53 protein-coding genes (2 of these 53 running past the window's edge) are annotated in these 57,671 nt (G+C 44.6%); 27 read left to right on the plus strand and 26 right to left on the minus strand.

Annotated features, from left to right (window positions below; translation table 11 throughout):
• From FE810_RS11185 to FE810_RS11200, 4 genes are all read left to right on the plus strand, one after another.
• Positions 1 to 1,028 carry the 3' portion of a Kelch repeat-containing protein gene (locus FE810_RS11185; protein ID WP_138320142.1) on the plus strand. Its footprint begins 58 nt before the window's first position, so 1,028 of the gene's 1,086 nt are visible here — the last part of the coding sequence; the start codon falls outside the window, past its left edge; the stop codon is at positions 1,026 to 1,028.
• Positions 1,029 to 1,188: 160 nt separating this feature from the next.
• Positions 1,189 to 3,120 (plus strand): alpha/beta hydrolase domain-containing protein, encoded by a 1,932-nt coding sequence (locus tag FE810_RS11190; protein ID WP_138320143.1) that lies wholly within the window; start codon positions 1,189 to 1,191, stop codon positions 3,118 to 3,120.
• A 248-nt stretch (positions 3,121 to 3,368) separates the two neighbouring features.
• Positions 3,369 to 4,919, plus strand: a complete 1,551-nt coding sequence (locus tag FE810_RS11195; protein ID WP_138320144.1) for an arylsulfatase — start codon at positions 3,369 to 3,371, stop codon at positions 4,917 to 4,919.
• Positions 4,920 to 5,015: 96 nt separating this feature from the next.
• Positions 5,016 to 6,008: an HAD family hydrolase gene (locus tag FE810_RS11200; protein WP_138320145.1), complete on the plus strand. Its 993-nt coding sequence runs from the start codon at positions 5,016 to 5,018 to the stop codon at positions 6,006 to 6,008.
• A 524-nt stretch (positions 6,009 to 6,532) separates the two neighbouring features.
• Here FE810_RS11200 and FE810_RS11205 read toward each other — a convergent pair.
• Genes FE810_RS11205 through cyaY form a run of 5 tightly spaced genes read right to left on the minus strand, consistent with a single transcriptional unit; the run spans position 6,533 to position 11,272 of the window.
• A complete protein-coding gene (locus FE810_RS11205; protein ID WP_138320146.1) occupies positions 6,533 to 7,717 on the minus strand; it encodes a heme biosynthesis HemY N-terminal domain-containing protein in 1,185 nt (394 codons plus the stop codon).
• Positions 7,714 to 9,207: a uroporphyrinogen-III C-methyltransferase gene (locus FE810_RS11210; RefSeq protein WP_138320147.1), complete on the minus strand. Its 1,494-nt coding sequence runs from the start codon at positions 9,205 to 9,207 to the stop codon at positions 7,714 to 7,716. The genes FE810_RS11205 and FE810_RS11210 overlap by 4 nt, the downstream gene beginning before the upstream one ends.
• A gap of 32 nt (positions 9,208 to 9,239) precedes the next feature.
• Complete coding sequence (locus tag FE810_RS11215) at positions 9,240 to 9,995, minus strand: uroporphyrinogen-III synthase (protein ID WP_171022340.1); 756 nt, start codon at positions 9,993 to 9,995, stop codon at positions 9,240 to 9,242.
• Positions 9,982 to 10,938, minus strand: a complete 957-nt coding sequence (hemC, locus tag FE810_RS11220; protein ID WP_138320149.1) for a hydroxymethylbilane synthase — start codon at positions 10,936 to 10,938, stop codon at positions 9,982 to 9,984. The genes FE810_RS11215 and hemC overlap by 14 nt, the downstream gene beginning before the upstream one ends.
• 13 nt (positions 10,939 to 10,951) lie before the next feature.
• The gene (gene cyaY / locus FE810_RS11225) at positions 10,952 to 11,272 is read right to left on the minus strand and encodes an iron donor protein CyaY (RefSeq protein WP_138320150.1); all 321 of its coding nucleotides are present in this window, start codon (positions 11,270 to 11,272) and stop codon (positions 10,952 to 10,954) included.
• A 167-nt stretch (positions 11,273 to 11,439) separates the two neighbouring features.
• Here cyaY and lptM point away from each other — a divergent pair, with 167 nt between their 5' ends.
• From lptM to uvrD, 12 genes are all read left to right on the plus strand, one after another.
• Positions 11,440 to 11,595 (plus strand): LPS translocon maturation chaperone LptM, encoded by a 156-nt coding sequence (lptM, locus tag FE810_RS11230; protein WP_138320151.1) that lies wholly within the window; start codon positions 11,440 to 11,442, stop codon positions 11,593 to 11,595.
• A 31-nt stretch (positions 11,596 to 11,626) separates the two neighbouring features.
• Positions 11,627 to 12,880 carry a diaminopimelate decarboxylase gene (lysA, locus tag FE810_RS11235; protein WP_138320152.1) on the plus strand — a complete coding sequence of 418 codons (1,254 nt, stop codon included), beginning with the start codon at positions 11,627 to 11,629 and terminating at the stop codon, positions 12,878 to 12,880.
• Between the two features lie 48 nt (positions 12,881 to 12,928).
• Positions 12,929 to 13,756, plus strand: coding sequence for a diaminopimelate epimerase (dapF, locus tag FE810_RS11240; RefSeq protein ID WP_138320214.1), 828 nt, complete (start codon positions 12,929 to 12,931; stop codon positions 13,754 to 13,756).
• Complete coding sequence (locus FE810_RS11245; protein ID WP_138320153.1) at positions 13,753 to 14,487, plus strand: DUF484 family protein; 735 nt, start codon at positions 13,753 to 13,755, stop codon at positions 14,485 to 14,487. Before dapF ends, FE810_RS11245 begins: the two co-directional genes overlap by 4 nt.
• Before the next feature lie 2 nt (positions 14,488 to 14,489).
• Positions 14,490 to 15,203, plus strand: a complete 714-nt coding sequence (locus tag FE810_RS11250; protein ID WP_138320154.1) for an HAD-IA family hydrolase — start codon at positions 14,490 to 14,492, stop codon at positions 15,201 to 15,203.
• 40 nt (positions 15,204 to 15,243) lie between these two features.
• Positions 15,244 to 17,202, plus strand: a complete 1,959-nt coding sequence (locus FE810_RS11255) for an alpha/beta hydrolase family protein (RefSeq protein ID WP_246037027.1) — start codon at positions 15,244 to 15,246, stop codon at positions 17,200 to 17,202.
• 235 nt (positions 17,203 to 17,437) lie between these two features.
• Positions 17,438 to 18,967 carry a S10 family peptidase gene (locus FE810_RS11260; protein ID WP_138320155.1) on the plus strand — a complete coding sequence of 510 codons (1,530 nt, stop codon included), beginning with the start codon at positions 17,438 to 17,440 and terminating at the stop codon, positions 18,965 to 18,967.
• 457 nt (positions 18,968 to 19,424) lie between these two features.
• Entirely contained in the window at positions 19,425 to 20,858 is a 1,434-nt protein-coding gene (locus FE810_RS11265; RefSeq protein WP_246037028.1) for a M16 family metallopeptidase, read from the plus strand.
• Positions 20,855 to 22,273, plus strand: coding sequence for an insulinase family protein (locus FE810_RS11270; protein ID WP_138320156.1), 1,419 nt, complete (start codon positions 20,855 to 20,857; stop codon positions 22,271 to 22,273). The genes FE810_RS11265 and FE810_RS11270 overlap by 4 nt, the downstream gene beginning before the upstream one ends.
• Before the next feature lie 302 nt (positions 22,274 to 22,575).
• Complete coding sequence (locus FE810_RS11275) at positions 22,576 to 23,178, plus strand: hypothetical protein (RefSeq protein WP_138320157.1); 603 nt, start codon at positions 22,576 to 22,578, stop codon at positions 23,176 to 23,178.
• A gap of 86 nt (positions 23,179 to 23,264) precedes the next feature.
• A complete protein-coding gene (locus FE810_RS11280) occupies positions 23,265 to 23,741 on the plus strand; it encodes a hypothetical protein (protein ID WP_138320158.1) in 477 nt (158 codons plus the stop codon).
• 256 nt (positions 23,742 to 23,997) lie between these two features.
• Positions 23,998 to 26,172 carry a DNA helicase II gene (gene uvrD, locus FE810_RS11285; RefSeq protein ID WP_138320159.1) on the plus strand — a complete coding sequence of 725 codons (2,175 nt, stop codon included), beginning with the start codon at positions 23,998 to 24,000 and terminating at the stop codon, positions 26,170 to 26,172.
• A gap of 92 nt (positions 26,173 to 26,264) precedes the next feature.
• Here uvrD and rarD read toward each other — a convergent pair whose 3' ends face one another.
• Positions 26,265 to 27,173, minus strand: coding sequence for an EamA family transporter RarD (gene rarD, locus FE810_RS11290; protein WP_138320160.1), 909 nt, complete (start codon positions 27,171 to 27,173; stop codon positions 26,265 to 26,267).
• Positions 27,174 to 27,550: 377 nt separating this feature from the next.
• Here rarD and FE810_RS11295 point away from each other — a divergent pair, with 377 nt between their 5' ends.
• Entirely contained in the window at positions 27,551 to 27,901 is a 351-nt protein-coding gene (locus FE810_RS11295) for a hypothetical protein (protein WP_138320161.1), read from the plus strand.
• Positions 27,902 to 27,971: 70 nt separating this feature from the next.
• Here the strand turns inward: FE810_RS11295 and FE810_RS11300 are convergent, their stop codons facing one another.
• Positions 27,972 to 28,427, minus strand: a complete 456-nt coding sequence (locus FE810_RS11300) for a thioesterase family protein (protein ID WP_138320162.1) — start codon at positions 28,425 to 28,427, stop codon at positions 27,972 to 27,974.
• Between the two features lie 369 nt (positions 28,428 to 28,796).
• Between FE810_RS11300 and recQ the strand changes: the two genes are divergently transcribed.
• Together recQ and FE810_RS11310 are read left to right on the plus strand one after the other, a co-directional pair.
• A complete protein-coding gene (gene recQ, locus FE810_RS11305; RefSeq protein WP_370738934.1) occupies positions 28,797 to 30,668 on the plus strand; it encodes a DNA helicase RecQ in 1,872 nt (623 codons plus the stop codon).
• Positions 30,669 to 30,862: 194 nt separating this feature from the next.
• A complete protein-coding gene (locus tag FE810_RS11310) occupies positions 30,863 to 31,294 on the plus strand; it encodes a hypothetical protein (protein WP_138320163.1) in 432 nt (143 codons plus the stop codon).
• A gap of 33 nt (positions 31,295 to 31,327) precedes the next feature.
• Here the strand turns inward: FE810_RS11310 and ubiA are convergent, their stop codons facing one another.
• A complete protein-coding gene (gene ubiA, locus FE810_RS11315; RefSeq protein ID WP_281278331.1) occupies positions 31,328 to 32,200 on the minus strand; it encodes a 4-hydroxybenzoate octaprenyltransferase in 873 nt (290 codons plus the stop codon).
• A gap of 206 nt (positions 32,201 to 32,406) precedes the next feature.
• On the opposite strand from ubiA, the gene FE810_RS11320 reads away from it, so the two are divergent.
• Positions 32,407 to 33,762 carry an MATE family efflux transporter gene (locus FE810_RS11320; RefSeq protein ID WP_138320165.1) on the plus strand — a complete coding sequence of 452 codons (1,356 nt, stop codon included), beginning with the start codon at positions 32,407 to 32,409 and terminating at the stop codon, positions 33,760 to 33,762.
• A gap of 60 nt (positions 33,763 to 33,822) precedes the next feature.
• Here FE810_RS11320 and FE810_RS11325 read toward each other — a convergent pair whose 3' ends face one another.
• The 9 genes from FE810_RS11325 to FE810_RS11365 form a co-directional block, all read right to left on the minus strand.
• Positions 33,823 to 34,413, minus strand: coding sequence for a chorismate--pyruvate lyase family protein (locus FE810_RS11325; protein WP_246037029.1), 591 nt, complete (start codon positions 34,411 to 34,413; stop codon positions 33,823 to 33,825).
• Positions 34,403 to 35,305 (minus strand): rhomboid family intramembrane serine protease GlpG, encoded by a 903-nt coding sequence (glpG, locus tag FE810_RS11330; RefSeq protein WP_138320166.1) that lies wholly within the window; start codon positions 35,303 to 35,305, stop codon positions 34,403 to 34,405. The genes FE810_RS11325 and glpG overlap by 11 nt, the downstream gene beginning before the upstream one ends.
• Before the next feature lie 54 nt (positions 35,306 to 35,359).
• On the minus strand, positions 35,360 to 35,692 hold the full coding sequence (glpE, locus tag FE810_RS11335; protein ID WP_138320167.1) for a thiosulfate sulfurtransferase GlpE: 333 nt from the start codon (positions 35,690 to 35,692) through the stop codon (positions 35,360 to 35,362).
• 156 nt (positions 35,693 to 35,848) lie between these two features.
• On the minus strand, positions 35,849 to 36,874 hold the full coding sequence (gene tdh, locus FE810_RS11340) for an L-threonine 3-dehydrogenase (protein WP_138320168.1): 1,026 nt from the start codon (positions 36,872 to 36,874) through the stop codon (positions 35,849 to 35,851).
• Between the two features lie 10 nt (positions 36,875 to 36,884).
• Positions 36,885 to 38,078, minus strand: coding sequence for a glycine C-acetyltransferase (locus FE810_RS11345; protein ID WP_138320169.1), 1,194 nt, complete (start codon positions 38,076 to 38,078; stop codon positions 36,885 to 36,887).
• A gap of 187 nt (positions 38,079 to 38,265) precedes the next feature.
• A complete protein-coding gene (gene fghA / locus FE810_RS11350) occupies positions 38,266 to 39,123 on the minus strand; it encodes an S-formylglutathione hydrolase (protein ID WP_138320170.1) in 858 nt (285 codons plus the stop codon).
• 87 nt (positions 39,124 to 39,210) lie between these two features.
• Entirely contained in the window at positions 39,211 to 40,329 is a 1,119-nt protein-coding gene (locus FE810_RS11355) for an S-(hydroxymethyl)glutathione dehydrogenase/class III alcohol dehydrogenase (protein ID WP_138320171.1), read from the minus strand.
• Positions 40,330 to 40,410: 81 nt separating this feature from the next.
• A complete protein-coding gene (locus FE810_RS11360) occupies positions 40,411 to 43,302 on the minus strand; it encodes a prolyl oligopeptidase family serine peptidase (protein ID WP_138320172.1) in 2,892 nt (963 codons plus the stop codon).
• Positions 43,302 to 43,856, minus strand: coding sequence for a hypothetical protein (locus FE810_RS11365; RefSeq protein ID WP_138320173.1), 555 nt, complete (start codon positions 43,854 to 43,856; stop codon positions 43,302 to 43,304). Before FE810_RS11365 ends, FE810_RS11360 begins: the two co-directional genes overlap by 1 nt.
• A 218-nt stretch (positions 43,857 to 44,074) precedes the next feature.
• Here FE810_RS11365 and waaA point away from each other — a divergent pair, with 218 nt between their 5' ends.
• On the plus strand, positions 44,075 to 45,370 hold the full coding sequence (gene waaA, locus FE810_RS11370) for a lipid IV(A) 3-deoxy-D-manno-octulosonic acid transferase (RefSeq protein WP_138320174.1): 1,296 nt from the start codon (positions 44,075 to 44,077) through the stop codon (positions 45,368 to 45,370).
• Between the two features lie 33 nt (positions 45,371 to 45,403).
• Here waaA and FE810_RS11375 read toward each other — a convergent pair whose 3' ends face one another.
• On the minus strand, positions 45,404 to 46,450 hold the full coding sequence (locus FE810_RS11375; protein WP_138320175.1) for a glycosyltransferase family 9 protein: 1,047 nt from the start codon (positions 46,448 to 46,450) through the stop codon (positions 45,404 to 45,406).
• 63 nt (positions 46,451 to 46,513) lie between these two features.
• Here FE810_RS11375 and FE810_RS11380 point away from each other — a divergent pair, with 63 nt between their 5' ends.
• Positions 46,514 to 47,269: a 3-deoxy-D-manno-octulosonic acid kinase gene (locus FE810_RS11380; protein WP_246037030.1), complete on the plus strand. Its 756-nt coding sequence runs from the start codon at positions 46,514 to 46,516 to the stop codon at positions 47,267 to 47,269.
• Positions 47,270 to 47,329: 60 nt separating this feature from the next.
• Here the strand turns inward: FE810_RS11380 and FE810_RS11385 are convergent, their stop codons facing one another.
• On the minus strand, positions 47,330 to 47,992 hold the full coding sequence (locus FE810_RS11385; RefSeq protein WP_138320176.1) for a TetR/AcrR family transcriptional regulator: 663 nt from the start codon (positions 47,990 to 47,992) through the stop codon (positions 47,330 to 47,332).
• Between the two features lie 189 nt (positions 47,993 to 48,181).
• Here FE810_RS11385 and coaD point away from each other — a divergent pair, with 189 nt between their 5' ends.
• Positions 48,182 to 48,679 (plus strand): pantetheine-phosphate adenylyltransferase, encoded by a 498-nt coding sequence (gene coaD, locus FE810_RS11390; protein ID WP_138320177.1) that lies wholly within the window; start codon positions 48,182 to 48,184, stop codon positions 48,677 to 48,679.
• Positions 48,680 to 48,742: 63 nt separating this feature from the next.
• On the opposite strand, the gene mutM is transcribed toward coaD, so the two are convergent.
• The 5 genes from mutM to radC all read right to left on the minus strand — a co-directional run bounded on the left by mutM (position 48,743) and on the right by radC (position 51,652).
• Positions 48,743 to 49,558 (minus strand): bifunctional DNA-formamidopyrimidine glycosylase/DNA-(apurinic or apyrimidinic site) lyase, encoded by an 816-nt coding sequence (gene mutM, locus FE810_RS11395; protein WP_138320178.1) that lies wholly within the window; start codon positions 49,556 to 49,558, stop codon positions 48,743 to 48,745.
• A gap of 44 nt (positions 49,559 to 49,602) precedes the next feature.
• Positions 49,603 to 50,100 (minus strand): hypothetical protein, encoded by a 498-nt coding sequence (locus FE810_RS11400; RefSeq protein WP_138320179.1) that lies wholly within the window; start codon positions 50,098 to 50,100, stop codon positions 49,603 to 49,605.
• Between the two features lie 191 nt (positions 50,101 to 50,291).
• The gene (gene rpmG, locus FE810_RS11405; protein ID WP_033078277.1) at positions 50,292 to 50,447 is read right to left on the minus strand and encodes a 50S ribosomal protein L33; all 156 of its coding nucleotides are present in this window, start codon (positions 50,445 to 50,447) and stop codon (positions 50,292 to 50,294) included.
• A gap of 11 nt (positions 50,448 to 50,458) precedes the next feature.
• The gene (rpmB, locus tag FE810_RS11410; RefSeq protein WP_138320180.1) at positions 50,459 to 50,695 is read right to left on the minus strand and encodes a 50S ribosomal protein L28; all 237 of its coding nucleotides are present in this window, start codon (positions 50,693 to 50,695) and stop codon (positions 50,459 to 50,461) included.
• A 285-nt stretch (positions 50,696 to 50,980) separates the two neighbouring features.
• Complete coding sequence (radC, locus tag FE810_RS11415; protein WP_138320181.1) at positions 50,981 to 51,652, minus strand: RadC family protein; 672 nt, start codon at positions 51,650 to 51,652, stop codon at positions 50,981 to 50,983.
• A 149-nt stretch (positions 51,653 to 51,801) separates the two neighbouring features.
• Between radC and coaBC the strand changes: the two genes are divergently transcribed.
• Genes coaBC through FE810_RS11430 form a run of 3 tightly spaced genes read left to right on the plus strand, consistent with a single transcriptional unit; the run spans position 51,802 to position 55,167 of the window.
• Positions 51,802 to 53,028: a bifunctional phosphopantothenoylcysteine decarboxylase/phosphopantothenate--cysteine ligase CoaBC gene (gene coaBC / locus FE810_RS11420; protein WP_138320182.1), complete on the plus strand. Its 1,227-nt coding sequence runs from the start codon at positions 51,802 to 51,804 to the stop codon at positions 53,026 to 53,028.
• A 41-nt stretch (positions 53,029 to 53,069) separates the two neighbouring features.
• Positions 53,070 to 53,654 (plus strand): nucleoid occlusion factor SlmA, encoded by a 585-nt coding sequence (gene slmA / locus FE810_RS11425; RefSeq protein ID WP_138320183.1) that lies wholly within the window; start codon positions 53,070 to 53,072, stop codon positions 53,652 to 53,654.
• Between the two features lie 49 nt (positions 53,655 to 53,703).
• Entirely contained in the window at positions 53,704 to 55,167 is a 1,464-nt protein-coding gene (locus FE810_RS11430; protein ID WP_138320184.1) for an aminoacyl-histidine dipeptidase, read from the plus strand.
• A gap of 11 nt (positions 55,168 to 55,178) precedes the next feature.
• On the opposite strand, the gene FE810_RS11435 is transcribed toward FE810_RS11430, so the two are convergent.
• Both FE810_RS11435 and yrfG read right to left on the minus strand, forming a co-directional pair.
• Entirely contained in the window at positions 55,179 to 56,351 is a 1,173-nt protein-coding gene (locus FE810_RS11435; RefSeq protein WP_138320185.1) for a hypothetical protein, read from the minus strand.
• Positions 56,352 to 56,448: 97 nt separating this feature from the next.
• Positions 56,449 to 57,108, minus strand: a complete 660-nt coding sequence (gene yrfG / locus FE810_RS11440; RefSeq protein WP_138320186.1) for a GMP/IMP nucleotidase — start codon at positions 57,106 to 57,108, stop codon at positions 56,449 to 56,451.
• A gap of 121 nt (positions 57,109 to 57,229) precedes the next feature.
• On the opposite strand from yrfG, the gene nudE reads away from it, so the two are divergent.
• Positions 57,230 to 57,671: the 5' portion of an ADP compounds hydrolase NudE gene (nudE, locus tag FE810_RS11445; RefSeq protein ID WP_138320220.1), read on the plus strand. 128 nt of this gene lie beyond the right edge of the window; only the first 442 of its 570 coding nucleotides appear in the window; it begins with the start codon at positions 57,230 to 57,232; its stop codon lies off the right edge, out of view.

The following is a 57,671-nucleotide window of genomic DNA, read 5'->3' on the forward strand; positions in this document are numbered from 1 at the left end:
CCAGGGTTGTCGCCACGGACCAGTTGGTTATACCGAATTTACCAGAACCTGTCGCCAATAATGCCGTCGCCAAAGTCAGTAACCCGGAAGGAGAATACTTACTGAGTTTTATGGGGCTTGGCGCGGGTAAAACCTATAAAGATGTTCACAATAAAGCTTGGGCGTTAAAGCTCGGTGATTCCCAATGGCGTCAAATTACTTCCGTTCCTGCGGGTTTACCTTTGCCGGGTCGCCTGGCGAGTGTCGCGGTTGGTGTTAATGAATACGCTTATTTATTTGGTGGCTATACGGTCGCGGAAGATCATCAGGAAATTTCCAGCCCGGATGTCTTTCGTTACGATATTCGCAATGATAGATACAAACGCCTGGCATCTATGCCCGTTCCCGTAGATGATAGTGTCGCTTTAGTATACAAACAGCGGTACATCTATTTAGTGAGCGGTTGGCATAACGCCGGCAACGTCAATTTGGTTCAGGTCTACGACATCCTTACCGATAGCTGGCAACAGGCATCTCCATTTATTGGTCAACCCGTATTTGGTCACGCCGGTGCCATTATTGGCGAACACATGGTTATTTGTGATGGCGTGAAAGTGGTTCCTAAACTGAATGCGCGAAGAGTATATGCGCCAATGCCGCAATGCTTAATCGGTAAAATCGATAGCACAAATCCGCTGCAAGTGGACTGGCGCTTGATTGCACATCCGACTGGGGTCGCCCGTTATCGGATGGCGGCGCAGGCGGCGAATAACAAGTTTGTTTTTATTGGTGGCTCCGACAATCCCTATAATTTCAATGGTATTGGTTATAATGGCAAGCCGTCTAAGGCAAGCAGCGCTATCTGGCTGTACTCTGTCGAGCAAAATCGCTGGGAAACGATTCACCATGAAGATGAATCTTCCAACAAGGCGACCATGGATCACCGCGGCTTGATCAACCTTGGCGAACACTTGCTCACGATTGGTGGTATGGATAGCAAACAAAACGTTCTCGATAAAGTCATGGTGCGAAATTCACCGAGTCACTAAATCAATTTCACATTCCGTCGTTCCTCTATTTTCTTTGTGGGCTGTTTTTGTTAGAGTTTTTAACAAAGTACAGTCTCAATCCCGTTTCAGACAGATCCCCCAGGATTTATTAATCTTTCGAGGTTAGCAGACCCTGGCTACGTTAAGGATAATTTCCAGGATGCAAACTCAGAACTCTCGCTTTATCACTGTGGTGATTGCTACATTGATGATGGTCATTACCAGCCCAGTCACACAAGCCGAGTTGGTTGAACAGACAGTTGAATCTCAAAAAGAATTTCGCGTACAAGGCCAAACGTATCAGGCCATTTCAGGCAAGTTTTACTTTGAGTTTGATCCCAAGCATAGCGCAAACCAGGCGATTGCTGATATTGACTTGGCACCGACAAATGCCAAAGGTCGAGTTGAGGCCACAGCAAACTTTTTTATTATTCAAGCCAAAGATCCGAAACAGCGTCGCGGCGCTTTGGTTGAAGTCAGTAATCGAGGTTCGAAAGCGGCACTGAGATATTTTAATTTTGCTCAGTCCAGTAAGAAACCAGACAGCGGTAAGTGGCTGGGAGATAACTACATTCAAACTCTGGGTTTATCTTTAGTCTGGGTAGGCTGGCAAGGGGATGTCTCTCCTGGTGCGAATGTGATGCGGGCCGATTTACCGGTTTTGCAAGGTGTTGAGGGCTTTGCTCGCAGTGATTGGACGTTAGATACACCTCATTCCAAGCTTTCTGTTGCCCACCGCCCTGGTATCGAAGCAATCTACCCCATCGATTTAGATAAAAAAGATCAGGCGTGGTTAACCCGAAGAGAAGGTCGGGACAACTTAAAAGTGGTGGTGAGCAAAGAGCGATGGCAATTAACTTCCGATGGCAAAATTATCATTGGTGATTTTCAACCGGGCATTTATGAGCTGGTTTATCCAACCAAAAATCCACAGGTTTCAGGTTTGGGGCTTGGCATTATCCGTGATACTGGTGAATATCTGAAAAGCGAAAATAGCCCTTATCATGTATCAAAAACTCTGGCTTTTGGGGTTTCACAAACGGGGCGATTCCTGCGTCAATTTTTATATCAGGGATTTAATGAAACCGAGTTAGGGCATCTAGCGTTTGATGGCATGCTTGTTCATACCGCTGGTGCAGGTAGGGGAAGCTTCAATCATCGCTTTGCGCAGCCGTCTCGAGATGGCCATCGAATGTCGGCATTTTTCTACCCTACCGATATATTTCCGTTTGCAAGTACGCAGCTTCGTTCGCAAATAACCCGTAAAAAAGACGGGTTGTTAAAGCGCTATCATGAGGCTTACTATCCAAAGATTTTTTATACGAATTCCGGTTATGAATACTGGGGACGCGCCGCTGGGCTTATTCATAGTAATGGTATTTATGATGTAAAACCTCTTGAAAATGAGCGTATTTTTCATCTTGCCTCCACCCAGCATTTTGTTCAGGCGGCCGATGACTTAAAATCTGTGGGTGAAGATAGTCAATTGTATCGGGGCAATCCAATCAATTTTTTCCCGCAACTGAGGGCCTTACTTGGACACCTGTCCAATTGGGTCTTAGATGATAATCTGCCACCGGCGAGCCAGTACCCAAGCTATGCTGGACAATCTTTAACAAATTTTTCCCATTATCAATTGCCTGAATGGCTAACCATCAATAAACCTTATAAACCACATACGGCTTATGAAGTTGACTATGGCAAGCAGTTTGACCAGGGCATTATTGAAAATAATCCGCCGCTTATCCGAGCAGAGATTGTGCCTCCGGTACCTAAGGTAGACAGCAATGGTAATGAACTAGGTGGTATTCGCCACCCATTAATTACCGCACCCATTGCAACGTTTTTACCTTGGTCACTTCGTACTGGAAAATTTGCCGGTAATGAAATGATTGATTTTCGCGGGAGTGTTTATAAGTGGCCAAAAGAACGGGTATTAAAACGCTATCCCAACAAAGAGCATTACCTGCGCCATATCGAAGAAATGACCGATGTATCGGTCAAACAGGGGTTTGTATTACCGCGCGACAAATCACAAATTAGAGCTCAGGCGAGTCACTTCTGGGATTGGAGTATGGCGGCAGAAAAGTAACCAGAATATGACAGAATGCGCCGCTATAATGAGTAAGCATATAAATAATCTACGAAAAAACTCATAATTTCGGAGTTTGTGGATGAAATTATCAAATCTTCAACTAGACTTTTTCTGAGTCTGTTTCTCTTTCAAGGATGATGGAACATTAATTCTGACATCATTCTTGACTGTGAGATTTGCCATCATCGTACTATTGAAAGGTAAACGGATCCTGGAATCTAAATCGATTTTTGAGGATCGAACATATGCCTAATAAATGGTTAACTAAATTTGCAGCAACCGCTGCACTCTCACTCTCGTCCTTTGTTGCACTTGCCGCGGATAAACCCAATATCCTGGTCGTATGGGGTGATGATGTGGGGATATGGAACATCAGTGCGTACTCTAATGGAATGATGGGGTATCAAACACCTAATATAGATAAAATTGCCAATGATGGTATGCGGTTCACCGACTACTACGGTGAGCAATCCTGTACTGCCGGTCGTTCGTCTTTTATTACCGGAATGAGTGTGTTTCGTACCGGCCTTTCCAAAGTCGGATTACCTGGTGCAGATCTGGGCATGACAGAAAAAGATGTCACGATTGCTGCGGTATTGAAAGAACAGGGCTATATGACGGGTCAGTTCGGGAAAAACCACCTCGGTGATAAAGACGAACATTTACCTACCAATCATGGGTTTGATGAGTTCTTTGGCAATTTGTATCACTTAAATGCCGAAGAAGAGCCGGAAAATCGTGATTATCCTAAAGACCCGGAATTTCGTAAGAAGTTCGGCCCTCGTGGTGTCATTAAATCCAGCGCAGATGGCAAAATCGAAGATACTGGCCCTCTGACCAAAAAGCGGATGGAAACCGTCGATGAAGAAACAGCAGCGGCAGCGATCAAGTTTATGGAAAAGGCAGTAAAAGCTGATAAGCCATTCTTTGTTTGGTGGAGCGGTACCCGGATGCACTTTCGAACGCACGTGAAAGACGAGCTAATGAATGATCCGAAAAATGCCAAATACAATGAATACCAGATTGGTATGATGGAGCACGACAGTCATATCGGACTCTTCCTGGATAAACTCGAAGAACTCGATATCGAAGACAATACCGTCGTCTTTTATTCAACCGATAATGGCCCGCATATGAACACCTGGCCTGATGCTGCGATGACGCCATTCCGTGGTGAGAAAAACACCAACTGGGAAGGTGGCTGGAGAGTACCTGCCATGGTTCGCTGGCCTGGTAAAATTAAACCAGGTAGCATCAGCAATGAAATCGTGCATCATATGGACTGGTTACCAACCTTTGCGGCAATGGCTGGTGAAGAAGACATTAAAGAAGAGTTATTAGATGGCTATAAAGCCATTGGTCGTAACTATAAAAACCATTTAGATGGTTATAACATCATGGACCTTCTGACAGGTAAGAGCGAGGAGTCACCGCGTAAAGAGATTTTCTACTTTACCGATGATGGCGATTTGTCTGCACTTCGTTATGATGAATGGAAGATCATCTTTATGGAACAACGAGTTGAAGAAACACTGGAGATTTGGGCGAACCCGTTTACACCACTCCGTGTACCATTGATTTTCAACTTGCGTCGTGACCCATTTGAACGTGCTCAAAAAACCTCTAATACCTATTATGACTGGATGCTCGACCGTGCGTATCTATTGGTTCCCGCACAAGCCTATGTGGGTAAATTTTTAGAAACGTTTAAAGAGTACCCACCAAGTCAAAAAGCCGCCAGCTTTAGTCTGGATCAGGTGATGGAGAAATTGCAAGAAGGTGGTGGTAGTAAATAACGCGATTACCCCATCAAACAAAAAAGTGAACTTCGGTTCACTTTTTTGTTTATTCCCCAGTAATAGCGATTCCGTGAAAATCGAATAGGTCAATTTATGAAACCAAAGCATACTTTTTTACATTGTCTGGTGCTGTTAAGCACTATGTATACAGCAACGATTTTGGCACAAACCGAATTAGCATCCTGGTCTGATAGCCAAGCAAAAAATCGGCTAATGGAATATGTCAGCACTGTGACGACAAAGGGTTCAAGTTTTGTGGACACGGAGCAGCGGGTTGCAGTTTTTGATAACGATGGCACGTTGTGGGCAGAGCAACCTATCTATTTTCAGCTGGTGTTTGCAATGGATAGATTAAAGGCCATGCAATCACAACACCCTGAGTGGAAAACAGAAGAACCATTTAAGTCCGCTCTGGCAGGAGACGTGAAATCGGCACTATCCAGTCATGAAAATTTGGCTAAATTAATATTTGCCTCCCATGCAGGTATGAGTCAGGTTGAGTTTAAGCAAGCAGTTAAAGAATGGATCACAACCGCGAAACATCCAACAACCGGCCGTAAATATACCGAAATGGTGTATCAACCCATGTTGGAAGTGCTCGATTACTTGCGGGCCAATGGTTTTAAGACCTATATTGTCAGCGGTGGAGGAATCGATTTTATGCGGGTTTGGGCCGAAGAGGTTTATGGCATTCCACCGGAACAGGTGATTGGCTCAAGCGTTGAGAAAACGTTTACGTTTAATCAAGATGGTAGCGCACAAATTACGCGTCAGTCAGAGCTTAATTTTAATAATGATAAAGAAGGTAAACCGGTCGCTATCGATGCTCACATTGGTCGTCGACCATTAATCGCTTTTGGCAATTCCGATGGCGATCTGGCGATGATGCAATACACGATGGCAGGTTCTGGTAAACGCCTTGCCGTGTATATTCACCATACTGATAAAGAGCGTGAATGGGCCTACGACAGAGACTCACATATCGGGTCGCTTGATAAAGGGCTCGATTATGCCACCGAGCATAAGGATGATGGTTGGATAATCGTGGATATGAAAAAAGATTGGAAAGTCGTTTTTTCTGAATGAGAAATGGTAGCAGGGGGGCATGAAGAGCAGGTGTCGAAAGGTGAAAAAAGAGCAGGTGTCAAAGGTGCCTAAAGGTGTCGAAAGGTGTCAACGAAGGGCCTGCCGAGACCTTAACTTCGCGATTGTCACCTTATCAAGAACTCCAGTTCGCGATTGTCACCCTATCAAGAACTTCAGTTCGCGATTGACACCTTATCAAGAACTCCAGTTCGCGATTGTCACCCTATCAAGAACTCCAGTTCGCGATTGTCACCCTATCAAGAACTTCAGTTCGCGATTGACACCCTATCAAGAACTTCAGTTCGCGATTGTCACCTTATCAAGAACTCCAGTTCGCGATTGTCACCTTAACAAGAACTTCAGTTCGCGATTGTCACCTTATCAAGAACTTCAGTTCGCGATTGTCACCTTAACAAGAACTTCAGTTCGCGATTGTCACCTTATCAAGAACTTCAGTTCGCGATTGACACCTTAACAAGAACTTCAGTTCGCGATTGTCACCTTATCAAGAGATTATGGCGCTGCTACGCTTGCGCCATAATCTCTTGATAGACCCGGTTAGCCTGTTCATGTTCACCTAAAGTTTGTAATACTTTGGCGTAGGCTTGCAGGTCGTCTGGAAGCTGTCTGACTTTCAATAAAGACACAAACGCCTTACGGGCCTTTTCCCAGTCTCTACTGGCAACACACGCGTAAGCAAAAGCACTAAGCCATACGGGATCGTCAGGCTCTTTTTGCAGGTGTTTTTGAATGGCCGCCATCACTTTCGGACTATGTGGCATGGAGATTTCTTTTAAACCATCAATAAATTTTTGGCTTGGTTGTTTTTTAAATAGTGGTAATACCAAGTCTTCTAATTTATCCGTTAATCCGTGTTCGCCAAGTACTTGCGCATAGGCGAGCATAACACTTTCTCGATTGCGCTCTTTACGACTTAGGTTATTGAAGTATTGCTCTACATCATGAACACTTTGTCCGGCAATAAGCTCCTGAAAATAGCCAGCAAAAGCCTGAGTTTCCCAAAGCGCTATCTGACCATCATCAATATTCTTATCTTTGCGGGCATCGCGCAGATATTCAATGGCCTGAAGATAACGCTTTTCATGCAGACAGACTTCAATGTCCAGGCTTAACATGCGGCCGCTATGTCCGACGCGATCTTTGTTCTTATCAATCAATTGCCTGGCCTGACTAAATTCTGCATCATCAAGATTCAGCTTACCGGCGACCAGCAGAGCTTCATAATTCAGTTGCTCCTCGCCTTCGGTATTTTCGGCTATATGTCGCAGGTATTGCTTGGCCGACTCAGTCATATTTTGCTTATTGGCGGCGCTAGCGGCAAACAACCAGGCGGTATTGGTCATGGTACATTTGGGGGCGCTTTTAACCAGTAACTTTTCCGCTTTGGGAAAATCTTCGACAAGATATGCTGCCAGACCTTGCTCATATACGCGCATGGCTTTTTCTTCGCCGCCATGGGCAATAAAATGCCATGCCTTGCCCGATGTTCTGAAAACCGAGCGGATGATTAAATACAGGCTGTAAACTAATAGCATTGCCAGAATGAGTAATGTCACAAAACCAAATACTGTCGCCTCATAAATCCAGTCACCCATAGTGATCAGAATATAGCCTTTTTGATCAATTAAAAGATAGCTGAATGCGGTTACGGCAAGGACAAGCAATAAGGTGATAAAAAAACGAATCATTGCTCACCTACCTTGTTGTCAGGCAAGCTTGCAGTCTTCGATTCTGCTTCCTTTTGCGCTTTGGTATCTGAGCTATTATCCGTGTTATCGCTGATCGCTCGGGTAGACGCGGAAAAGTTTTGATCCAGCAATTCCCGTAAGGCTTGCTGGGATTTTAGATTTTGTGGGTAATCAATGGCGAACTTTTCCTCTTTCAAAGCGGATACTTCTTTGCTAAAGGCTTTATTTGCCTCATTGTTATCGGCGAAATAGGTATCTAACCATTGCGCAACATCGTCGAGACTTTTTTGATAAAGCTCGGCTTCTTGTTGGGTTACCGCCCATTGGCTGATCTGCAGTTTTAACTGTAGGTTTTGCAACAGGTGCTGCTGGTATTGTGGCGCCATCAAGGGCTCATCTTTATCGTATTTATTACGCACGGTAATAAAGTCTGCGACAAACCGTTGCCAACTAATCCTCAGGTTTTGCTCCCAATCAGAAATATCGCCGCTAAGTTGTTTTTCTTCAGGGGCAACGTCTACTTTTTTATCCGCACCTTTAATAACCAGTGAATCGGTGCTGTCATTTAAGGCCAGTAACGCCAGCAAGATATCCTGAGATTTATCCTCGGGCAGTTGATTCAACATTTGCTTGTCTTCACGAATCAATTTACGGATTGGCATAAATCGGGACTGCTTCATCGATGCGAGTCGGGCATCCGCGTCATTGAGCAAGGATAAAGCGGTATTCACATCTTTTTCGAGCCAAATCACCCGCGTCGCCATGCGCAACAGGTATTCCGCTTCATACACACGCCAGTTACTGGGTTGTTGTGCGGTAATACGTGAAATTTTACCTTCGAGTTGATCCACTTGCGCGAGTAAAGTCTTTTGTTGTTCTGCATTTTTGTCAGTTAGCTGGTCAGCCAGATTGCGATTACTTTGTTGACTGGATTGTTTCAAGGCATCGAGTTGTTCTTTAACCTGGCGGGATAATTGTTGATTATTACTTTCCTGCTCGCTCTGTCTTTTTTGATCGAGCTGTTCCGTTAATGCCTGAAGTTGCTGTTGCTGATAATAATATAAACCACCAACACCGCCGGCTGCGGCTAACGCGATGAGCAGTGCCAGAACTCCGGTTTTTGATACACCACTACTTTTTTCGACTGAAGCCGATGGGCTTCGAGGCGATGGATTGTTCGCTGCACCTGATGGTTTTGTTGCACCAGATGTGCTGGATTTGGATTGCGGCGCTGATTTGGTCGGTGCTTTTGCAGACGTTGCCGCATTTGGCTCCGATTTTGACTTTCCTGTGCTCTCAGGCGGTTTTGCCTGGGCTTTGGCTTTGGCGGCAATTTTTGCGGCTTCGGCGGCGGTGACTTTAGCGGAACTGCTTGGCGTTTTTTGCGGCGAATCTTTGGCGTCAGATTGCCCTTCATTACTCTTGGCTGTAGAAGGCGGGTTGTTGTCTTTTTTGATACTGTCTTGAGCTTTCTTGTCTTTATCGGTCATATCTTACATCCAAGGATGAATCAGGCTTGCTATCACATGGCCGCTATGGCCTGAAAAATTAATCGGTTACTAGCACCGCTGGCATTGATCACACGGTCTAGTTTGTATTGTTTGGCTTTTTCGGCAATGCGCTCGCTGGCAACGACCCAATAAATTCCCTGTATAAAGGACCTATCCGCATTGGCGAGCAACTCAACGGCTTTATCCAGTAAAGCCTCGCTGGTAACTACCATACAATTAATTTTAAGTTTTCGCCATTTTTCAATAAGTTGACTAGCATCCATTGACGGCCAATGGCGCAGGTATACTTCATTATAGGCAACATTTGCCCGTCTTTGGCGAAGTGTTTGTGCTAAATGCTCACGGCCACCGTTACCGCGGATGATTAATATCTTTTGATCGCTTACCTGTTGCAAAGACGGTAGCGCCAATAACCCTTCACTATCGAATGTTTGTCCGGTATGGATCTTTATTGCCGATGGCGTCAAAGCGAGCGATGATAGTGCTTTCGCGGTGGCAGGCCCTACCGCGTAGTATGAGCTTTGCACCGGCCATGCATCTATGGGACATTGTTGTAACGCAAACTGCGCAGCCGCTTCACTAACAAAAATAATATGTTGCGGTCGCTCGGCAAGGGCTGCCGCTAAGGAAAGTGATTGGCTATTGCTTTGGTAATCGAAAAAGGGCTGGATTTCGATATGGCGAGCGAGAGGCTTTAACTCTCGCGCCAATGATTGAGATTTACTCAGAGGTCGGGTCAGAAGAATGTTCAGTTCAGTCTTTGCCATATAACTCTTCAAGAATCGCTTTTGCGCCACTTTCCAATAACTCATCGGCTAATACTTGCCCGAGTTTTTGGGCTTCGGTGATGTCACCTGAAATTTCTGCTTCGATGATTTCTGAACCATCTGGGCGGCCTACTAAGCCTTTGAGTGTCAGTTGCGAATCGTTGATAGTAGCATAGCCGCCAATCGGCACCTGGCAGCCACCTTGTAATTGAGTGTTCATTGCTCGCTCGGCAAGGACTCGAATTCGAGTTTGTTGATGCTCTAACGGCGCCAGCAAGGCTTTAATTCTTTGATCATCGAGGCGACATTCAATGCCGACGGCACCCTGACCATTGGCTGGTAACATAACCTCTGGCTCAATATACTGACGAATGCGATCGGGCATTTCCAGACGAATCAAGCCGGCGGCGGCAAGAATGATGGCATCGTAATCGCCATTATCGAGTTTTGCTAATCGAGTATTCACGTTGCCACGCAGATCTTTAATGATTAAATCCGGGCGCATGGCGTTTAACTGACATTGACGGCGCAGGCTTGAAGTACCAACGACAGCGCCTTGTGGCAGAGCATCGATATTATCAAAATGGTTCGATACAAAGGCATCTCTTGGGTCTTCGCGCTCACAAATCACTTGCAGACCCAGGCCTTCAGGAAAGTCCACAGGTACATCCTTCATGGAATGTACGGCAATATCTGCTCGCCCTTCAAGCATGGCAATTTCCAGCTCTTTGACAAACAGACCCTTACCACCGACTTTCGCCAGTGGTGAATCTAAAATGATATCCCCTTTCGTGACCATCGGCAGCAATTCGACGGTTAACTCAGGGTGGAAATGTTCGAGCCGTGCTTTCACATATTCGGCCTGCCACATTGCCAATGCGCTTTTACGGGTCGCAATCGTTAACACGTTATTTGACGCGTTCGGAGAAGTTAGTTCAGACATAGAATATTCCCACTTATTCGCCAGCTAAGGTAATTTCAGTGTCTGCCTGAATGCTGACCGCCTGAGATAAAAACGACCAAAACTCATCGCCTGATCGCTTGTCATGCCATTGCTCGTTCGAAAATTCAAAATGATGACCATTGAACTTGGTGGCAACCCAAATTTCGTGTAAAGGTGCTTGTTTATTGATGATGATCTTTGAACCATTAACAAACGCCAGAGTGAGCAAACCGCCGACACTTTCGTAATCAATATCCACCGGACACTCTTCTATGGCATCTTCGATGGCCAGTAACATATCGTCGGCCATTAAATTGTATTGGCTGTCATTCATCTTCGACTTCTACCCTTAATTGTTGCTTAAATTCTCGTCAATAACCGGTATTCACGTATTTAAATGGTTGCATGGACTTGTATTTAGCGCCCCGCATGCGATTATAAAGCGACAATCTCATTAAAGCGATATTAATCCTCTATATTATCACCATTATGTTTAAGAAAATGCTGAATAAAAAAACGACTTTTGTTATCTTTACCGGCCTTATTTTGCTAATTTCAGGCTGTGGTCAAAAAGGTGCTTTGTATCAGACTCCTGCGGATCAGAAAAGCAATAGCGAAAAACAACCAAAGCAAACCCAGGACCAATCTCAACAATAGCGATTGAAAGCGTTTTATTCGGGAACTAAACATGGATTTTTTTCAACGTCAGCAACAACATCTTTTTGCCGAACAATGCCAGGTAGCCGATTTGGCAAGGCAATATGGCACCCCTTTGTACGTGTACTCAAAAGCCACTATTGAACGTCATTATCGCGCTTTTGCCGATGCCAATAAAACCGCGGGTCTGGAACATTTAATTTGCTATGCGGTGAAAGCCAGCTCGAATCTCGGCATTTTGAATCTGTTAGCGCGATTAGGTAGTGGCTTTGACATTGTTTCAGGTGGCGAATTGGCCCGGGTTTTAAAGGCCGGAGGCGATGCCAGCAAAGTCGTGTTTTCGGGGGTAGGTAAAACCAGTGAAGAAATCCGTTATGCCTTGCAGGCGGGCATTCATTGTTTTAATGTCGAATCGGAAGCGGAAATTGCCAGAATTCACGCCGTTGCTGAAGCGATGCAAACCAAAGCACCGATATCGCTGCGGGTGAATCCAGATGTCGATGCGGGCACCCACCCCTATATTTCCACCGGATTAAAAGACAACAAGTTTGGTGTGCCAATTAGCGAGGCGCTGCGAATTTATCAATTGGCCGCGCAATTACCGTATCTTGATATCCAGGGGGTTGATTGTCATATCGGTTCTCAATTAACCGAAATTCAGCCATTTTTAGATGCCCTAGACCGAGTGTTAATGCTGGTCGATCACTTGGCAGAGCATGGAATTGTCCTGTCTCATATTGATGTTGGTGGTGGTTTAGGTGTTGATTATCAAGGCGAACAACCGCCAAATCCAACGGAATACGTCGCGGCACTGGCAACCAAACTACAAGGGCGCGATATTAAAGTGGTGTATGAACCTGGCCGTGCAATTATGGCCAATGCCGGTATTTTGGTTACCGAAGTTGAGTTTTTAAAAACCAATGAAGATAAGCACTTTGCAATTGTGGATGCGGCGATGAATGATTTAATTCGTCCCGCGTTATATCAGGCGTGGCAGGAAATCATTGAAGTTGAGCGAAACCCGCATACAAGCGCACAGGTTTATGATGTGGTTGGGCCGGTTTGCGAGACTGGAGACTTTCTCGGTAAGGATCGCTCTTTGGCGATTGTTGCCGGCGATCTTCTCGCGGTACGCAGTGCCGGTGCATATGGTTTTACCATGAGTTCAAACTATAACTCCCGTCCTCGTGCCGCCGAGGTTATGGTTGACGGTGCACAGAGTTATGTGATCCGTGAACGGGAAACCTTTGACGATTTAATCAAAGGCGAGCATTGCCTGCCTTAACGGGCCTACTATGAAGGAATTGGCGAGTTGAAACACAATAAGCAAACTATGGTGAATTTTTCCAAAATGCATGGCCTGGGCAATGACTTTATGGTCTTAGATAATGTTACCCAGAATGTATTTCTTTCCAACGACCAAATACGCCAATTTGCGGATCGTAACTTTGGTATCGGGTTTGATCAGTTGTTAATTGTTGAACCTCCCTATGATCCAGATTTAGATTTTCATTATCGGATATTTAATGCCGATGGCAGCGAAGTGAATCAATGTGGTAACGGCGCACGTTGTTTTGCGCGTTTCGTTCGCATGAAAGGATTGACCAATAAAAACAAAATAAAAGTATCAACGGCCTCTGGTAAAATGACGTTGCACGTTGAGCGCGACGGTCTGGTCACAGTGTCGATGCCGATTCCGAATTTAGAACCGGCGAAAATTCCATTTACCGCACAAAAGCAGGAAGGCACCTATATTCTTCGTACCGATGAACAAACGGTCTTTTGTGGTGCGGTGTCCATGGGCAATCCCCATTGCGTTTTGGAAGTGGATTCGGTTGCGGATGCACCGGTCAATACCCTCGGAAAAGAGCTGTCATTGCATGAACGTTTTCCTGAGCATGCCAACGTTGGCTTTATGGAAATTCAATCACCAAAATACATAAAGTTAAGAGTTTATGAACGCGGTGCAGCTGAAACTTTAGCCTGTGGAAGCGGCGCGTGTGCAGCAGTAGTGGTGGGTATTATTCAGGATAAACTGGCGAATAATGTCACCGTTGAATTGCCCGGCGGCAAGCTTAAAATTTATTGGAAAGGACCAGGTCATCCGGTAAAAATGACTGGCCCGGCTAAACATGTTTTTGATGGAACCTTGTCGATATGAGCCTGACCCCGACAGAATTTGATATCTCTCAACTTGACGATGAATTAGTCTTGGAATTTCTGCAATCTGATCAGGATTTTTTCGCTCGACACCCTCAGTTACTAACGTCGCTGCAATTGCAGGATAATCGTCGCGGCACGATTTCACTGGTAGAACGTCAGCAGCAGTTATTGCGTCAAAAGGTACAATTGCTGGAAGAAGAAATTACCCAGTTATTAACTGTCGCCAATCAAAATGATCGCTTGCTCACCATCTTTAACGATTTATATCTGAACTTAATCGGCGCCGATACTTTTGCTGGATTTTGCGACTACCTGCAGGAAACCACAAAGCGTTTGCTTGAATTGAGCGATGTGCGTCTGGTGTTATACAAGTCTCAAATCAGCAAGCATTGCAGCTCCCAAAACCGGACGAATACCGCAAACACAGAGTTGAGCCATCAAATTTTAATCGATGATATTCAACCGCTTCAATATTCAGACCAATTTGGTGATGATAATTATTACTTTGGTCGACTGACCGCAGCGCAACAGTCGTTGTTATTCCCCGATGAGGCCTCTGGCTCCAGTTGTCTGGTTCGGTTGCAGCATCAAGATCAGGATATTGGCTTTATTGCTTTCTACGCCAAAGATGTCGAACATTTTTACCCCGGTATCGATACCTTACTGTTGGAACAATTTCGGCACTTAGTTGCTAAACTTGTTATGACCAAATTTAACTCCAGTGACTAACTGTGCGATTTTACCGACGATTACAACCTTTCAAAGCATTGAGTTTTGATCTCGATGATACCCTATACGACAATCATCCGGTGATCACCCGCGCTGAGCGGGCCCTTCGCGAGCACTTGCAAACTCTGGTGCCCAAAACCCAGCAACTTGCTAATGACTTTTGGTGGCAGCAGCGTAATGACTGCCTGCAAAAGGAGCCTCATCTAAGCCATGATGTTACCGCTTTAAGGCTGGCTGCTCTCACCCTTGGCCTTGCAAAACTTGGCTTTTCAAAAAAGGAAGCCCAACAAAAAGCGCAACATGCCTTTGCATTTTTTTTACGACACAGAAATAACCTTCAGGTGGCAAAACCGGTTATTGAAGTGTTAGAGCAGTTAGCGCAAAAGTTTCCAATTGTGGCAATTTCAAACGGTAATGTGAGTGTTGATGATATCGGCATTCGCCATTGCTTTAAGCAAACGTATTTTGCGGGTAATGGTAATTTGCAAAAGCCTCAAAGCGATATGTTTATGCAAGCCTGTGACTATTTGGATATTGCGCCACAACAGTTGCTCCATGTTGGCGATTGCACCCATGCGGATATTTTCGGAGCGATGCGTTCAGGTTGCCAGACCGCCTGGGTGCACAACGAAAGCTTCGCTATTACCAAAAAACCGCTGCAGGTTTTACCTACCATGCATCTGGATCATGTCGAGCAATTACGATATTTTATTTGATTGAATGCGCCTATAAAAATAATAACCCCAAGGAGGGAGCATGATATCCATGTACAAAGTGGCACAACGAGCGTTAATTGTTTTAAGTCTATTTATCACCTCACTTACTAGCCACGCAACCGTACTTCCCGTGGAAGCTTTTGCAAGTAAACCTGATGTCAGTAGCGTGGATCTATCCCCTTCCGGTAAATATGTTGCTTCCATTGTCAAAGTTGAAGGTAAATATACCGGCTCAATTGTCAATGTATTTAATGTGGATACCGGTGAGGAGAGTCATCATCTATTTACCGATAACTCAAAGTTTGTACTCATTGATTTAAATTGGGCGAATGATGAAACCTTGCTTGTTTCGGCAAAATTTCCGAAGCGTTACGGCACAGTTCAAGCAACCGAAACTCGTTTACTGCAATTAAATGTAGTTACAGGGAAATCTAATAATGTGATCCCCCGAGCCTTATACGAAAAATTAAGATATATACCTCAGCTTCAATCGCAGGTGATTGACTATTTGCCCGATGAAAAAGATTACATCTTGCTGCAACTAGCGGGTATGCGTGCGAGCGCAGAGCCATCCGTATATAGAATTAAGCTGCGAGGTCGTGGGGTTGGAAAATTCAAAGTGGCACAGGGTGCCAAAGAGGGAGTCTATCAATGGCTGACCGATCAACAGCACAATATTCGAATTGCAATACGTCAGGATGGTTCCAATTATGAAATTCTTGAGCAGCACCCTAACAGAGATGGTTTACGGGTTTTATGGTCCTATCAGGCGCTAAGCGCTAATTCCGTATGGCCACTGGGCTTTGATGAAGACTCTAATGTCTTGTACGTTAGAGCCTATCATGAAGATAAAAAAGCTATCTTTAAGGTCGACTTAAACGATCCATTGCTGAAGAAAGAGTTGGTGTTTTCCAATCCTGATCAGGATGTTGGCGGGCAATTACGTCGCGATTTAGAATCTGGACGGGTTGTTGGTATTGGCAATATATACTGGGATCAAAGCTTTGCGACTTTAAAGCAATCGCTGGATAACGCGTTGCCTTCGTTTCGTAATTACATTATCGACTTTAATTCAGGCGCGAGCCGATATGTTGTCCTATCGAGCAGTGATGTTGAGCCCGGTGTTTACTATCTGGGTGATCGTAAAGCCAAGACGATGGAAGTCATCGCTGCTCGTTACAATCAGTTAGATCCAATGGTATTGGTGAAGCGTGAAAAAATTTCCTATCAGGCACGAGATGGATTGACAATTGTCGGTTATCTTACCTTGCCCCAAGGGAGTAAAGGTGAAAATTTACCCACCATTATATTCCCTCACGGAGGGCCGATAAGCCGTGAAACCGCAGGTTTTGATTATTGGAGCCAGTTTTTAGCCAACCGCGGCTATGCCGTTTTGCAAATGGACTTTCGCGGCTCTTCTGGTTATGGCTTTGACTTTATGTCAAAAGGTATAGCTGGTTGGGGGCAAGCGATGCAGGATGATGTCGAAGATGGCGCGCTGTGGCTGATTGAACAAGGTGTTACCGATCCGAAACGCATCTGTATTTTAGGAGCGAGTTACGGCGGTTATGCATCTTTGATGGGAACAATTAAGTCACCCGAGTTATATCAATGCGCGGTAAGTTTTGCCGGGGTAATGGATGTCAAAGCTTTGGTACAACATAGGCAGCACTTTACTAATTATGAAGTGGCTTTAAAGCAAATAGGCAATGATTTTGAGCAATTGTGGGACATTTCACCGTTAAAGTACGCTAGCGCAATCGATGTGCCCGTACTGTTAATACACGGCAAGCGCGATGTTAGTGTTCCATATCAGCATTCTGCAGACATGTTTAATGAGCTTGAAGATGAAGGTAAAAGTGTTGAGCTTATTACACTCGATGGTGGGGATCACTACTTAAGCAACGCTGAAAATCGTTTAAAAGCTTTCACCGCAATTGAGCGTTTCCTTGCCTCTCACTTGTCGGCATCAGCATCCGAACAAGGGGCTGGTAAATAAACAAAACACATTACACTGAGTCAGAATGGTGATATTCATGCTGGTTAGGTGGTGCAAACAATTAGCAGCTATTTCCATGATACCAAGCTCTGACAGGAATCTCTTATCAGAGCTTTTTCATCTTCTTAGCAGGTTATCCCCATATTTCGGGCGTTTATCGGTGAACGCTGGTATTAAAACACCATTCGTGATTAAACTTAGGGTTAAGTTTTCACAAATATAAAATAAAACACTTATGCGATTATCCTCATTAATTGTCACCATTGTTAGTTTGTCGTTTACGACATCGGCGATGGCAATTTCTTCTAAATCCAGTTCTACTTTGCCAAGAGCGCAACAGGCCGATCATCATGTGGTCAGTAAACATGAAACGAAAATAAATGGTGAGCGGGTTAAATATACGGCAACCACAGGTACTCAACCGCTTTGGAATGAAGAGGATGAAGAAATTGCTGCCATTCACTACACCTATTATCAGCGCAGTGATGTGAAGAATGCTGGTGCCCGTCCGTTGTTAATTTCTTTTAATGGCGGCCCGGGCTCTGCATCGGTTTGGATGCATATTGCTTATACCGGACCTAAAGTGATTCATATTGATGATGAAGGCTATCCGCTACAGCCCTATGGTGTAAAAACAAATCCTTATTCGGTACTAGATGTTGCCGATATCGTTTTTGTTAACCCAATCAATACGGGCTATTCCCGTATGCTCAAAGACAAAGACGGGAAGTTTCCGAGCAAAGACAAGCAGCAAAAAATGTTTTTTGGCGTCAACGCCGATGTGAAGTATCTGGCGGAATGGTTAAATACGTTTGTCACTCGTCATGAACGCTGGCGCTCTCCGAAATACCTCATAGGTGAAAGCTACGGCACAACGCGTGTATCCGCCCTTTCATTGGCGCTACAAAATCAACAATGGATGTACTTAAATGGTGTGGTGTTAGTGTCGCCAACGGATATCGGTATTGAGCGTGAAGGTCCGGTTAAAGCCGCGAACCGTTTGCCATACTTTGCCGCTACTGCCTGGTATCACAAAGCGTTAAGTGATGAACTGCAGGCAATGGATTTAATGGAAGTGCTCGACCTTGCCGAAGATTACGCCATTAATGAGTATTTACCGGCACTGGCTCAGGGAGCATTTTTAAGTGAAGAAAAACGCACTGCGGTTGCTGAAAAAGTGGCGTACTTTTCCGGGTTAAACAAACAACAGGTGTTAAAAAACAATCTCGATATCGAACCGAGCTATTTTTGGAAAATGGTGCTCAATGATCGTGGTCAAACCGTTGGTCGTCTTGATTCTCGCTATTTAGGGTTTGATAAAAAGGAAACGGGTTCTCGTCCGGATTACTGGCCAGAGCTAACATCCTGGTTGCACTCATTTACCCCAGCGATTAATTACTATTACAGTGAAGAGCTGAACTATAAAACCGATGTCAAATACAACATGTTTGGGCCAGTCCACCCGTGGGATCGCAACAACAATAATGCCGGTGAAAACCTGCGTTTAGCGATGGCTCAAAACCCGTACCTGAATGTGATGATCCAGAGCGGATACTACGACGGCGCCACCAATTACTTCGATGGTAAGTACAATATGTGGCAACTGGACCCAAGCGGTAAAATGCGCGACCGCTTAAGTTTTAAAGGTTATCGTTCCGGCCATATGATGTACCTTCGCCATGAAGATTTAAAGTTGTCTAATGATGACCTGCGGGAATTTATCCTGAAGTCGATTCCTGCGGCTGATGAAGCAGCGAAGTACTAGCGACCAAATCTTCTTGTTGTCAGATTTTTGAGAGACAGACTTCGTCGGTGGATAAATGCTCTCGCTGTCGCATTTTAGCTGACAGACTGACGTCACTGACAACATGGGCTTGTAGTTTATCTATGAACTCGATTTTGATTAACGGTGCTTCGGCACCGTTTTTTGTTTTTAATGCAGGCGCCATTGAAAATAACAAACTTGTTAACGACAGCGAACTCGATGAGGATATCAATTGCCATAAATGACTGTTTTTTAGTGCTTTAATTTGTTTTTATTAGTAAGTAACATGGAGCGCTTCTTTGCGGGGATTTTCACGGGCAAATAAAAGGAATTGCAATGAATATCAGTGTTAATTTGTCACCACGCACCTTGCTTTTCACCGCTGTTGCTGCCGTACCATTGACTCTTAGGTTAACTAAAAACAGAATCGATTGAGCCGGTTTAATAGGAGAGTAATGTGAGCTTAGTTAGCAAAGGATCGCTATTTGCTGTGGCGCTATCCATGTTTGGAACCTTGTCGGCGCAAGAGCATACCGCGACATCTTTAGCGCAGATGGCAGAGCCTCTGTACCAATGGGAATCAAGAATTCAGTATCAGACTTTGAACAATGGCCTGCAGTTGCGCCTTTTGCCGCTGCCAGACAGTCAGAGTGTTTCTATCGCCAGCCAGTTCGCCGTGGGTTCACGGGACGAAGGTTCGAACGAGCGCGGCTATGCGCACTTATTCGAACATATGTTGTTTAAGGGCAGTGAGCAGGCACCGGGTGAAACCTATTTGCAAACCATCGGCGCCTACGCGGGGCGTTTTAACGCCACCACCTGGTTTGATTACACCAACTATTTCCTGACCCTGCCAGCAGAAGCACTTGAACTGGGCCTGGTGCTGGAAGCAGACCGCTTCCAGCGACCTGTGCTAACTGCGGCAAGTGTTAACAGCGAAATCGACACTGTGTTGCAGGAGATGGCTCAGTCTGTCGACATGCAACCTTATGCGCGCCCCGCCATGGAACACCTGCTTACACTAGTGGCGGGAACCTCTTATGGTCACCCAGTGATAGGTGTACGAGAAGATCTTCTTGCCGCCACCCCGAAAAACCTAGTCCAATTTCATCGCCAGCACTACCGGCCTGAAACCATGCAACTAAGCCTGGTGGGCGCGTTGCACAGCGATACCTTAACTTGGGTGGAGCGAGAGTTTGCTTTCTGGCAAAACACGACGCCAGCGCCGATTAGAGACAATCAACCCCTTACCATCGAACGGGGCGATCATCATGGTTCAGTTACCGATACTCGCGGTCCCTGGCCAGTGCTATTGCTCGGCTGGCATACGGTACCCAGCAACCACAAAGATGCAGCAGCTATTGCTTTATTGGAACGTTATCTGGTGCAAGACTCTGCTAGCCTGATAAAGCAGACACGGCTGTCTGACCCCGACCAGTTAATGGTTATTTCATACCCTCTTCGTCTGGAGTTGCATGGTGTGACCGCTTTAGCATTGGTGCCACGCGCTCGAGCCTCATTGGATCGTCTGGCAAATAACGTAAAAGTGTTGATAGACGACCTGGCGCAAACACCAATGAGCGAGACGCAGCTTAATCGGCTCAAGAACAACTGGCTGAACGAGCAACTCAGCCTTCTGAATGATCCCCAGGCTCTGGCCGTCACTATGTCGGCCACCTCCAATCAGGACACATTGACACCATTGACTGGTCCCTGGGCTCGTATTAAGGAAGTAACGCCCGAGCAAGTTCAGCGAGTTGCCCAAGACTACTTTAAGGCGGGCACTGTGCGGCTGGATTTACTGCCACCCTGGTATAAGCGTTGGGGTAAGCATGTTCTTGAATGGTTGCCTGACTCCTGGGCCGATAGTCTGGAGGAAAAGTTACTGTGAAGATCTGCCTTATTATCCCGTTACTGGCCACGCTGAGTCTGGTGCTCGGTGGTTGCCAACACACCATGATGAATTTTACCGAAGCTCAGGCTCCGATCCTGCCCGAGTTTCGGCCCCATCAATTACCTCGGGTGGCGCCCCTGGCTCAAACCCAAGTGCCGACCCCTGAAATCACAGTGCTTAACTCAGGACATCCATGGCACCGCTTTGCACCAAACAATGATGGCAGGCAGCAATGGGTTCTGGTAGGGCTTAGCCCTGATAAGCCCTTGAAAGAGGCAGCGTTATTGCGAGGACTATTTCAGCTGCGCTTGTTGGCCTTGCGGACAGACGATTCGCTGCCTTGTAGCGCTGGCATCGGGGGCCGCACAAGTCGGCATAGTTTGGAACTGCACATGAATTGCCCGATCACGGTTTCCCCGCAAAAGATTATCACTAGTTTGCAGGGATTTTTGCAGGCCGAGGGGTATTCCCGATTGGATCTTCGCGAGGTGCAGCGCCAGCAAGGCGTGAAACGTCAGCTCGAGGCTGTCAATGGTAGTGAGATTGAGCGGGTTTGGGCCAGGACAGTGTTGGGAGAGAGTCACCCTTATCTGACCAGCCAAGAGGATCCAAAGCTTATTAAGAAGCTGGATCAAGCTGGCGTGGCTCAGCTTTTGGCAGATCTGGTGGCCGACAGTCAGTGGTTACTGATCAGCTATGGCGGGGCGGAAGAGGCGCAGTTGCTGACAGATGCAATGTCGTGGTTGCCAAGACCACGGAAACTGCAACCCCAAGACCCGAGCCTAGCTCTGAGCCAGCCCGAATCCAAGGGCGGGGAAATTTTGTTAATCGACGCTCCCGGCGCTGTTCAAACCCAGGTACGGATCGGCTACCGGTTATTGCAGGATGAAGCATCAACTTCGGAAACTTGCCGCAGTCTTGCCAGCTGGCTCGGAAGAGGTTTTAGTGGTCGTCTGTTTCATGATCTTCGGGTGGTTCGAGGCCTAACCTACGGGGTTTACGGTGACTGCATCGACAATCCACTGTCTACAACTCTGAAATTTTCCGGCAATACAGGCATCGAGCATACCGGCGCCTTCGTCAAAGGTGTGTTGGATCACTTAGCGTTGGCTCAGAATTCGCCCATGCCCCAAGCCGAATTCGACGCTTTGCGGCAATATCTGCAAAGTCAGGAGCGGTTGCGTTATGCCTCGGCTGACTCCGCTCACAGGACCTACGTGCAGGATCTTCTCAAATCTCACATTCCCCTTAGCCAATGGTTGGCTGCGCAAAGTCCTGGCAGCTTGCAAGGCCAAGCCTCGGCACTGTTTTCCCGTAAACCGGTGATCGTCCTACGCGGTGATCGCTCGATAATTCTGCAGGATCTGCAGGAGAAGCTGCCAGATTGGCCGGTACGCGAAGTTAGTCCTTGAGTTAATGACGCTTGCCATATCATTACTTAATATTTATTCCGTTTATTAAGAACAAGTGATACAAGCATTAATTAACTTGTAGGCAATAAATTTAGCGAAGAACGTTTCAGAATTTCTCGATGCCTCAACGATAAACAAAAGACGTCATGGCGGTCCGATCATCAAAATATTGTTATTTTTTGAGAGATTACATTGTGAATAAGACAGAAACCAACCAAGAAAGTAACTTGACTCTTAGTACGACGATATGTGTAAAATCTATCCGAGTACTTGGCTATTAAAAAAATTAAAAGGAGTTCTAGGTGCCGATTTCAATCAACAAACTGAGTAAATTTTTCTTTGTGTTCTTTATATCTTTTTTATCTTTGGGATGCGCTACCGGGCTTAAGGATTTGGCTAAACCATCCTATGAATCCTATTTCATGCTAGACAGTGAATATACATATGATATTAAAGGAGGCTTTGATACAGACTGGGTGCAAGGGCTTCGAGCTGGGGTTTACATGTTAGTCGCAGAGGATGAGGAAGGGCTGTTTTTTATGGGGCAGGGAGATAGCGTTATTATGTTAAAGGAGGAATATGCTCGCCAGTATAGGCGAAATGGATCTATTCCTTCATATCATGAGAGGTGGAGAAAACAGAGCCATTTTGCTGGAGGAGAAGGAGGTTTGTGGATTCCCAAGAAGTACTCCAATAAAAAACCACAACTTTTCTTTGTAACTCGCCCGCCAAGGGGAAAAACATATGCGCACAATGGTGGGTTTGGTGTGATAGGAGGTTTGATGGGAAATCTTGCTCAAGAAGCTAATGATGAAAACCCTGTTATTTTTTATGCGCCCCTTTCGGAAAATAGTGATTTGATAGACAACCTTGAACTTAAAGACGGGAAGCCCGAATACAATTAACCATTTCGCTTTTCGAGAAAACTTCGCTAGACGGTAGTTTTCTGAAATCTCATTATCAAATTAAAAGAAAAATAAGGAACAGCATTTTGAGAATCTCATTACCTATATTATTACTTTTTCTGCTTCAAAGTTGTGCTCACAATGGCGGATGGACTCAATTTGAAAAGCTAGATTTAGCAAGTGGGCAAGCAGGTGTTTACATATTCTATGGTTGTGAAACACCTGAAACCAAACACTTTTCTGGACCAGCTTTTTGGATAGATGGTGAAAAAAGAGGATACCTTCCATACGATACTTATTATTCGATATTGTTGGAACCAGGAATACACGAGATACAAATTAGTGGCCAGTTTCCTGCTGAGCCAAGCAATTATCCTAAACTGGTCATTGCCAAAAAACTGTTGCCAAATATTGACTATTATTTTGAATTTAGTTCGGAATATATGACTTACGCTCTGTCTCAACATATGCTTGAGGAGATTGACCCAAAAGAAGCTTCAGCTCTTATTCAGAACTGTAAAAGGGCAAAGAAAAGTTACTTTAGTTCCGATGATGCAGTTTAGTTAAACACAACTCGGTGTTTAACTAAACTGTCAATACATGCGCGAGATTCGTGAATCAATTGGTTTGCCGATTTCGCAAATGTTTTAAAGCTGTCTTAGGAGTCTCTATCCTGTGGGCTTTATTAAAACTCTCAACTCTGTACTTATATACAGTATAAAAAATACTGGTATACTGTCACACATTCATTCGCCATCACTGTCCGAGCATATTTCGCGACGTGAACATTAACCAGCTATTAGGCACAAAAATTTCATTATGGATGTATCTGAATTACTTGATTCGTTAAACGATAAACAACGGGAAGCGGTGGCGGCTCCGGCGCAAAATATGCTGGTATTGGCGGGCGCAGGAAGTGGTAAAACCCGAGTCCTTGTCCACAGAATCGCCTGGTTGATGCGAGTTGAAAATGTCTCGCCGCACAGCATTCTGGCGGTTACCTTTACCAATAAAGCGGCGGCGGAAATGCGTGCCCGTGTAGAAGAGGCCGTAGGCAGTAACATTCATGGCATGTGGATCGGTACATTCCATGGCCTGGCGCATCGATTATTGCGTATGCATTTTCAGGAAGCCAAACTGCCGCAAAGCTTTCAGGTGCTCGACTCCGACGATCAATTGCGTTTATTGAAACGGGTTATTCGTACCATGCAATTGGATGAAAAAAAGTGGCCTGCTAAACAGGCGATGTGGTACATCAATGGGAAAAAAGATGAAGGCTTACGCCCTAAACACATTGATGCCCAATTTGACCCAACCGAACAAACCTTTAAGAAAATATATCAGCTGTATCAGGAGACCTGTGACCGCGCCGGTCTGGTCGATTTTGCTGAGCTGCTACTGAGAGCTCATGAATTATGGCTCAATAACCCAGTGCTTCTGGAACACTATCAACGTCGTTTTTCGCGCATTTTGGTTGACGAATTTCAAGACACCAATGCCATTCAATATGCCTGGTTAAACTTGCTCGGCCGAGAGCATGGCAATGTCATGATTGTTGGTGATGATGATCAGTCAATCTATGGCTGGCGTGGCGCAAAAATTGAAAATATTCAGCGTTTTTTAAAAGATTTTGATGGCGCACAAACCATACGTCTCGAGCAAAACTATCGTTCCACTGGCAATATCCTTAACGCTGCCAATGCGTTGATTGGTAATAATAGCAATCGTTTGGGGAAAGAGCTGTGGACCAAAGATGCCGACGGTGAAACCATTTCGGTGTACACGGCGTTTAATGATTTAGATGAATCCCGCTTTGTTAGTGGCCGTATTAAGCAATGGCTTGATGACGGCAATAGTCTTGATGATGTGGCAATTCTTTATCGCTCGAATGCCCAATCCCGTTTACTCGAGGAAGCGCTACTGCAGGCGCAACTGCCCTATCGAATTTATGGCGGCCTGCGTTTCTTCGAACGTCAGGAAATCAAAGATGCATTAGCCTATTTGCGGATCATGAATAACCGTAATGACGATGCCTCGTTTGAACGGATCATTAATACACCAGCGAGGGGTATTGGTAATCAGACCTTATCGTTAGTACGTGATGCCGCCCGTAGTCATGGCTCTACCTTGTGGGAAGCTTGTTTGCGGATGATCGAAGGCGAGCAATTATCGGCGCGACCGGCAAAAGCGATCAAAATTTTTATCGATTTGGTTAACCAGCTTGAAGACGACACTTTGAATCTGAACCTGGACCAGCAGGCCAATCACGTGATTCAGCACTCCGGTTTAAAAGCTATGTATCAGGCGGAAAAAGGTGAACGCGCAGCAGCACGTATTGAAAACTTAAATGAATTAGTCACCGCCTGTCAGACGTTTGAAGTGGATCCGGAAGTGGAAGAAGAAATGACGTCATTAACGGCGTTTTTGACCCATGCATCGCTAGAGGCGGGGGAATCTCAAGCGGATGAATACGAAGCGGCGGTGCAACTAATGACCTTGCATTCGGCCAAAGGTTTGGAGTTTCCTCTGGTATTTATGGTTGGCGTGGAAGAAGGTATGTTTCCTTCACAGCAATCTGGTGATGATATTTCTCGCTTGGAAGAAGAACGGCGTTTATGTTACGTCGGCATGACTCGGGCAATGGAAAAACTTTACTTATGCCATGCGGAATCTCGTCGTTTGTATGGTCAGGAAAAGTACCATCGTCCAAGTCGATTCTTAAAAGAAATTCCGGATCAATACCTCGATGAAATTCGCATGAAAAATCAGGCGGTAAAACCGAAAACGACTGGGCGTTTCGCCAATACTATTTCACTAGATACTTTTGCCGATACTGGGTTTAAATTAGGTCAGCAGGTACGTCATAGTAAATTTGGTGAAGGCACCGTATTAAATTTTGAAGGCAGCGGTGCTCAATCTCGGGTGCAGGTTAATTTTATCGAGCATGGTAGTAAGTGGTTAGTTGTCGCCTATGCCAATCTTGAGGCGGTTTAGAGGGCCTTGCAGTATTCAAAAATAGGGGGCGTCGCTCCCTATTTTTATTGAATGCTAACAAAGTAACTTGAGCTATTTCACGTTATCTAACACTAGATTGTTCGAGGCTTTTTTTTATTGGCACGATGTTTTCTATATGAATCAAGACTATAGATAACCAATGCTGTCCAGATACATGCGAATGTTATCAGCTTTTCAAAAACCAATGGTTCGTGAAACACAGTGATGGCAATGACAAACATAATGCTTGGTCCGATATATTGGAAGAAGCCCAGCGTTGCTAACGTCAAACGTTTTGCCGCACCGGTAAAAAACAACAGTGGTGCAGTAGTCACCAATCCGGCGGCTATCAGTAGCCCATTGAGTTGCATTTCATTACCTAACAGATTACTGGTTGATGTATTGAGGAAAAATGCCCAGTAAATCATGGCCGCAGGCATCAGCCAGGCTGACTCGATGAATAATCCGGATACCGAATCGACCATTAATTTTTTTCGCAGTAGCCCGTAAATACCAAAAGATGCTGCCAGAGCAAGGGCAATGTATGGAATTGTGCCTAAGCTAATCAACTGAATCGCCACACCGGTAAAAGCCAGCAATACCGCGATGCCTTGCCATTTAGACAGCCTTTCCCCGAGAAATATCATTCCCAAAGCGACATTAAACAAAGGGTTGATGTAATACCCTAAACTGGCTTCCAGGATATGATCGTTGTTGACGGCCCAGATAAATATCAGCCAGTTTATCGCTAGTACCACGGCCGTGAGGCCAAGCCAGGCAACCGTTTTGGGTTGCTTTAAAACTGCCCGTACGGTTGACCAGTTGCCCATGGCGAAAATAATGGCCACCAACAGCAAAAAAGACCAAACCACTCGGTGCATTAAAATTTCGGTCGCGGAAACTTGTTGCAGTAATTTGAAATAAATCGGTGCCAGACCCCAAATGGTATAAGCACAGATGGCATTAATAATGCCGGATTTTGTTTGATTTTGTTCTGACATGAATAGGGTTACACCAATTACATTAAGTTTGTGCACAACTCAGAGTTAGGGCCGTAAATGGGCCTCTGGTAAACTCCCTACGGGTGAGTTTTAAAGGCGTTTATCTTGCGTTACTGATTTTGACCGATTTTGTGATCATGGCATAACCATTCTCTGCAATCAAAGCCTTGTCTAAAAGCCTTTAAATTCTCACTGAGTGAGCAATAATTTAATGTGATTGGTATTGTGAGCGAGCAAGACGATTCCGGATTTTAGCATAGAGCCTGAATGTATATAAAGAGCGCTGTTTCTTACTCTTGCAATTAATTCAATGCTAACTAGGCTTAAATTTGAGCAATGATTTTCTTTTTATCTAGTCCCTTCGCGCCGGAGGTTTTATGGCACAGTGCAATCATCCCCACATCGAGCATTCTCATCAACATGGCAAAGGCTGTGGCCACACAGCGATAAAACATGGCGATCACGTTGATTACATCCACGATGGTCATCTACATTGCCCTCATGGCGACCATTATGACGAACATAACATCGAAGTAAGTGAGCAAAACCCGGATGGTTGCCATCCGATGGATTGCGGCTGTGAATCAGGTCATGTGCATGGTCCTGATTGTGGACATGAAGCCGTACCTCACGGTGATCATATTGACTATTTGGTTAATGGGCGCTTGCATCATGTGCACAATGGCCATTGTGACGATCATGGTCCGGTCGAAGTTCTCGACTCTTGATTTCAGGCAAACTCACCGAGTAACCAGGAGCGACTCCCAGTACAGGGAATCTGCAAGTCTGTTAACACGATTAACCGACTATATAGGTACCGGTACCAAATGCAATGTGTGTACCTTTTTGGTTATGTAACTCCATACGAGCTACTGCAACTTTACTGCCTTTGCGAATGATTCTGGCGGTAGCAATAAATCGCTCGCCTCTCCCAGGACGCAAAAAATCGGTGCGTAAATCAATGGTACTCATCCGTGTTAGTTTCTCATGGATTATCGTGTCATTGAGCTCTGGCAGATTTTCGATAATATTCGCTGCGGCGACAACACCGCCAACCATATCTAAAACCGATGCGATCACCCCTCCGTGCAAAATTTTCTGGACCGGATTTCCCATCAGATCGTGTTTCCATTGAAATTGAATCTCTGACTCCTGAGGATCCATCCTGGTGATTGTAAACCCCAGCAGCTGATTAAACGGAATATGGGCGTTCCATAGCTGAGTTACTTGTTCCAGTACTTGGGTCTTTTCCATTAAGAAACCTTTTGAATGATGAGAATCCTGACTCATTTCAGAGCGGTCAGGTTAATTAAAGTCCATTTTAACGGACCTCGACAACAAAAATGGTGCAACAGCACCGTTAATCAAAAACCTAAAGCTCTTGTTGTCACCGAAAATTGCTCCTCGATAACTGCTCCTGCGTTATTCTACCTACATACATCCATGTATTAGTGCATTTTCGGCATACCGACCGTCCATGGCCATAACCGCGTCAGCTGTCAGCCGAAAACTTGTCGACGGCTAGGTTTTCTATCTCGGCGCAGTCTACCTCGCCAACAGAAACAGTGCGCTAGTACCGTTTCAGAGTTATGTAATTTCAATAGCTTAAAGATTTCCCGATAAATGTCTACCGAGATAGCGCCGCTCTGGGGTAAAATGGACAAAAAAGAAGCCAGTAATTTCAATTTGACCACCGTAAATTCAGCCCAGAAAACACCAGATCTCCTACATTCACTTAAGCATATCTTTGGCTATGAGCAATTCCGTTCAGGCCAAAAACAGGTGATTGAGCAGTTAATGGCTCAGCGTGATTGTCTGGTTTTGATGCCGACCGGCGGTGGTAAATCTTTGTGCTACCAATTGCCCGCAACGCTAATGCCAGGGCTGACTGTGGTGGTATCACCATTAATTGCATTGATGAAAGATCAGGTTGATGGTTTATTACGGCAGGGGATCAGCGCTGCCTATGTGAATGGTAGCATGAATACTGCAGACATTAACGAAACCATGCAGCGCGTCGGTCGTGGTGAAGTGCGGATCCTTTATGTCGCGCCTGAGCGCTTGTTATCGCATTATTTCCTGCAAAGTTTAACCCAGATGCAGATTAGCTTTTTTGCGATTGATGAAGCCCATTGTATATCTCAATGGGGTCATGATTTTCGTCCATCGTATACACAGCTAGGAAAATTGAAAGAGTATTTCCCTTACACGCCAATCATGGCGTTAACCGCAACGGCAGATGTCACCACCCGCAAAGATATTTTGCAGCAGTTGAATCTACAAAATCCGTTCGTTTTACTCGATAGCTTCGACCGTCCCAATATTCGCTATACCCTGACCGAAAAATATAATGGCCAACGGCAACTATTAGATTACCTGCGTGAGAATAGCGAAGATAGCGGCATTATCTATTGTAATTCCCGTTGGCAGGTCGATAAGCTCACTAAGGAATTGGCGGAAAAAGGCATTAATTGTGCGGCGTATCATGCGGGTATGGAAAACGATATGCGCAGTATTATTCAGGATGGATTTACCAAAGATAATATTCGCATTGTTGTCGCCACCATCGCCTTTGGGTTAGGGATCAATAAACCGAATATTCGTTTTGTGGTGCATTATGAATTGCCTCGCTCCTTAGAATCTTATTATCAGGAAACGGGTCGTGCGGGTCGTGACGGTTTAGAAGCGGAAGCGTTATTGTTATACGATCATCAGGATATTGATCGAATTAAAAAACGCATTAGTGACGGGGATAATGAACAGCGATCTGCGGTTGAATTACAACGCTTTAGCGCCATGGCCGGATTTGCCGAAGCGCAAACCTGTCGTCGTCAGGTATTGTTAAACTATTTTGCTGAATATACCCATGCCGGTTGTGGTAACTGTGACATTTGTCTCGACCCTCCGAGCCGATACGAAGCCACGACCGATGCCCAGAAGGTTCTATCTTGTGTGTATCGAATAGGCCAGGTGGGTGATATTCATTATGTTATCGATGTTTTACGTGGCCGCGATACTGAACGATTGAAACAAGGTGGCCATGAAACCGTAAGCACATTTGGAATTGGTCAGGATAAAACCCGTGGCTACTGGTTTTCCGTGATTCGCCAACTCATTCATTTGGGCCTTCTGCAACAGGATATCGAGCAACAATCTGCGTTGCAGTTAACGGAAGCATCAAGGCCGGTATTAACTGCCAAAGAAACATTAATGTTGGCTCGTCCGCGCTTACAACATGCCAGTTACTGGCAGCAAAACAAACCGAAGAATCAGTATGACAAAGGGTTGTTTCGCCAATTGCGTGAACTGCGCAAGGTATTGGCTGATCAAGAAGATATCGCCCCGTTTATCGTATTTAATGATGCCTCATTAATGGAAATGGCTCGCTTGAAACCCACCAATAGCTCTGAGTTTTTATGTATCTCGGGTGTCGGTGATACCAAGTTAAATCGCTACGGCAAGGCGTTTATGGACGTCATTAAAGAAGCCGGCTAGAAGTTAATCTCCCTTGCGAATATCAGAGGGGGTACAGGCATCAGTACATTCAATACGGCTCTGTTTATTGCTAGAGTGGGTTGCTAACTCTATGTTTTCTATGCGATAGTTTTACAGTTTCCATCGATTGTTGCGGCCTTCTATCTGTCATCAGGTAGCGAGCAACAGATAAGGTTTATCGGGGCAGTAAAACAATGAAAGTATTTTTCTCACTTGTATTCATCTTAGCGTTATCCGCTTGTAGCACGACGCCATCGAAGCCATTGATTGGCCTTCGTAATTATCATTACCAACCTGACAACGATAGCCACAATAAGTCACAAGTGGTTTTCTTTAATAGTTCCAATAAAATTTTATCGGGTCCCAATAGCTCTGGAGTGATGACAATTCACATAGACGGGGCGAGTGTCGGGGAATTAAAAATTGGTGAGTATTTAGTTGTCGAAGTGAAAAAAGGTGAGCACGAAATTAAACTGATCCAGCAAGGTGCCTTAGTGAAAGAATCGATACACAAATTCAAAGCACGGTACGATAGCTATTATATTGATGTTTATGCACAATTATTTTCTACAGGGTTTGAGGCAGTTCCGGATCTTCCGGGTGGCTATGAATCGGCCTATGAATAGAGTTTACAGGTGTTACCTAATTCAAGGTCCTGATTAATAAAACTCATGATACTGCAATACAATCCCAATCAGCATAAACAATAAGCCATGATGATTATCTAAAAAAGCACGAAAACACTTGTCGCGTTCGCGAGTTTTGATCAATTGCTGTTGATGAATAAATGACGCGGCGGTAAATGCAACCGACAGGTAATAGAACAGATTGAATTGCAGTCTCTGACCAACCCAAATCAATAGCATTAAGACAAGTAACTGCATTATCGCAATTATGAGTTTGTCGAAGCGACCGAATAGCACCGCAGTCGATTTCACTCCGATTTTCACATCGTCGTCTCTATCGACCATCGCGTACATAGTGTCATAGGCGACGGTCCAAATCAGATTCGCGGCAAACAATAACCAGGCTTCTACCGGTACAGAACCGCGAATCTCCATAAATGCCATGATCATGCCCCAGCTGAATGCAGCACCAAGTACCACTTGTGGTAAATGGGTATATCGTTTCATAAAGGGATAACTACTGGCTAATAACAGGGCCACACTAGACAAAGCAATCGTCTGCCAGGAGAGGGTGAGAACCAGACAAAACGCAATGCTTATCAGTAATAAAAATAGATTTTTGGCCTGCTTTTCGCTCATTAAACCGGAGACTAAAGGCCGCTGGCTCGTGCGCTTCACTTTACCATCAAGATGGCGATCGGCGTAATCGTTTATCACGCAACCAGCACTGCGCATCACAAAAACTCCGACGGTAAACACCAACAGGTAATGCCAGCCAGGAAATTCTTCGGCGGCGACCCAGAGCGCCCACAATGTTGGCCACATCAACAGATACGTACCAATGGGTTTGTCCATGCGAGTTATTTGTTTTATGCCCTGAAAAGAACCAAACCAGTTTGTTATCACGTTGCAATATTCTCTGTTTATTAGCTGTGGGTTGCTATGCTTGCTGATATACTTGCCCGCAAAATCAACAATGCTGGCTCAAGCCATTTGCCCGATGAACGAGTGTTATTCTAACAGCCATTTTTTTTTGAAACACCTGAAAAATCATCGTTATCCTGAAAATTGTACAACGATTCAGAATGCCAACAGAGGTTAATTAGCAAGGCATGTCCATTTTAAATATGCAATCGGTGAGAGCTAGTATCAAACTTGCCTGGCCAATATCCCTGCAACAAACTCTGGTGACCATGCTAGGGATGATTGATGTCATGATGGTCAGTCATTTAGGGGATGCTGCCGTCGCTGCTGTAGGTCTTGGTAATCGAATTCAGTTTGTGGTTTTGGTATTAGTCAATGGCGGCGCTTGGGCGGTGGGGATTTTAGCCTCTCAGTATTTTGGTGCAGGCAATATGATGAAAGTCCGTCGAGCGATATTGATGGGCGTCTGTGTCACTGTGTTTGCCCTAATCCCAGTCGTTTTGCTTAATTTTGCCTATGCCGATCAATTGATTGAATTGGGAAGTACCGATAACCAAGTGATAGCTTTAGGTGAAAGCTATCTTTGGATCACCATGCCAAGCTTATTATTTGTTGCCGGCATTATGGTGATTGAAAACGCCCTTCGTAGTCTCAATCAGGTCAAGCTGCCAATGGTATTAAGCTCCATTGCGATTGGCCTGAACGTTATTTTGAATTATTGGCTGATCAATGGTGGCTTAGGTATTGAGCCACTTGGGGTTGATGGCGCGGCCATTGCCACAACTGTGTCCAGATTACTGCATCTGATAATCTTGGTTTGGTTTCTGGTTGCGATGCGCCATCCGGTTAAGCCCTCAAGACACGATTTCGCCAGTTTAAATGACACCCAAGCCTGGCGGAAATTGGTAGCCTTGGTATGGCCAATGATGTTCAGCTTTGGGGTGTGGTCGCTTGGCACCTTAGTGTATCAATTGATCTATGGCAGAATTGGTACTCAGGAATTAGCGGTGATGAGCATATTAGCCCCGGTTGAAGGGATGTTTATCTCGTTGTTTTTTGGTTTCGCATCCGCCTGTGCCATTATGGTTGGTCAGCGCCTTGGCGCCGATAAGTTTGACGAAGCCTGGTCAATCGCGCGGACTTTTTCGCTGTTAGCGCCGGTGGTGGCAGTGATTGCTGGCGGGTTGCTGTATGGGATCAAAAGCTGGGTATTTATTCCTTTTGCCGATTTGCCGTCTTCGACGCTAGATTTAGCGAGCGACATTTTTCTAATTATCGCCCTTGGTGGTAGCCTTAAAATTACCAATATGACAATGGCGATGGGGGTACTTCGTGCCGGTGGAGAGACCAAAGCGTGCCTATACATCGACACGACGGGGATGTGGATAATCAGTATTCCGCTGACAATGCTTGCGGCGTTTTATTTCCAGCTACCCTTGTTTTGGGTTGTTGTGGTGTCTTACTCTGAAGAAATTTGCAAACTGGTATTATTCAGCTGGCGGGTTGCATCGAAGAAGTGGTTAAATAACCTCGCCACCACCTAACTAGATCAAGGGGTCAGAGTTGTTGATAGTGTTTCAACAACTCTGACCCCTTGATTTCTCTTATTGATACGCCAGCGCGCCGGGAAGAAAGACCTCAGCCACCATCAAAGGTTTTTCTTCGATATGAAACAATGAGCGGCGGCCCCACAAGGAGTGCGTCACTTCAAGATTAGCCATTTTTGCTAGCTCACAGACCCGTTGAGACGGAGCGATTTCGGCCACCTGAAGCACTTTTCGGGTGAGTTTTGGGTTGTTAAACAACACCTGACCTAAAGGTTGCTCACCAAGTTCGGCTAACGTCTTTTGATCCCCGGTTAACGAGCTTGAGGGTAACAATGAACGGGCATAAACCACCGGTTGATCATCACAATAGAGTAATACTTCACGCACCAGCACTTTCTCACCTTCGCAGATACCCATCGTAGCACGTTCGCCTTTGATGGCCTCATGGGCAGGGCAAGCTTGTAATGCCTGACCTAACAACAGAACTCGAAAATCGTTGCAGTGGCGTTTTAACCGGGCGGTTAGTGAGGTTGGATCTAATAGCCAGTCGCTGAGCACGGATTGCTTAGGGGCTAAGGAAGCATCAACCCAATTTACATCGAGGCCAATGGGAAACTGCTGTTTTAATTTTTCTAGATTAGAGTTCACTGTCACTTCGACTGCTGTTACTTTGACTTTTTTGACTGAAATGCACCATAAAGGCGTAGGCGATACCCGACAACAACCCGACTAAATGCGCGGTGTTTGCTACATTTATCGGCATAAAGTCGGTAAAGCCTAACACCAGCCAAAACAGTAAAAAGCCAATAATAGGCTTTTCTAAATGAATTTTATGACCCGGGTTTAGATAACCAAACCACCAGACAAAACCTACCGTCGCGTAGACAACACCGGAAAGGCCACCAAAATTGGGGCCGGCAACGTAAAACTGCGCGGTATTGGATAACAGTGCCGAGCCAATAAATAACAAAGCAATTCGGCCAACCCCCAGGTTCTGTTCAATTTGTCCGCCCAGTTGCCACCACCACAAGGTGTTAAAGGCAATATGTAAAAATGAGAAATGAAAAATTGCCGGAGTCAGCCAGCGCCAGGGTTCATCCATGGTTTGACTAATGTCCCCGAGTTGATTGAATTTCAATGCACTAAACGCCGGCTCAAAGGCAATTAACGAAATGAAATACACGACCCAGCACAGAGCAAAGATCGAGAGGGTAAACCAACCGGCCTTGGCTTTAAGGTTGGTTGCGATTTCTTTGGAAAGCTTTTGCCCCGATTGAATGTTCAGGCTTGAGCCACTTTGCCAAGCGGACTGTTGAAATTTGTTTTGGTGCGGGTTTCTCACAAATTCGGAAAATTCCGATTTTGCCAATTCTAACTTGTCGGGATCGCAATAGATCACATGTGGGAACGGCTCGTTGGCCTCAGAATCACTCGAAACTGGCCGGCTGTCGGCTTCGATTCCCTGATTTTGCAGATAGCGGACAAAGATTTTTGCCATACCGGACTGCTTAACTTTTACCAGAGGAACCAGTTCATTCATGTTTTGCGCTCGATTTAGTGTTTATTATTTATCGTTCAACTTTGTCGCTCAACTTTATCGCTCAATTTTATCGGGATGGAGTAATCCCCATTGCTCAAAACCGCCGTCGAGAGAATAGACGTCGGTAAAATCCTGGCTGATCAGAAATTGCGCCGCCTGTTGCGAAGAAATTCCATGATAACAACATACGACAGTAGGTACATCATAGTCTGCCTGATGGAGAAAATCAGTCAAATTGTCATTGGTAAGATGCACAGCTCCGGGGATATGGCTGCTATTAAAAGAGTTCGCATCACGAATATCAACGATCACATAGTTTTTGTTAGCCAGGCCTTCGGCCACTTGCTGGGCATTAATATGCTTAAAGGTTACTTCATTATTTTGCACGGAAAAATCTCTGTCGCATTAGATAACAGGATGTTAGCAATCCTGGTGGAGAAGTTAAAGGCAGGAAGCGCCATGGTCACGAAAATATAACCATGGCGTTTACGATTTTGTATCAATCTGACGTGCTTAGTCTCAACGGTAAGAATTGTTGATCGCCTAATCCCAGTTTAATATCACTTTTCCTGAATTTCCCGAGAGCATGGCATCGAAGCCCTGCTGGAAATCATCAATGGGAAAATGGTGGGTAATAATCGGAGATAAATCCAAACCCGATTGGATCAGTGAGGCCATTTTATACCAGGTCTCAAACATTTCTCGGCCATAAATGCCTTTAATGGTTAAGCCTTTAAATATCACTTTGCTCCAGTCAATAGCCATGTCTTGTCCCGGAATGCCCAGCATGGCAATTTTACCACCATTGTTCATATTCTCTAGCATATCGCTAAATGCGACTGGAACCCCGGACATTTCCATACCGACGTCAAAACCTTCGGTCATGCCCAGCTCGTCCATGACATCTTTGAGGTTTTCTTTACTGACATTAACCGCTCGAGTTGCCCCCATTTTGCGGGCGAGATCTAATCGGTATTCGTTGATATCCGTGATTACGACGTGGCGAGCACCGACGTGCTTAGCAACCGCTGCAGCCATAATGCCAATGGGGCCTGCGCCAGTTATCAATACATCTTCACCGACTAAATCAAATGATAACGCGGTATGCACGGCATTGCCGAATGGGTCAAAAATTGCCGCTAAATCATCGCTGATTTCATCGGGTAATTTAAACGCGTTGTATGCGGGAATGACCAGATATTCGGCAAAGCTTCCGGTGCGATCCACACCAACACCAAAGGTGTTATTGCATAAGTGGCGACGACCGGCACGACAGTTGCGGCAATGACCACAGGTGATATGACCTTCGCCAGAAACCCGATCACCAATATTGAAACCACGGACCTCCTGGCCCATATCAATGATTTCACCGGCGTATTCATGGCCAACCACCATAGGCACAGGAATGGTTTTTTGTGACCATTCATCCCAATTATAAATATGAATGTCGGTGCCACAAATGGCGGTTCTTTTAATCTTAATCAACAGATCATTGTGACCCATTTCCGGTTTGGGTGAATCTGTCATCCAGATGCCAGGTTCAGCCTTTAACTTTGCTAAGGATTTCATCGTTATCTACCTAAATAATGCCCATGTCTTTACCGATACGGATAAAGGCATCAATTGCTTTATCTAACTGCGCCTGTGTATGCGCAGCTGAGATTTGGGTGCGAATACGAGCCTGGCCTTTGGGAACCACAGGAAAAGAGAAACCAATCACATAAATGCCCTGGGCTAAAAGTCGGTCGGCCATATCAGACGCTACTTTGGCATCGCCCAGCATTACCGGGACGATGGCATGATCCGCGCCGGCACAGGTAAAACCAGCAGCTTCCATTTTGCTACGAAAATAGGCGGCATTTGATTTTAATGTCTGACGAAGTTCACCACCATCTGCCAACATGTCTAGCACCTTGATTGACGCGCTAACAATGGCAGGAGCCAATGAGTTTGAGAATAAATATGGGCGAGAACGTTGGCGCAACCATTCAACAATTTCTTTTTTACCGGATGTATAACCACCGGATGCACCACCCATGGCCTTACCTAACGTACCGGTAATGATATCGACGCGACTCATAACATCACAGTATTCATGAGAGCCTCGACCGTCCTCACCAACAAAGCCAACGGCGTGGGAATCATCTACCATCACCAGAGCATTGTATTTATCGGCTAAATCACAAATGCCTTTTAGGTTGGCAATAACACCATCCATTGAAAATACACCGTCAGTGGCAATTAACTTGTAGCGAGCGCCTGCGGCATCGGCAGCAATCAATTGCGCTTCCAATTCTTTCATATCGTTATTCGCGTAACGAAAACGCTTGGCTTTACATAAACGCACGCCATCAATGATAGAGGCATGGTTTAATGCATCGGAGATAATTGCATCTTCAGGGCCTAGGATAGTTTCAAACAAACCGGCATTGGCATCGAAACAGGAGGAATAAAGAATGGTATCTTCCATGCCTAAGAAGGCGCTTAGCTTTTGCTCTAAGGTTTTATGGATATCCTGAGTACCACAGATAAAACGCACCGATGCCATACCAAAACCGTGGTCATCAAGACCTGCTTTCGCAGCGGCGATCAATTGCGGGTGATTGGCCAGACCCAGGTAATTATTGGCACAAAAGTTAATGACATCTTCACCACTACTGACCGCAATTTCGGCCTGCTGTGCGGAGGTGATAACGCGTTCTGCTTTGTAAAGACCTTCGTCTTTAACCTGGTCAATTTGTTGTTGAAGGTGTTGTAAAAAATTTGCTGCCATATGCGCCTCAGATAACATGTTGGAACGGCCAAAAAAATTGGCCGATATTGTACGCTTATTCTTAATGAATTAAAGGTCTGAAGGCCGATAACGGTCTGTTCAGCCTAAAAAACATTATTGTACTGCAACTGCTTGTGTTATTGCTTTAATAAGGCAGTGGTCTGGCTTTTACCCGTGTTTTAATTGTTCATAAATATTTACGATGGAAGCGCAAATGATCTTCAATAAAGGTACTGATAAAAAAGTAGCTATGATCAAATCCTTCAGCAGCGGTGTAATCCAGCACTTTTCCTTTACCTTCACAGGCTTCAATAAGGGCCTGTGGCTTTAACTGTTCGTTTAAAAAATCATCCGACAGCCCTTGAGTAACTTTCAACGGTAACGCCAAAAAAGGGTCGTCACTTGCCAGTGAATTTATCAATTCACAGCTATCCCACTGCCACCAACTTTCCTGGTTATCACCAAGATACCCTGCCAGGGCTTTTTGTCCCCATGGACAATTCATTGGGTTGGTAATTGGCGCAAATGCACTTACCGATTGATACATTCCTGGATTTTTAATGGCACAAATCAGCGCGCCATGGCCACCCATTGAATGACCAGAAATGGATTTCTTATCCGTGACATTAAAATTTTCTGCAATGATGGCGGGTAATTCTTTGGTCACATAGTCGTACATTTGATAATGGTTTTGGTACTGGGGAGCGCTGGCATTGACATAAAAACCTGCGCCGAGGCCAAAATCATAGGCACCATGGATATCGTCTGGTACGTCATCACCCCTGGGGCTGGTATCAGGCATCACCAGAATCATCCCCAATTCATCGGCAACCCGTTGAGCGCCGGCTTTGGTACTAAAATTTTCATCATTACAGGTAAGGCCGGATAACCAGTAGAGCACAGGCAACGCTTGTTCACTAGCTAAGGCGGGTTGGTAAATGGCAAATGTCATTTGGCAATGATTGACATTGGAATGGTGGCTAAACCTTTGGTGGTTGCCGGAAAACATACGATTGCTGCTAACGCGACAAAGGGCTGTGGTCATAAATGGTTCTCGTGTGAATCTGTGATTAATATTAGATCGTTTTGACAAACGAGCTGATTGTTATGAAGCGCATTTTATCTAAATGCGCTACTTATCAAAGTGAATGACGGAACGAATACTCTTTCCTTCATGCATCAGCTCAAAGGCATGATTGATATCCTTAAGGCCCATGGTATGGGTGATAAAATCATCCAGACGGAATTTACCTGCCAGATAATCTTCGACATAACCCGGCAGTTGTGAACGTCCTTTGACGCCGCCAAACGCGGTGCCACGCCACACACGTCCGGTTACCAATTGAAATGGACGGGTGCTGATTTCCTGGCCTGCGCCGGCAACACCAATAATGACGGATTCGCCCCAGCCTTTGTGACAACACTCTAAGGCAGAGCGCATGGTATGGACATTACCAATACACTCAAAGGAATAATCAACACCACCATCGGTGAGATCGACAATCACGTCCTGAATCGGATCCCCATATTCCTGTGGATTAATACAATCAGTAGCGCCCAGTTTAGTGGCTAACTCAAACTTATCCGCATTGATATCAACAGCAATGATGCGTTGTGCACCCGCCATTACCGCACCGATCACAACGGAAAGACCAATACCACCAAGTCCAAATATCGCTACCGTGTCACCGGGCTTAACATTGGCTGCGTTGACTACAGCCCCCATTCCAGTGGTAACCCCGCAGCCTAATAAACAGACTTCTTTCAGTGGTGCTTGTTTGTTGATTTTCGCCAGTGCGATTTCCGGCAGGACCGTATATTCGGAGAACGTTGAGGTCCCCATGTAGTGAAAAATCTCATTACCATGCAGTGAAAACCTCGTCGTACCATCGGGCATTAGCCCTTGGCCTTGCGTAGTACGGATTTTTTGACAAAGATTGGTTTTACCAGATAAACAAAACTTACATTGGCCACATTCTGGTGTGTATAGTGGGATCACATGATCGCCAACCGCAACACTGGTGACGCCCTCGCCAATCTCTTCGACAACACCACCGCCTTCATGGCCGAGTATGCTGGGAAAAATACCTTCAGGATCATCACCACTTAGGGTAAATGCATCAGTATGACAGACACCACTGGCGACAATTCTTACTAACACTTCACCCGCTTTTGGAGGTTGTACACTCACTTCTTCAATGGTTAGCGGTTGGCCTGCTCCCCAGGCAACAGCGGCGCGAGATTTTATCATGATTAACTCCCGGTTAATTTAGAAAACAGTATAGTTCAACTACTTCTGGGAGCGCTTAAAATGGGCGGTTTGCTCCAATATTTAGGGAGCAACTGCAGAAACGTTTTTGCTCTCTATCGTAGTAAATGTTTTATCAAACAACACCTTATTATCAAGTGTCATGATCTGCAAGCGCCAGTCACCTTCGATTATCTCGTAGTCTTGAGCAAGTACAAACCGAATAGATGCATCATGTCCGACAGACAGCAGTAGGGTTTTTTCTTCAGAATGCTCTTTGATAGCCTCAGGCAGTGTCCACTTATACTTGACCATTGTTCTGGCCCAACGTTCTACATCATCGTCTGTATCGACTGTGAGTCTGGCACCAAATGTTGCGCCTTTTTTCAGGGGCACACTGGTAAATGACCGGTCTTCGATTGCAATTTCATCGGTTACCAGTGGTTCGCGATTTTCAGCCTTGTATATGCCAAATTCAATGTCATCTAAATAAAGGTTGGTGGTTTTGAGTTCATAGCTGTCAATAATTTGCTGATTAAATTGCTTTAATTGTTCCTGATTAAACGTGTTGTTATGGCTTATGAAGTTCACCGCGCTGCGGATTTCTTCAAAAAATTCTTTTTCAAATGCTCTTTTTTCTTTGTCGGTTTTATCAAGTAGGAACAAGGTGTTAAAACAAGCATCCAAATCTTGCTCAGTTCCGGTACCTAGACATTTTGCTGTTGCGATACCAAGCTCGCCAAACTTATGTTCTTGTTCCAACGCTTTCTGGAAGTAAAGGAAAGATTGATCTACGTCTCTTTCTATCACTAAGCCCTTTTGATAAAGATTCGCTAAACGATAGCTTGCCTCTGCATACCCATGTTCCGACGATTTTTTATACCAATCAATCGCTTTGTTAATGTCCTTATCATATTCCTTCCCCTGATGGTAAAAGCTACCGATAGTGAACATGGCTCTATTTTCGCCAAGACCCGCCGATAAGTTGTAATAGTGTGCGGCTCTAGCAAAATCTTTTTTGGTCGCCATGTCCAAGGTATAACCGTCGGCAATGTTAATAAAATCTTCCGCATAGCTTTTATCGGCATGTTCACCGGTCGGTAGGGGGAGATCTAATTTACGACGAATAAAGTCATCGATAAAACCGAACATGTGCCTATCTCCTTCCCAAACATGATGCCCATGGCCCACGCCCTTATAGAAAAGGTATTCGACTTCTTTATTCAGTTGTTGCAAACGGTACTTCATTCGATTTGCCTGCTCGAAATCGGCGCGTTTATCTTCGGTACCCGCCATAAGCAAAATTGGAGGATGTATTTGTTCGGCGAAATAAAATGGCGAAACGTCTTTTAGTGATTCATCCTGCTCGCCCACTACTTTTCTTATTTCTTTGCGACTTTCTTCCAAAGTCCGGTAATTAGTCGCGTTGAATAATAATGGCAAGTCGTAGATTCCGAATAGGGACACGACACATTCATATTGCGCCGGATGTGCAATTGCTAACATCACGGCTGAGTATCCGCCGTAACTGGCACCAATTGAACACATGTGTTCAAACTTATGTTCCTGTTGTACCTGATTGACTACAGCTGTGATGTCCTGTTCTATGACTTGTCCAAACTGGCCTCGGCCGCTATTTAAAAAGGCCTTACCGAAACCTTTAGAACCTCGGAAGTTGACATTAAGAATGGAATATCCACGACTTGCTAAGTATTGAATTTCTGGGTTGAAGGCAGCAGTATCGCGAACGCCAATCGGACCACCATGAGGATATACTAACAATACGCCATTGCTATTTTTTTTCGGCTTAGTCAGTATCGCCTCGATAGCAATATTGTCTTCCGTCGTTACCGAAAAGGTTTTTGCAGAAGTAAATAGAATATCTTCCAAATCCAAAAATTTACGATGTAACAAGGTCGCTTTATTGTTTTTTGCATCGTAATAATAATAGGTTCCGGGATCATCTGCGGCAAAGGTGGCCACTATTTTGAAATCCTCGTTCAATGAGGTATCGAGAATTGTTAAGTTCTGACCATCAAAAGTTTCTTTGAGTTTTTGCGCCAATTGCTTTTGTTCTGCTGCGATATACTCGGTTCGGGCAATGCCGTGATCCAGATACATTACGGATTTTACGCCTTCGCCCTGTTCATCAAGTGTCGCCCCGGTCAGGTCATACATAGGGTGCTGGTAAAGTATGTTACCAATGGTTTGGGTGTCGATATCGAAAGCGACTAAAGAGACTTTGTCCTGATCTTTATCTGTAAGTACGGCGAATGTATTTTCGTCGAGTAATCCGATGGGTCTGAAGTAGGTCTCATCTTCCATGGTTAAATAAGAGCGCCAGGATTTTGCCCCTGGAGGTAAAAACCAAAATTCTAATTCCTCGTCATCTCGGGTGACTGACAACAAAGATTTGCTTTTTGGATCATAAGCATAATGAATGCCCCTTTTAAGGGGGTTGGCAAAAATAATACTATTTTCCACATTGCCAGTTTCTAGTTGTTCTGGACTGGTTTTGATCAGCTTAGTTTTTTTTCGCTTGCCGGTGTTGTAAGCAAATAAAAGTTGATTTGGCTTATCAGCCAAAGGAGCTATCAGGTAGCCCTCGGCTTTTGCCTTTTTCCAGGATCCTTTTGGGTTTTCTTTAGAGAAATCGATATGAATAAAACCGTAAAAGTCTCTTAATGCCACATACACGGTTTTATTATCAATCCAGGTATATTGATTTATGTTTAAATTTTTCTCATGTTTGTTGAACTTTAACAGGGGGGAGCGTTTACCTGTGATAGGTTCGACCAAATCTAAAACCCGATAGTCATCGCGAATATCATAGCTAAGAATATATTGGCCATCGGGGCTGATTTGCATGGAAATATGCTCGGGATTTCGAAACAGTTTACTTGCTGGTATTGGGTTTACGGCCCACGTTGATGTACTGATTATGGCCGTTAGCAGGAGAACGATAATCGCTTTCATTATAAATCTCCTTTTTCATTGTTATTTAGGACAATGTCAAAGAACTCGTCTTCTCCCGGACCATGATACGTCAGCTTACGGTTTGCCAAAATTGTAGAGAAGTCATCCTGTAAAAACTCCAGGGCAAGAGAGGATTTATTCATCAATTCTACACGATGGCGTCTAGACCACCAGCCGCTGGTTTGAACATCTAGGTGACCGACATAACTTATCACGCCTTTTTCGACCTTAAAATTCCAAAGGTCATCTTCGAAGCCGACAATACTGAACCAATTGTTAAGTTTTATCTTATGAATTTGATATTCACCTTCGGGCAGGTTTATCAGAATATAATTAGTCCCACTGCGCAGATCATCAGCGGTCAGCCAGATGTCTTTTTCTCCACTAATCCAGATTTTGTTTAAGCTAATGCTGGTATCTACAGCAATGAGAAGATAGCCTTCATCGACTTCAAGTTTATTATCAATATCTTCTTTGATACTGGTGACATTAGAGGCACAGCTGGCAGTGAGAATTGCCAGGGCGATGAGAATTAATCTACGGAAATAATCCATTATCCAGTTGCTCTATTGCAGAAGTAAACATTTCCTGAATTATTACTTCCTTGTAAAAAAACGTCATTCATTATATGAACAATCGTTTTCGAAAGTAAAATTATCCTGTGGTATTTTGTCCTTGTTTCAGCAGGTTGGTGAAATATCTGGACATTTGTTGAATTTGTCTAGTCAACGTATAATTCTTTAATAACTTCAATCAGTTTACGGGTAGCCGTTTGTTTTCTTTACTGATCTATCAATTACTATCATTACTACTTCTTCCCCTTTTGCTGTTAGCTCTACTGGTCCGTTCCAGAAAACAAGTGGCTTATCGACAACGCATTGGCGAACGCCTCGGATGGGTTGGTATCCAACAGCACGGTGGCATCATTGTTCATGCTGCCAGTGTCGGTGAAGTGATGGCCATTAAGCCGATTGTTGAAGGTTTATTAAAACAATATCCCGAATTACCGCTAACCGTTACCACGTTTACGCCAACAGGATCGGCGCAGGTGACAAAACAGTTCGGTGACCGAGTTCAGCACTGTTACATCCCGTTAGATAATATGATTAGCGTTAATCTGTTCTTATCGACCTTGAAGCCTAAGTTATTGATTTTAATGGAGACAGAGCTTTGGCCGCAGCTGATTCACAGCACATTTAAACGCAATATTCCGTTATTGTTGATTAATGCCCGCTTGTCGCAAAAATCTTTGGCAAGTTATCAGAAACTGCGTTGGTTGATTTCACCGGCATTAAATAAATTTCATCGAATCCTCGCCCAAAGTGAGGAGAATCGGGATCGCTTTATTTCTTTAGGGGCGGCCCCAGAACGGGTAAGTCATAGCGGAAATTTGAAATACGATATCCGCTTAACGGAAGCGCTGGAAACCAAAGTTGAGGCCTTACGACAATTGCCTATTGCGAATCATCGAGTGGTGGTTGCAGGCAGTACCCATCAAGGAGAAGAAGCTTTAATCATCAAAGCGTTTATCAATGTAAAAGAACTCTATCCCGATTTATTGCTTGTTCTGGTACCCCGTCATCCAGAACGTTTTGATAAAGTACAGGATTTATGCCAGCAACATGGTCTTGCGGTGGCACGTCGTTCTGCCAATGACGCTATCGGTGAACAAACCGATGTTTGGCTCGTTGATACGCTGGGAGAGTTACTCGCATTTTATGGTATCGCCGATATCTGTATTGTTGCCGGAAGCTTTTTTGAGGTAGGTGGGCATAACCCATTAGAGCCGGCGCTATTTGCCAAACCCATTATCGTTGGCCCTAATATGGCGAATTTTAATGATGTATGTGAGCAGTTACTGCGCGCTGAAGGTATGGTTCAGCTTAAAGGGGTTCAGCACGCTCCGCACCAACAACAACTGCATCAACATCTTCAGCATGAGCTTCAGCATTTGCTCGGCGCCCGGGATGAAGCCAAAGCTTTAGGCCAAAACGCCGCAGCACTACTGGCGAAAAATCAAGGCGCGGCGCAACGTACGCAAACTGAAATCGAACAACTCCTGAATTAACATCATTCTGGGTGCAGGCATTTATTGCTCAGCCTAGTTTGCTTGTTTGCTCAAAACCCGGTCGATTTGGCTTTGTACCATATCAAAGGTAATTAAGTGCATCAGTTCGCCTTTTGCGCGAGTGCCAAATGGTATCTGCGCCAGAGGTTTTCCCTGTTGTTGTTCAATGGCTTGCTGGTAGACACTAACTACATTATCTCGATATAAATAAGGCCCGGTGCGTTCGGGATTGGAATGGGCATACAGGCCTATCACCGGGGTATTCACGGTAACCGCCATATGTGCAGGTCCGGTATCCGGCGCAATTACTAACTGGGCATTTTCCAACACTGCCAGCATTTGTTTTAACGATGTTTTACCCACCAGGTTTAGTGGCGCCTGGACGCATTGCGATTCAATGGCTTGAGCAAGCTCAACGTCTAACCGGGCAGGGCCACCACATAGCACAACCTGATAGCCAAGCTTGGTTAAGTAGTCTGCCGTTTGAGCATAGCCTTGTGCATGCCAGTTGCGCTCCGCCTTGCTTGCCGCAGGCGAGATCACTACATAATTTTTATCGTCAATATTTTGCTCGACGAATGCCGTATCTTGTTCTCCGTGGGGCATTAGCCAGTGCGGCGCTTCGGTTTTAACACCGATGGCACGGGCAAAGGCCATAAAACCATCCAAAACATGTGGGTTTTTCTGGGCTTCTACGGTTTTTTTGGTAAATAGCCATTGGCCTTCTTTGGCTCTGGCTTTGTCGAAGCCAATTTTGACACTGGCCGGGATGAATAAACTGGCGATGCTGGCACGCAATGCCACCTGCATATGCAATAACACATCAAATGCACGATCTTGCATTTGTTGTCTTAATTCCTGATAGCCACGCCAGCCTTTTGATTTATCGAAGATGATAAATTCGACACCGGGCAGATCCTGTAATAATCGATATTCAATTTTTCCGAGCACCCAGGTAATTTTTATTTCTGGATAGTGTTTTTGAATTTGTTGTACCATAGCCACGGCGTGACAAACATCACCAATAGCGGATAACCTTAGAATACAAAGAGATTTTAGGTTGGAGAGCTGCGCTGTCATAATTGAAAATCCGCGTAAGGCTGACCACTTTTGACCAGCTGACTAAATGAAAGGCTTATTATCTTGAACCTGCAAAGATTTGTAAAACAATCGTCATTAAATCTTTTCCAACAGGGCGCTATTACCTGTGCCTATTATGGGGATATTTTAGCGGATTTTGAGCCGGGCATGTTTTCAGGCGTATATTGGCAGGAAAAAGGATTGGTTACCGGCACTGCAACAGGGCGTGGCACAACCTACTTTATCGAACACCAGGGCAGTAAACTGGTGCTTCGGCATTATTATCGTGGCGGACTCATTGGTAAGTTTATCGATGATAGTTATGTATTCACCTCAATGATGAATACTCGGGCGGCGCAAGAATTTAGATTGTTAATGCATCTGCAGTCTTTAAACCTCCCTGCACCAGTGCCGGTTGGGTTTGCCGTACGCCGCAAAGGGGTGAGTTATTCGGCAGATATTTTAACCGAGCGGATTGCGGAATCTCAGGATTTGGTCGGGTATCTTGTTGAAAAAAGTCTGACGACAGGGCAATGGCAGGACGTTGGCGCAACCATCGGTCAATTTCATCAAAGTGGCATTTTTCATCATGATCTCAATTGTCATAACATTATGCTCGATAAGCAGGGCAAAGTATGGCTAATTGATTTTGATCAAGGGAAAGTAAAAACCGCGATGGGATCGTGGTGTCATAAGAATTTAGAGCGTTTATTACGGTCGTTTCGCAAAGAACGAGAGCGACTCTCTGGATTTCAGTGGCAGGAAAGTGATTGGCAGGCGCTGATGCAAGGTTATCAGCGCGCGATAACGTCCGAGTGAAAAGGTAAACACCGGACGTCAGTGCTATCAATATGTTTCGCTGAGCCGCGAAACGGCTTATTAAGCCGTAACCGCAGACTCCGCAGCTTGTTGCTCTAATTCACGATAGTGACCGCGGGCTTTCTCGAAATCTTCCCGAGCGCTATCGGTTACGTAAGGGCTAAGCAAGGCGAAAATCTTCATCAAACCTTGATAGAGTGCAGCATCATCGATTTTTGGCTCATCGTGTTGGGTCTGCAGGTAACTCAACCAAAACGTTGTTGTAATACGCAAAAGACACGTTAAATCATCAAGCTCTTCTTCTCTGATATTCAGGATTTCCGCTTCTTTCAGGGAAACCAGCATGCTGGATACCTTTTTGATAATTTCTCTTTGGATCTCTGAATAACGTTTTTTCAACGAAGGATTTTTGCTTAATAAAACCGGTAAGTTGGAATAGAAGAATCGAAATTTTGAGATCAGCTGAAATACAATATCCATGTATTGCAGTATCGAATCCAATGGATTTTCAGTGTCGGACAAACGCTGGAACTGAGAGATTAAATCGTCGGCATATTCCGCATAAATTGCAGAGATGATGTCTTCTTTATTCCGAAAATGGTAATAAAGGTTGCCAGGGCTAATACCCAAATGAGCGGCAATATGATTGGTGGTAATATTACGCTCGCCTTGTTCATTGAATAACTCAATGCTGGCGTGGATGATTTTGTCTCTAGTTTTCATTCCCTTTTAAATCCTGAATGATACAGCCGCTTGCTATACTCAAATATTGTACGAATTTTAACATCATACACTTTAAATTAAGCAAAAGTGAATCTTTTTGAGTATTTACTTTAAGCGCGTTTGAAGATAATTTTGCTTTGCGTAAATCCACAGTTACAATGAGCCTAATATTTCTGTTGAATCAGTATCATGAAAAACAAAGCAATTTATCCCGGTACGTTTGATCCGGTTACCAATGGCCACCTCGATTTAATTGAACGGGCAGCCGATTTATTTGAACATGTGGTTGTTGGTGTTGCCGCGTCGCCCAGTAAAAAACCAAGATTCGAGTTGGCACATCGTGTTGCCATGATAGAAAACATCACCAAACATCTGAATAACGTCAGCGTTGAAGGGTTTAGTGGACTGTTAGTGGATTTTGCTCAAAAAGTTGATGCTAAAGTATTGATACGTGGTTTACGTGCGGTTTCGGATTTTGAATACGAGTTTCAGCTAGCGAACATGAATCGTCGTTTATTGCCCGACTTAGAAAGCGTCTTTTTAACACCAGCCGAAGAAAATTCCTTTATCTCGTCAACCTTAGTGAAAGAGGTTTCACTACACGGTGGTGACGTTAGTGGATTTGTTCATCCGCATGTCAAAGAAGCGCTGGATAAAACCCTGTTTAATAAAGCTGGCAAGGTTTAACCAACCCAATTTTTAAATCAAGGGGTCAGAGTTGTTGAAATATCAACAACTCTGACCCCTTGATTATCTGGCCTGACATTTGGAGCAATAAACCGTCGCTCGCCCACCTTGTTTAATTTCTTTTAACGTACTGCCGCATACCACACAGTCTTCGCCACCACGGCCATAAACCTGCAGTTCCTGGGCAAAATAGCCAGGCTTACCATCCGATTGGGTAAAGTCTTTGAGTGTTGTACCACCTTGCTTGATGGCTTTGGCCAGAACGTCTTTGACGATAAGGGTTAACGCATCGTAGCGCTTTCGACTGATTTTGCCGGCAGGTGTTGTTGGCCGAATACCAGCCTGGAATAAGGATTCGTTCGCATAGATATTACCAACACCAACCACGATATGATTGTTCATTAAAAAGGTTTTTATCGGCACGCTTTTATTGCGAGATTTCTCATATAAATAGCCTTGCGGGAAATTATCCGTTAAAGGCTCTGGGCCCAGCGCACTTAACAGAGGGTGGGCGCTGACATCCCCTTTCAGCCACAAAATGGCACCGAAGCGTCGCGGGTCGTTTAAGCGTAGCGCTTTGCCTGTTGTTATTACCAGATCAAAGTGATCGTGCTTTTTAAGGGGGAATGCCTTATCGATTACCCGAATGGTACCGGACATGCCCAGATGTAGTAGCAGGGTTCCTTTCACTGTTTTGAGTAACAGATACTTGGCGCGGCGTTCAACCGCAAGAATTTCTTCTCCCTGAACTTCGTCGATATCCTCAGAAACCGGCCAGCGCATTTGTTGATTGCGGACAATCACTTTGTCGACTGTCTGATTTAAAACATGGGGTTCAATGCCTTGTCGGCATACTTCAACTTCGGGTAATTCAGGCATATATAACCATTGATTAATCTTACAATTGACAAATTTTAGCGGCTTTATTCAGACTCTATCCGAGTGCTGGTATCAACATCTGTTTGAGGATTTTCGTCGTTATCTTCATCGCTGTGTGTGTTTGCTTCGACTCTGCTTTTTTTTGCGGGTTCCTCAAACTGCTCATATCCTAAACCTACTTGAGGCTCTGAATTGACGCGATCAATTTTAGCAATGTCTTCAATACGAAATACTAATTCGCCAGAGTTTTCGATATCTTTATAATCATGGATCAGATCACCATCACCCCAATATTTTACATTTTCGAGAAGTATAAAGCCTGAATTTAGTTGATTGTCACCAATCTTTTGATAAATCGCCTTGCTTACTTGTGCGTAATAATAGTACGACTCTATCTCATCACCTTCTTCAGGGACATTAAACTGAGTAAAAACCCATATTTTGGGTTGTTGACCATTGGCGGATAACGCCGTCGCTTCTTCTTCTAATGAGCAGGCGCTTAATAGTAACAGGGTGCTGAGTAATGCAATTCTTTTTAACATGGTTATTGGCTTGTGTTGTTTGAATTTGAACAGACAATATGCGTTTTTAATGATATTTGCAAAGAGCAATTATTTATTCGCTGTTGAATAAAGTTTGCTGGGTTTAAAAGAGAAGTTCGAACAGGAGTTTGGAAAAGTGTCAGGCATAAAAAAAGCCGGTATTAACCGGCTTTTTAAAAGACCAATATCAATTACTTGATTTTGGCTTCTTTGTAGATCACATGCTTACGAGCTTTTGGATCAAACTTTTTGATTTCCATCTTTTCTGGCATGGTCTTTTTATTTTTGTCAGTCGTATAAAAATGACCAGTACCTGCAGATGAAACTAAACGAATTTTATCACGCATGGTTCAGTTCCTTAGATTTTCTCACCACGGGCACGGATGTCTGTTAATACAGCATCAATACCATTTTTATCGATAATACGCATTCCTTTAGGGGTTACGCGCAATTTAACAAAACGGTTCTCACTTTCAACCCAGAAACGGTGCGTTTGTAGGTTTGGTAAAAAACGACGACGTGTAGCATTCATCGCGTGAGAGCGGTTATTACCTACCATCGGTTTTTTGCCGGTTACTTGGCAAACTTTAGACATTTGAGTCACTCCAAAAAATATTTCAGCTCGAGCTATTTTCTCCCCAGGCCGTCGCCTACGGGATCCTGAAAAAGGCCGCAGATTATACAGGCACGATTTCTATTGATCAAGCGTTATCGCCTATAAAATAGACGTTTGTTGCTGGTGGCGCGATTATACTGATCTTTTGTTGAAAACAAAAATTAAAATCGGCGCTTTTTAAAATTATTCGATAAATTTCGTTATTTTACGTAGCAAGCGTAAATCAATTGTTAATCGATAGTGGTTAGTCGATATATCTCGGTATTACAGTTCACCACATTCTGCGAACGAGTAGGTCAGGTGTCCTGCCACAATGATATGGTCAAGCACCCTGACGTCGATTAACCCTAATGCCTGGATTAATCGCTTGGTTATTTGTTTATCCGCCAGTGAAGGCTTTACAATGCCAGAGGGGTGATTGTGACTTAAGATAACAGCACAGCTACCGAGTTGCAGCGCATGTTCAACAATCACTCTTGGGTAAACCGTGGCAGCATCAATGGTGCCATAAAACAGTTTTTTAAAGCTAATAATACGATGTTGGTTATCCAGAAACAGAACGGCGAACACTTCGTGGGGCTCAAGTTTTAATGCGCTAATTAAAAAATGCTTGGTCTGGGTCGAGCTTTGCAGCGCCTGACGCTGACAAAGGGGTTCTTGCAATAAACGCTGCGTCAACACAAGACAGGCTTGCAGTTGTGCATATTTGGCAATCCCGGCGCCATGGCTTTTGCAAAAGCTAACCGCATCGGCACCGAATAAGGCCTGTAAATTTCCAAATTGCTTTATTAGATTCTGAGCAAGGGTTAATACATTCGTATTGCGACTACCGGTTTGGAATATTAATGCTAATAATTCACTGTTGGTCAGCGCCTGTGCACCTTGCGTTATGAGTTTTTCTCTGGGGCGCTCTGCATTTGGCATTTCTTTTATCATCGGATCCATCCCTGAAATTTACAGTAAAAACGACTGATTGAATATTCACTGTGTGTTGGTACTTGCTAACATCCAAAGGACAGGATTAAAATAACCTATTAAATAGGAACCTTTGGGCTTCCTTCTTTAGCTAAAACTAGCAGGTTGCAATGCAATTAACGGATAAAAACATCATCGTCGGCGTCAGTGGCGGTATCGCGGCTTATAAAAGTGCAGACTTAATTCGTCGCCTGAAAGAGCGGGGAGCCAATGTCCGGGTGGTGATGAGCGAAGGTGGTAAGGCGTTTATTACCCCTTTAACCCTGCAGGCAGTTTCGGGGAATCCGGTGTCTGATAGTCTTTTGGATCCGGAGGCGGAAGCTGGAATGGGTCATATCGAATTGGCCAAGTGGGCGGATTTGATTTTAATTGCTCCAGCCAGCGCCGATATTATTGCGCGCATCAATGCCGGTATGGCAAATGATTTACTAACTACAATTTGTCTTGCCACCGCTGCGAAAATTGCCATTGCCCCGGCGATGAATCAACAAATGTGGCACACCCAGGTAACCCAGCAAAATATTGAATCCCTGTTAAGCCGCGATTTTCTAGTGTGGGGACCCGGTCAGGGTGAACAAGCTTGCGGCGATGTCGGGTTTGGCCGTATGCTCGAACCCTTAGAATTGTGTCAACACTGTCTCGATTATTTCGATGCCAGCGATAAGGTCGGTTCTCTGTCAGGCCAAACCTGGGTTATTACTGCGGGACCGACTCGTGAACCTTTGGATCCGGTGCGCTTTATCTCCAATCACAGTTCCGGAAAAATGGGTTTTGCTATCGCTCAGGCGGCAAAACGCTTGGGTGCAACCGTCTATTTAGTGTGTGGTCCGGTAAAGCTGCCTACGCCGATTGGTGTCGAACGTATCGATGTTGAGACGGCCATTGAAATGCAGGAGCATTCGTTGCGGTTAGCGAAAACTGCCGAGGTGTTTGTCGCATGTGCAGCAGTCGCAGATTATCGGGTGGCTGAAATCGCCAGTCAGAAAATTAAAAAATCCTCAGAACAATTGCAGCTTGTGTTGCAAAAAAATCCAGATATTGTCGCCAGTGTTGCAGCATTAAATAATGCACCATTTACGGTTGGCTTTGCTGCAGAAACCGAAAATGTAGAAGAATATGCATTGGGCAAATTGCATAAGAAAAACTTACAAATGATTTGTGCCAACAATGTCTCTGCTCCAGGCCATGGATTTAACAGTGACACCAATGCCCTCACCTTGTTTTGGCCCGGAGGAAGCGTTTCTTTGCCGTTAACGAGTAAACTGAATTTAGCTCGTCAATTGGTGGAGCAGATCTCCAAAAAATTCAAAAAAAGCCCCCAGGAAGCATCTCTATAAAGAGATATGCAGTGTTTAACCTAACTTAAATAAGAATAATTATGTCGGAAAACCCAAAATCGAATCGCAGACAGCAAATTTTAGAATGTCTTGCACATATGCTGGAAACCAGTCCGGGGCAAAGAATCACAACCGCAAAGCTTGCCGCAGAAGTTGGTTTTTCAGAAGCGGCTTTGTATCGCCACTTCCCTTCGAAAGCAAGAATGTTTGAAGGTTTGATTGAATATATTGAAGAGTCTATATTTTCTCGTATCAATTTAATTATGACCGAGCAGAAAGAAGCGTTAACGCGCTGTCATCATATTCTGCACGTGGTGTTGGTATTTGCCGAGCGCAATCCAGGCATGTGTCGGATTCTTGCCGGCGACGCACTTGTCGGTGAAAACGAGCGTTTACGAATTCGGGTGCACCAGTTTTTTGAAAAATTGGAAACTCAATTTAAGCAGATCATTCGTGAACGTAAACTCCGTGAAGGTAAAGCGTTTAGTATTAACGAGTCGGCGTTGGCGAATATTTTGATGGCTTATTGCGAAGGCAAAATTAATCAATATGTGCGTTCGGGCTTTGAGAAAAAACCAAGTGAAAGCTTTAACGAACAATGGCAATTTTTAATGCAGGACCGTTAAGTCAGTCCTGTACCACTAGTTTTTACTATCGACAACATTGAGAGTAAGCATGAAGACATTAGCGCAGTTGTCTCCTCAACCGCTTTGGCAAATTTTTGCCAATATTTGTGAGATCCCACACCCTTCTAAACACGAACAAAAAATTTCTGCCTGGATCCTGCAATGGGCCAAGGATAAAGGTTTGTCGGTAAAAGAAGATGCGGTTGGTAATTTGTTTATCAAAAAGCCTGCGACAGCCGGTATGGAAGATAGACCTGGTGTCATTCTTCAGGCCCATATGGATATGGTTCCACAAAAAAACGCCGACAATGACCACAACTTTTTAACGGATCCTATTTTGGCCTACGTCGATGGCGACTGGGTAACAGCAAAAGGCACCACTCTTGGCGCCGATAACGGTGTAGGTCTAGCCTCAGCGATGGCTGTGTTAGCCAGTGATGATGTTGTCCATGGTCCTTTGGAAGTGTTAGTAACGATTGATGAAGAAGCGGGGATGTCTGGTGCGTTTGGTCTAGAAGCTGGATGGCTAGACGGTGATATCCTAATCAATACCGATTCAGAGCAGGACGGCGAAATCTATATGGGCTGCGCTGGTGGTGTTGATGCCAGTGCAACATTTCCATTAGTGATGGAATCTGTACCGAGTGGTTATCAGTCATTTAATCTGTCTATTTCTGGATTGAAAGGTGGTCATTCAGGCGTTGATATCCACACCGGGCGAGCGAATGCAAACAAGCTTCTCGTGCGATTATTGAATCAGGCGATTGCCAAATTCGATATCCAGTTAACTGAATTGAATGGCGGTTCTTTGCGTAACGCTATCCCACGCGAGGCAAATACCAGTTTTGTGATCCCGACTGCCCAGGTCGATTCATTTAAAACCTTTGTGGAAGAGCATCAGCAACAGATTAAAACCAATCTAGCGATTGTTGAGCCTGACGTTTCTTTGCTGTTGATATCTCCGGAAATCTTTGCGCAAATGTGGACGAAAGATTGCCAGCGCACCATTTTAAATGCACTGAACGTTAGTCCCAATGGTGTGTTGCGTATGTCTGATGATGTGCCAGGTGTGGTAGAAACGTCAGTGAACCTTGGTGTTGTCCGCATGAAAGGCAACAAGTTAATGGCGCTCTCTTTGATCCGCAGCCTCCACGACGATGGCCGCACCCAGGTTGAAGAGATTTTATCTTCTGTGTATGCCCTTGCTGGCGTTGATGTCACATTTTCCGGTGCATATCCAGGCTGGAAACCGAGTACCGATTCGCAAATTATGAATACCGTGCGTGATGTATTTGTTGAACGTTTTGATTATGAACCCAAGATAATGGTGATTCATGCGGGTTTGGAATGTGGCTTATTTAAAACCGAATACCCAAATTTGGATATGGTTTCTATAGGCCCGACGATTAAATTTCCTCACTCTCCGGATGAGAAAGTGGATATCGCCAGCGTCGGAAGGTACTGGCAACTGTTGGTTGCTGTTTTAGCGGCGATCCCAGCCAAAACCCGTTAAGCGATTCAGCCTTAACTTGTATTGGCGTTTGTACGTAAATTGCGGCGCCAATTAAAAATGCCTTGTTTAGCGGTTTGAATTCGACCGTTGAACAAGGTCTTATCGACATCTCGCATCAGTTTTCTACGTTCAAAGTCAGTCTGGATTTTTTTCAGAGCTTTGAGGAGAACCTCATCATTGACCCGTTTCGCCTGCTCAATATTTTCTTTTAGAAATTGATAATCATGAATATCATAAAGTTTAATGTTTGCCAGTTGCGAGCGGGCAACATCATCGGTTAATGGTGGAAACGTATCGACCTTTAGCTCCAGAGCCCTGAGGCTTGCCATGGTTCGTAAGCACTTTTCACATTTACCACAGTTATAGCCATCATCATGCCAGCAGACCCGCAATATTTTTAAGCATTGGGGATCTTCTGCAATGGCACGAATTTTATCCAAACGTGAAGATTGTGCGCCATCGTGTACAATCCGGGTCTGCTGATTTCCCCACAAGTGATCGCTAATATAGTTGGTACCGGACGGATAGATGTAGTCATAGCTCGACCCCGAAGCAATCAGGCATTTTCGGGCTCCAATGGCTAGCGCTATGCTGCTGAGGCCACCGCCACAACAGGCTCCCCATTTCACCCCAAAGTGATGCCCTAAGAAGCGCACATTCGAGATAATGGTGTGTAATGGTTTATTATATTGCTTAAGATATTCTCGATTTACGCGTGATGTTTCAGCGAATAGCGCATCATTTTCTAACTGCATATCAATGCCTTTTACAAACAGTAATGCATCAATATCTTGTTGATTGGTTAGAAACGTGTGGGAGCCATCGACGCCACCGGAGAAAAAACTGACTGTCTTGCAAAAATGGCTGGGAGCTTCTGCAACTGTACCGCCGTGAATATTAATCTTGTTGAGCTTGTAGCCAAGGTATTGTTCCCAGCGGCTGAAAATATCCTGAATTTTGTCAAGGTTCGTCAAAAGTTCAGGTGATATCTGCCATTCCTCATCAATGATAATATCTTCATTGAGGTACATGGCGCTAAGCAAACTGGCAGCAACGAAAGGATCGGCGCAAAGGCGGGGCTTAATGTCTAAAGGAAAGTCATAGTAGAGCTCGAAATCATTACACCAGCCAGTTAATTTGTATCCGGACTCAGATTCAGTCACTGCTAACTTGGAAATATGCATAAGCTATTGTCTTATTTTTCTATCTGGCTGGCGGTGATAATTTACCTGCGTGCCTGATGCGTTGTAAATTTTATGAGTATAAGACAGGAATGAGTTTTTAGCAGATATCCGGGATAACTTCTTGATAATGCTCGATAGAAATAAATTCGCTTATGTCGTTACTGGGCAACTTGCTATCGGGATTCGCAATCGCCAATAAATTGGCGATACCAAAGGTTTGCGCACTTTGTAATATTGGCAGGCTGTCATCCACAAATAAGGTTGTGGATATATCAAACTGTAAATGTTGTTGTAGGCGCTGCCATAACAATTGCGACTCTTTCGTTACGCCAAATTGATGGGTGGAAATCAATTGATCAAAATAGGTATCTAAGCCGGTTCTTTCTATTTTCAATTGCAACGCAGCAGGATGAGCATTGGTAACCAAAATGACTTTTTTATTGGCTTTTTTTAACGCCACAAGAAAATCATGAGCATCGTCCCGCATTTGAATTAAATGCTGAACTTCTTTTTTTAATTCAACAATGGGAAGTTTGGTTTTTTCAGCCCAGTAATCGAGGCAGTACCAGTCAATCGTTCCTGCCACATCCTCATAGCCAGCCATCAGGAAGTTGTGGGCATCTTTTTTGCTTATCTCGTGATGTTGAGCATAGCGAAGAGGAAGGTGTTCTCGCCAGAAGTGATTATCAAAGTGCAAATCCAGCAATGTGCCATCCATATCCAGCAGTACGGTATCAATTTTTGCCCAATCAAACATGGATTTGCCCTATAAAATCGTGTTTGGGCAGTATATTATAAACTCCAATCTTTTCACATTCGTTTTCCTGAGCTTAAACCTGAGCTTGGTGAATAACGGGTAGATAAGCCAAGTTTTCATGATGGATAAATCTAAACATAAACAATTGCCCGAAATCGTGGCCTGCAAAGAAGTCGCCCGAAGCCGATTGGTTGCGGTGGAACAAGTGGATTTAAAATTTAGTAATGGTGCCGAGCGCTGCTTTGAGAAAATTAAAGGTAGTGGTCAGGGAGCCGTGATGGTGGTGCCTTTGCTTGACGCGGATACTTTATTGCTCATCCGTGAATATTGTGCCGGAACTCATAATTATCAGCTAGGGTTTCCTAAAGGCTTAGTCGATCCTGGTGAACAACCACAGCAAGCCGCCAATCGTGAACTTCAAGAAGAAGTCGGCTTTGGCGCGCATGGCTGGACGCATTTGCATCAGGTATGTATGGCACCGGCATTCTTTAATGCGAAGATGGATATTTTTATTGCCAAAGATTTGTTTGCCAGTGTATTAGAAGGTGATGAACCTGAACCTT

This window comes from Thalassotalea litorea (genome assembly GCF_005843925.1).
Taxonomy (GTDB): domain Bacteria; phylum Pseudomonadota; class Gammaproteobacteria; order Enterobacterales; family Alteromonadaceae; genus Thalassotalea_A; species Thalassotalea_A litorea_A.

Excerpts from the sequence above, each read along its gene's own strand:
- FE810_RS11190 (WP_138320143.1), top strand. The coding sequence starts at position 1,189 with ATGCAAACTCAGAACTCTCGCTTTATCACTGTGGTGATTGCTACATTG.
- FE810_RS11195 (WP_138320144.1), top strand. The coding sequence starts at position 3,369 with ATGCCTAATAAATGGTTAACTAAATTTGCAGCAACCGCTGCACTCTCA.
- FE810_RS11200 (WP_138320145.1), top strand. The coding sequence starts at position 5,016 with ATGAAACCAAAGCATACTTTTTTACATTGTCTGGTGCTGTTAAGCACT.
- FE810_RS11205 (WP_138320146.1), bottom strand. The coding sequence starts at position 7,717 with ATGATTCGTTTTTTTATCACCTTATTGCTTGTCCTTGCCGTAACCGCA.
- FE810_RS11210 (WP_138320147.1), bottom strand. The coding sequence starts at position 9,207 with ATGACCGATAAAGACAAGAAAGCTCAAGACAGTATCAAAAAAGACAAC.
- FE810_RS11215 (WP_171022340.1), bottom strand. The coding sequence starts at position 9,995 with ATGGCAAAGACTGAACTGAACATTCTTCTGACCCGACCTCTGAGTAAA.
- hemC (WP_138320149.1), bottom strand. The coding sequence starts at position 10,938 with ATGTCTGAACTAACTTCTCCGAACGCGTCAAATAACGTGTTAACGATT.
- cyaY (WP_138320150.1), bottom strand. The coding sequence starts at position 11,272 with ATGAATGACAGCCAATACAATTTAATGGCCGACGATATGTTACTGGCC.
- lptM (WP_138320151.1), top strand. The coding sequence starts at position 11,440 with ATGCTGAATAAAAAAACGACTTTTGTTATCTTTACCGGCCTTATTTTG.
- lysA (WP_138320152.1), top strand. The coding sequence starts at position 11,627 with ATGGATTTTTTTCAACGTCAGCAACAACATCTTTTTGCCGAACAATGC.
- dapF (WP_138320214.1), top strand. The coding sequence starts at position 12,929 with ATGGTGAATTTTTCCAAAATGCATGGCCTGGGCAATGACTTTATGGTC.
- FE810_RS11245 (WP_138320153.1), top strand. The coding sequence starts at position 13,753 with ATGAGCCTGACCCCGACAGAATTTGATATCTCTCAACTTGACGATGAA.
- FE810_RS11255 (WP_246037027.1), top strand. The coding sequence starts at position 15,244 with ATGATATCCATGTACAAAGTGGCACAACGAGCGTTAATTGTTTTAAGT.
- FE810_RS11260 (WP_138320155.1), top strand. The coding sequence starts at position 17,438 with ATGCGATTATCCTCATTAATTGTCACCATTGTTAGTTTGTCGTTTACG.
- uvrD (WP_138320159.1), top strand. The coding sequence starts at position 23,998 with ATGGATGTATCTGAATTACTTGATTCGTTAAACGATAAACAACGGGAA.
- rarD (WP_138320160.1), bottom strand. The coding sequence starts at position 27,173 with ATGTCAGAACAAAATCAAACAAAATCCGGCATTATTAATGCCATCTGT.
- FE810_RS11295 (WP_138320161.1), top strand. The coding sequence starts at position 27,551 with ATGGCACAGTGCAATCATCCCCACATCGAGCATTCTCATCAACATGGC.
- FE810_RS11300 (WP_138320162.1), bottom strand. The coding sequence starts at position 28,427 with ATGGAAAAGACCCAAGTACTGGAACAAGTAACTCAGCTATGGAACGCC.
- recQ (WP_370738934.1), top strand. The coding sequence starts at position 28,797 with ATGTCTACCGAGATAGCGCCGCTCTGGGGTAAAATGGACAAAAAAGAA.
- FE810_RS11310 (WP_138320163.1), top strand. The coding sequence starts at position 30,863 with ATGAAAGTATTTTTCTCACTTGTATTCATCTTAGCGTTATCCGCTTGT.
- FE810_RS11320 (WP_138320165.1), top strand. The coding sequence starts at position 32,407 with ATGTCCATTTTAAATATGCAATCGGTGAGAGCTAGTATCAAACTTGCC.
- glpG (WP_138320166.1), bottom strand. The coding sequence starts at position 35,305 with ATGAATGAACTGGTTCCTCTGGTAAAAGTTAAGCAGTCCGGTATGGCA.
- tdh (WP_138320168.1), bottom strand. The coding sequence starts at position 36,874 with ATGAAATCCTTAGCAAAGTTAAAGGCTGAACCTGGCATCTGGATGACA.
- FE810_RS11345 (WP_138320169.1), bottom strand. The coding sequence starts at position 38,078 with ATGGCAGCAAATTTTTTACAACACCTTCAACAACAAATTGACCAGGTT.
- fghA (WP_138320170.1), bottom strand. The coding sequence starts at position 39,123 with ATGACCACAGCCCTTTGTCGCGTTAGCAGCAATCGTATGTTTTCCGGC.
- FE810_RS11355 (WP_138320171.1), bottom strand. The coding sequence starts at position 40,329 with ATGATAAAATCTCGCGCCGCTGTTGCCTGGGGAGCAGGCCAACCGCTA.
- FE810_RS11360 (WP_138320172.1), bottom strand. The coding sequence starts at position 43,302 with ATGAAAGCGATTATCGTTCTCCTGCTAACGGCCATAATCAGTACATCA.
- FE810_RS11365 (WP_138320173.1), bottom strand. The coding sequence starts at position 43,856 with ATGGATTATTTCCGTAGATTAATTCTCATCGCCCTGGCAATTCTCACT.
- FE810_RS11375 (WP_138320175.1), bottom strand. The coding sequence starts at position 46,450 with ATGACAGCGCAGCTCTCCAACCTAAAATCTCTTTGTATTCTAAGGTTA.
- FE810_RS11385 (WP_138320176.1), bottom strand. The coding sequence starts at position 47,992 with ATGAAAACTAGAGACAAAATCATCCACGCCAGCATTGAGTTATTCAAT.
- coaD (WP_138320177.1), top strand. The coding sequence starts at position 48,182 with ATGAAAAACAAAGCAATTTATCCCGGTACGTTTGATCCGGTTACCAAT.
- mutM (WP_138320178.1), bottom strand. The coding sequence starts at position 49,558 with ATGCCTGAATTACCCGAAGTTGAAGTATGCCGACAAGGCATTGAACCC.
- FE810_RS11400 (WP_138320179.1), bottom strand. The coding sequence starts at position 50,100 with ATGTTAAAAAGAATTGCATTACTCAGCACCCTGTTACTATTAAGCGCC.
- rpmG (WP_033078277.1), bottom strand. The coding sequence starts at position 50,447 with ATGCGTGATAAAATTCGTTTAGTTTCATCTGCAGGTACTGGTCATTTT.
- rpmB (WP_138320180.1), bottom strand. The coding sequence starts at position 50,695 with ATGTCTAAAGTTTGCCAAGTAACCGGCAAAAAACCGATGGTAGGTAAT.
- radC (WP_138320181.1), bottom strand. The coding sequence starts at position 51,652 with ATGATAAAAGAAATGCCAAATGCAGAGCGCCCCAGAGAAAAACTCATA.
- coaBC (WP_138320182.1), top strand. The coding sequence starts at position 51,802 with ATGCAATTAACGGATAAAAACATCATCGTCGGCGTCAGTGGCGGTATC.
- slmA (WP_138320183.1), top strand. The coding sequence starts at position 53,070 with ATGTCGGAAAACCCAAAATCGAATCGCAGACAGCAAATTTTAGAATGT.
- FE810_RS11430 (WP_138320184.1), top strand. The coding sequence starts at position 53,704 with ATGAAGACATTAGCGCAGTTGTCTCCTCAACCGCTTTGGCAAATTTTT.
- FE810_RS11435 (WP_138320185.1), bottom strand. The coding sequence starts at position 56,351 with ATGCATATTTCCAAGTTAGCAGTGACTGAATCTGAGTCCGGATACAAA.
- yrfG (WP_138320186.1), bottom strand. The coding sequence starts at position 57,108 with ATGTTTGATTGGGCAAAAATTGATACCGTACTGCTGGATATGGATGGC.